General features: G+C 56.1%; 28 protein-coding genes (2 of these 28 cut by a window edge). 12 read left to right on the top strand and 16 right to left on the bottom strand.

The window, feature by feature from the left end:
- Both Poly51_RS21385 and Poly51_RS21390 read left to right on the top strand, forming a co-directional pair.
- Nucleotides 1–690, top strand: the 3' portion of a protein-coding gene (locus tag Poly51_RS21385; protein ID WP_186775708.1) for a hypothetical protein. It extends 129 nt beyond the left edge of the window; only the last 690 of its 819 coding nucleotides appear in the window; its start codon lies beyond the left edge, outside the window; the stop codon is at nt 688–690.
- A complete protein-coding gene (locus Poly51_RS21390; protein ID WP_146459965.1) occupies nt 687–2,537 on the top strand; it encodes a hypothetical protein in 1,851 nt (616 codons plus the stop codon). The genes Poly51_RS21385 and Poly51_RS21390 overlap by 4 nt, the downstream gene beginning before the upstream one ends.
- A 171-nt stretch (nt 2,538–2,708) precedes the next feature.
- Here Poly51_RS21390 and fusA read toward each other — a convergent pair whose 3' ends face one another.
- Nucleotides 2,709–4,796, bottom strand: a complete 2,088-nt coding sequence (gene fusA, locus Poly51_RS21395; protein WP_146459967.1) for an elongation factor G — start codon at nt 4,794–4,796, stop codon at nt 2,709–2,711.
- A 513-nt stretch (nt 4,797–5,309) separates the two neighbouring features.
- On the opposite strand from fusA, the gene rpsR reads away from it, so the two are divergent.
- The 4 genes from rpsR to Poly51_RS21415 all read left to right on the top strand — a co-directional run bounded on the left by rpsR (nt 5,310) and on the right by Poly51_RS21415 (nt 9,851).
- On the top strand, nt 5,310–5,588 hold the full coding sequence (gene rpsR / locus Poly51_RS31390; protein ID WP_246114674.1) for a 30S ribosomal protein S18: 279 nt from the start codon (nt 5,310–5,312) through the stop codon (nt 5,586–5,588).
- 97 nt (nt 5,589–5,685) lie between these two features.
- Entirely contained in the window at nt 5,686–6,096 is a 411-nt protein-coding gene (locus Poly51_RS21405) for an acyl-CoA thioesterase (protein WP_246114675.1), read from the top strand.
- Nucleotides 6,097–6,226: 130 nt separating this feature from the next.
- Complete coding sequence (locus Poly51_RS21410; RefSeq protein ID WP_146459969.1) at nt 6,227–7,960, top strand: ABC transporter permease; 1,734 nt, start codon at nt 6,227–6,229, stop codon at nt 7,958–7,960.
- A 64-nt stretch (nt 7,961–8,024) separates the two neighbouring features.
- The gene (locus Poly51_RS21415) at nt 8,025–9,851 is read left to right on the top strand and encodes an ABC transporter ATP-binding protein (protein WP_246114676.1); all 1,827 of its coding nucleotides are present in this window, start codon (nt 8,025–8,027) and stop codon (nt 9,849–9,851) included.
- 104 nt (nt 9,852–9,955) lie between these two features.
- Here Poly51_RS21415 and Poly51_RS21420 read toward each other — a convergent pair whose 3' ends face one another.
- From Poly51_RS21420 to Poly51_RS31870, 6 genes are all read right to left on the bottom strand, one after another.
- Entirely contained in the window at nt 9,956–11,209 is a 1,254-nt protein-coding gene (locus tag Poly51_RS21420) for an ammonium transporter (protein ID WP_246114717.1), read from the bottom strand.
- A gap of 540 nt (nt 11,210–11,749) precedes the next feature.
- Nucleotides 11,750–14,383, bottom strand: a complete 2,634-nt coding sequence (locus Poly51_RS21425; protein WP_186775709.1) for a tetratricopeptide repeat protein — start codon at nt 14,381–14,383, stop codon at nt 11,750–11,752.
- A 248-nt stretch (nt 14,384–14,631) separates the two neighbouring features.
- Nucleotides 14,632–15,228 (bottom strand): ECF-type sigma factor, encoded by a 597-nt coding sequence (locus Poly51_RS21430; RefSeq protein ID WP_146459974.1) that lies wholly within the window; start codon nt 15,226–15,228, stop codon nt 14,632–14,634.
- A complete protein-coding gene (locus tag Poly51_RS21435; RefSeq protein ID WP_146459976.1) occupies nt 15,225–18,491 on the bottom strand; it encodes a protein kinase domain-containing protein in 3,267 nt (1,088 codons plus the stop codon). Before Poly51_RS21435 ends, Poly51_RS21430 begins: the two co-directional genes overlap by 4 nt.
- Nucleotides 18,492–19,060: 569 nt before the next feature.
- Nucleotides 19,061–19,453 (bottom strand): DUF2513 domain-containing protein, encoded by a 393-nt coding sequence (locus Poly51_RS21440; RefSeq protein WP_146459978.1) that lies wholly within the window; start codon nt 19,451–19,453, stop codon nt 19,061–19,063.
- Nucleotides 19,454–19,908: 455 nt separating this feature from the next.
- Nucleotides 19,909–20,436: a hypothetical protein gene (locus tag Poly51_RS31870; protein ID WP_246114677.1), complete on the bottom strand. Its 528-nt coding sequence runs from the start codon at nt 20,434–20,436 to the stop codon at nt 19,909–19,911.
- Here Poly51_RS31870 and Poly51_RS21450 point away from each other — a divergent pair.
- Nucleotides 20,419–21,288: a hypothetical protein gene (locus tag Poly51_RS21450; protein ID WP_246114678.1), complete on the top strand. Its 870-nt coding sequence runs from the start codon at nt 20,419–20,421 to the stop codon at nt 21,286–21,288. The genes Poly51_RS31870 and Poly51_RS21450 overlap by 18 nt on opposite strands.
- Before the next feature lie 203 nt (nt 21,289–21,491).
- Nucleotides 21,492–24,260, top strand: coding sequence for a response regulator (locus tag Poly51_RS21455; RefSeq protein WP_146459982.1), 2,769 nt, complete (start codon nt 21,492–21,494; stop codon nt 24,258–24,260).
- Between the two features lie 200 nt (nt 24,261–24,460).
- On the opposite strand, the gene Poly51_RS21460 is transcribed toward Poly51_RS21455, so the two are convergent.
- The 3 genes from Poly51_RS21460 to Poly51_RS21470 all read right to left on the bottom strand — a co-directional run bounded on the left by Poly51_RS21460 (nt 24,461) and on the right by Poly51_RS21470 (nt 34,833).
- Nucleotides 24,461–32,467: a DUF7619 domain-containing protein gene (locus Poly51_RS21460; RefSeq protein ID WP_146459984.1), complete on the bottom strand. Its 8,007-nt coding sequence runs from the start codon at nt 32,465–32,467 to the stop codon at nt 24,461–24,463.
- 195 nt (nt 32,468–32,662) lie between these two features.
- On the bottom strand, nt 32,663–33,652 hold the full coding sequence (locus tag Poly51_RS21465; protein ID WP_146459986.1) for a transposase: 990 nt from the start codon (nt 33,650–33,652) through the stop codon (nt 32,663–32,665).
- A 371-nt stretch (nt 33,653–34,023) separates the two neighbouring features.
- The gene (locus tag Poly51_RS21470; RefSeq protein ID WP_146459988.1) at nt 34,024–34,833 is read right to left on the bottom strand and encodes a helix-turn-helix transcriptional regulator; all 810 of its coding nucleotides are present in this window, start codon (nt 34,831–34,833) and stop codon (nt 34,024–34,026) included.
- 494 nt (nt 34,834–35,327) lie between these two features.
- Here Poly51_RS21470 and Poly51_RS21475 point away from each other — a divergent pair, with 494 nt between their 5' ends.
- Nucleotides 35,328–48,620, top strand: a complete 13,293-nt coding sequence (locus Poly51_RS21475; RefSeq protein ID WP_186775710.1) for a CARDB domain-containing protein — start codon at nt 35,328–35,330, stop codon at nt 48,618–48,620.
- Nucleotides 48,621–48,648: 28 nt separating this feature from the next.
- On the top strand, nt 48,649–49,302 hold the full coding sequence (locus tag Poly51_RS21480; protein ID WP_146459992.1) for a hypothetical protein: 654 nt from the start codon (nt 48,649–48,651) through the stop codon (nt 49,300–49,302).
- A gap of 185 nt (nt 49,303–49,487) precedes the next feature.
- On the opposite strand, the gene lepA is transcribed toward Poly51_RS21480, so the two are convergent.
- The gene (lepA, locus tag Poly51_RS21485) at nt 49,488–51,281 is read right to left on the bottom strand and encodes a translation elongation factor 4 (RefSeq protein WP_146459994.1); all 1,794 of its coding nucleotides are present in this window, start codon (nt 51,279–51,281) and stop codon (nt 49,488–49,490) included.
- A 32-nt stretch (nt 51,282–51,313) separates the two neighbouring features.
- Nucleotides 51,314–52,348: an ROK family protein gene (locus Poly51_RS21490; RefSeq protein ID WP_146459996.1), complete on the bottom strand. Its 1,035-nt coding sequence runs from the start codon at nt 52,346–52,348 to the stop codon at nt 51,314–51,316.
- A 184-nt stretch (nt 52,349–52,532) separates the two neighbouring features.
- Between Poly51_RS21490 and Poly51_RS21495 the strand changes: the two genes are divergently transcribed.
- A complete protein-coding gene (locus tag Poly51_RS21495) occupies nt 52,533–53,819 on the top strand; it encodes a glycosyltransferase family 4 protein (RefSeq protein WP_146459998.1) in 1,287 nt (428 codons plus the stop codon).
- 53 nt (nt 53,820–53,872) lie between these two features.
- On the opposite strand, the gene Poly51_RS21500 is transcribed toward Poly51_RS21495, so the two are convergent.
- From Poly51_RS21500 to Poly51_RS21515, 4 genes are all read right to left on the bottom strand, one after another.
- A complete protein-coding gene (locus tag Poly51_RS21500; RefSeq protein WP_146460001.1) occupies nt 53,873–54,949 on the bottom strand; it encodes a M56 family metallopeptidase in 1,077 nt (358 codons plus the stop codon).
- Nucleotides 54,946–55,320 carry a BlaI/MecI/CopY family transcriptional regulator gene (locus Poly51_RS21505; RefSeq protein ID WP_146460003.1) on the bottom strand — a complete coding sequence of 125 codons (375 nt, stop codon included), beginning with the start codon at nt 55,318–55,320 and terminating at the stop codon, nt 54,946–54,948. The genes Poly51_RS21500 and Poly51_RS21505 overlap by 4 nt, the downstream gene beginning before the upstream one ends.
- Nucleotides 55,321–55,376: 56 nt before the next feature.
- The gene (locus Poly51_RS21510) at nt 55,377–56,324 is read right to left on the bottom strand and encodes a DUF1559 domain-containing protein (protein WP_146460005.1); all 948 of its coding nucleotides are present in this window, start codon (nt 56,322–56,324) and stop codon (nt 55,377–55,379) included.
- 117 nt (nt 56,325–56,441) lie between these two features.
- The gene (locus Poly51_RS21515) at nt 56,442–57,164 is read right to left on the bottom strand and encodes a DUF4974 domain-containing protein (protein WP_146460007.1); all 723 of its coding nucleotides are present in this window, start codon (nt 57,162–57,164) and stop codon (nt 56,442–56,444) included.
- 230 nt (nt 57,165–57,394) lie between these two features.
- Between Poly51_RS21515 and Poly51_RS21520 the strand changes: the two genes are divergently transcribed.
- Nucleotides 57,395–57,671 carry the 5' portion of a sulfatase family protein gene (locus Poly51_RS21520; protein ID WP_146460010.1) on the top strand. It continues 1,181 nt past the right edge of the window, so only the first 277 of its 1,458 coding nucleotides appear in the window; it begins with the start codon at nt 57,395–57,397; the stop codon falls past the right edge of the window.

Genomic DNA, 57,671 nt, shown 5'->3' on the forward strand with positions numbered 1-57,671 from the left:
AAATGGATCGCCAGAATCTGGTTGCTGTACCTGATGTGTGCATTTTTGAGCGTGACGGTTCGCGAAAAGTCCTGGATCCAAATGTTCGGTTTGGTGATCGGCAGCGGAATGCTGACCTTGCTCAGCTACGCGGCGTACGTTTCCTCGCAAAATCAGCTACCCATGTTCATCGAACATGGTGGGCAGATGTTGATTCCCATCCTGCTTGTCATGGCACTCGCCTTTGGTGCAAGCCACAAAGCCACGGTGATCACTGCCATGATTGCGTTGGTCATGACGTTCGCCGGACATGGTTGTTATGCGACAGGGCTTTGGCCGACGCCTGGAAAATTTTATGCCATGACGACATTGATCCTCGGAGTTGAATACCCAACGGCTCAAGCCTTGCTACGAACAGCTGGCATTCTTGATTTTTGGGTTTGCATCGGAATCTGTATCCCGTTTCTGCGCCGAAGCTGTGCTTTTTACGCTACTGTCTGGGGGTGCTTAACCGCCATCGCTCGCCCGGTCGCTGGGATGTCTTGGGGGCTCAACTACTGGGGAGCCGACCAATACATGCACGAAGCAGTTCTCCGATCGCCACACTTTCTGATTCCTCTGTATTTGTTCTTGAATTGGCGGCAACCGCGATCGGCAGTCAATACAGATAAACTAGCGACGACTCACCCCGAACGAATGGTAGATCGATGAATTTTCAACAATGCAAACGTTTCTCACTTTGTTGCTTCGCTTTGCTACTTGCCGGTGCTCCGGTTTTGGCACAACAGAGTGGAAGGAGGCGACCCGGTCGTGCAGATCTAACGATCCCCGAAGTCAAGCGCAGCGACGTCATCTGCTTTGCGCTCTACACCGTTCACGACGATACGCTGAAGTTGACTGCTCAACTTTATCCGCTTGAATCGAGCGACCCCAAGAACGCTCGCTTGGAAATCGAAAAGCACGGACAGTGGGTTGAAGTCGCCAAAACGACCGTGATCGAAGCGGGCTGGACGGCACCGTTTCGAGTCGAAAACTGGGACGACACTCAAGCGTACAAGTATCGCGTTTTGCATGGAGCGGAAGCCAAGTACGAAGGCACCATTCGCAAGAACCCCGTGGATAAGGACGAGATCGTGGTCGCTGGATTCACCGGTAACTCGATTCAACCGGCCCACGGTGGCGATATCTCGCGACAGGACTTGATCGACAATGTTGAAAAGATCGATGCGGACGTGTTGTTCTTCTCGGGCGATCAAGTTTACGACCACAACAAACACTACGCCGCTTGGTTGAAATTCGGACGCGATTTTGGTGACATCATCAAAGACCGCCCGACGATTTGTCTGCCCGATGACCATGACGTGGGTCAGCCCAATCTGTGGGGCGAAAACGGGAAAATTTCGACGCTCAGTGGTGCTGCTGACGGTGGCTACTCACAGCCTGGAATCTATGTCCAAGAAGTCGAACGTGCCCAGACCAGCCATCTTCCTGATCCGGTGGACCCGCGAAAAGTTGGTCAAGGCATCGGTGTCTATTTCACGAATTTGAATTGGGGCAACATCGATTTTGCCATTCTAGAGGATCGCAAGTTTAAGACCGGTCCAGCGGGCCGAGTACCGAAGCAAGGGCCGCGCCCCGACCACATTCGCAACCCGGATTACGATCCTGCCAGCGTCGATGTTGATGGTGCCATTCTGCTCGGCGAGCGGCAACTGAATTTCCTGGATGCTTGGGCGATGGATTGGCGCGATGCAAAAATGAAAGTCGCCCTTTCGCAAACAATTTTCTGCGGTGGCGCACATATCCACGGCGCGGCGAACGGTCGATTGCATGCGGATATGGATTCTAACGGTTGGCCACAAACGGGACGCAACCTCGCGCTCCAATCGCTTCGCAAAGCGTTCGCTTTTCATTTCGCCGGCGATCAACACTTGGCCACGATCTTTCATCATGGCGTTGACGAACATCGTGACGCGATCTGGTCGTTTTGTGTTCCCTCGATCGCCAATCTGTATCTTCGTTGGTGGCAACCGCTTGAGCCTGGCAAGAACCGTGAACCTGGCAGTCCTGAATACACCGGTGATCTGCTGGACGGATTCGACAACAAAGTCACCAACTACGCGGCAGCCAACCCGGAAAAGAGTCCCGCCGGCAATTTGCTAAACACCCGCGCCGCTGGGTTCGGCATCGTGCGTTTGAACACCAAATCCCGGCAGATCAAAATGGAATGTTGGCCACGTAATGTCGACGTGACCGATCCCAGTGCAAAGCAGTACCCCGGTTGGCCTCGCACCATCTCGCAGTTCGACAATTACAATCCGACATCCTGGGGAAAGCTGGGAGAGTTAACGTTTGATGTCGATTCCCCAGTCGTCCAGCTTGTCGATTCCGAAAACGGCGAGACCCTGTACACCGTCCGGGTCAACGGAAAGACGTTTGCTCCCGGAGCACCGCAGGGAAAGACCTTCACCATCAAAGCTGGCAAAGATGCGCCCGAGACAATCGTCGTCAAAGACGCTCAGGTGGGCAGCGCTGCCCAAGCCGTTCGTTTGGATTAGAGCATTTCATCGTTGGTCTAGCGACCGTCGCCACGGTGTCTGCCGCGTACGATGCCTCACGAACCGAAATCGAAGTTGCGTCAGATTTTAGAGTTTATCGAGGCGCATAAAAAAACGGCGATGTGTCAAGCACATCGCCGTTTCTATTTTAAGGACGTAGCGTTGCCGAGGTTACTTCGATGCAACCAGGTCGGCTTTGCGTTTCGCTTCGATGATGTCGTCTTGAATGTTCGACGGGACTTGGTTGTAGGTCGCCAATTCCATGGTGAACGTTCCTTGGCCTTGCGTCATGCTGCGAAGGTCGGTCGCGTAGCCGAATGTTTCGGCCAGGGGCACTTCGGCCTTGATGATGCAGTTGGCATCGACGACGTCGGTGCTGGTCATCAATCCACGACGCTTGATCACGTCACCGACCACGGGGCCCTGGAACGTTTCGGGGCACTCGATTTCGATGTTCATGATTGGCTCGAGCAACTTCGGTGCGGCTTGCTTGAAGTACTCGCGGAAGCAACCTTGGGCGGCCGTATAAAACGCCTTTTCCGACGAGTCAACGTCGTGGTAGCTACCGTCTTCCAGGTCGATCCGAGTTCCCACGACGGGATAACCGGCGACGGGGCCTTTGGATAAGCTGTCGCGGAAACCTTTTTCGACCGGTGCAATGTATTGCTTCGGAATACGACCGCCGGTGACGTGATCTTCGAATTCGAAGCTGTCTTCGCTGTCCGATGCGATCGGGCTGAGTTTGCCCTTGATGTGTGCGAACTGACCCGAACCACCCGACTGTTTCTTGTGCTTGTAATCGAATGAAATCTCTTTGGTCGGGCTTTCGCGGTAGCTGACCTTCGGCGCACCGACTTCGATATCAACGCCGTATTCGCGACGAATTCGTTCGACGTAGACGTCCAGGTGGAGTTCGCCCATGCCGCTGATCAAAATTTCTTTGGTTTCATCGTCAGTGAAGACGCGGAACGTTGGGTCTTCCTTGCGGAACCGCAGCAACGCTTTGCTCATCTTGTCTGCATCGCCGCGATTTTTGGGCGAAACCGAAACCTTGATCACCGCATCGGGGATGAACATTGATTCGAGGGTACAGAAGTCGCGTTCCGCGGCATACGTGTCACCGCTGGCCGAATCGATACCCAGGACGGCGACAATGTCACCGGCCGATGCGGAATCAATTTCCTCTCGCTTCTCGCTGTGCATCCGGACGATACGGCTGAACCGTTCGCTCTTGCCGGTACGTTGGTTGACGTAGGTATCGCCCTTCTTGATCGTGCCTTGGTAAACACGCATGAAAGTCAATTGGCCGAACGGATCTTCGACAATCTTGAACGCCATTCCGACGAACGGACGCGACGCATCGGGTAGCAATTCGATGCGACGCTCTTCGTCCTGCGGATCTCGACCCTTGATTTCACGGTCCAGCGGACTGGGCAAGTAGCGGTTGACGGCGTCCAGCAGAGGTTGAACACCTTTATTCTTGAAAGCACTGCCCAAGTATACCGGGGTGGCTCCGCCCAGGACGGCGGCGCGAGTGGTTGTGTAGATCATCTCTTTCGAGATGTCTTCTTCACTGAGCAACTTTTCCATCATTTCGTCGCTGTACATCGACAGTGCTTCGAGCATCTCGCCGCGTTTCGCTTCGGCTTCGTCCATCAAGTCTGCAGGGATCGGCGCGGTGATGACTTTCTCGCCTTCATCGCCTTCGTGAAGGTAGGCGACCATTTCGATCAGGTCGACGACGCCCTTAAAGTTTTCTTCGGCGCCGATCGGGATCTGCATCAAGAACGCTTCGGCGCCCAATTTATCGCGAAGCATTTGCACAACGCGGTACGGGTTCGCACCGGTGCGGTCCATCTTGTTGATGAACGCTAAGCGGGGAATGCCGTAACGTTTCATTTGGCGGTCAACCGTGATCGATTGGCTTTGAACGCCACCGACACTGCACAGAACCAACACGGCTGCGTCAAGAACGCGAAGCGAACGTTCGACTTCGACCGTGAAGTCCACGTGACCGGGCGTATCAATCAGGTTGATCTTGTGGCCCTTCCATTCGACCGACGTCGCGGCACTGGTGATTGTGATGCCACGCTCTTTTTCCAGTTCCATGTGGTCCATCGTCGCGCCGTCACCGCCACCTTTGACCTCTTCGATCTTGTGGATGCGTCCGGTGTAAAAGAGGACGCGCTCGCTGAGGGTCGTTTTACCCGAGTCAATGTGAGCGCTGATTCCGATGTTTCTTGTTTTCGCCAGACTCATATCTTTTGTTACCTAAACGTGCGTGCGATGTGCCGAATCTCTTGGGGATACGGGCAACATTCCCGTATACAGGTTTTAGGATGCCCAAGAAATTGGTCGTCGCACGCTCAGTCTTCTTATTGAACGCTTGCCCGGTAAAATTCTAGATCGCAATCGATCGATCAAAAACCGGGCACGCTGGTGGGACGGCCGCGTGGTTTCGTTCAGACACCCAAAGGGCCGTTGGCGTCCAGATGAACACCGGTCGGGGATCAAATTCTTGGGTGGCGCAGTGGGAACCGCGGACTGGAATTTCAAGCCCTATCAAAACGATTGGGAAATATGGCAAAGCTTTAGCAAAAGCGGAAGGGCAAATCTTGGTCCAAATCCCCTTGCGACAAACTTTCTGGCTCGACATACTCTTGGACCCGCAAAAAACTGTTGCGGGCCCAGGCGAGCCGACGGCACTGTTTCGCACAGGATGCCCGCCGGCCGATTAGTCCGTTCGCCCTCTAGAATCTAGAAAAGTACCTGATGGCTCCACGCCCGATGAGCACGCGCAGCCGTGCCCGCAAACGCAGTCGCGTTCGTTCGCGAACCAAGAAGAAAGATCCGATTTTCGTCGATGGCCACCGCCCGCGTCCGATGTATGTCGATTACAAGGACGTCGAATTGCTGAAGAAGATGATCAATCGTCAGGGTCGAATCGTCGGTCGCCGCAAGAGCGGTTGTACCGCAGCCAGCCAGCACGCGGTCAGCGCAGCTGTCAAGCGAGCCCGTTTCATGGCTCTTCTTCCCTTCGTCGGCGAGTAGAGTGGGTCACAGGGAACGGGTCACAGGCGTCAGGATTTTGAGTGATCGGTTGTCCTGATAGTCTGAAAACCTGTTACCCGAAACCTGTTGCCGAATTGTGTTCACTGTTCATCGCCGCGTCGAGTTTCGAGACACCGACGCGGCTGGGATTGTGCATTTTTCGGCCTTTTTCCCGATGATGGAATCGGCCGAGCATGAAATGTTGCGGTCGCTCGGGATATCCGTGCTGCCCAAATCGGTGGACGGCGAAGATCCCATCAGCTGGCCTCGCGTTGCTGCAAACTGCGACTATCAAGCGGCGGCACATTTCGAGGACCTGCTCCAGATCGACGTTAGCGTCAGCAAGATCGGCACCAGCAGCGTTTCGTACCTCTTCCAATTCTCTCGCGACGGTTCCCATGTCGCCAAGGGAACGTTGACCGCTGTTTGCTGCCGTTTGGCCGACTCGGGGCTCCTGAAAACGGCGATCCCGGACGACGTGCGTAAGTTGTTCGAAAAGCATCTTTGATGGCAAACCCTTTGGGCATGGGCTGCGTAACAGGCACATCGAGCTTTCGGCCAGGGGTTTCTGGTTGATCGTTTGGTCACTTCTGGTTACGAAATCCCCCTTTCCTGTGTGCCAAAGAACGGTTTCCACGATGCACCTCGCCCCCTCAATGATTTTGGCCCAGGGTATCAACTGGGTGCCCGCGTGGTTGACGCCTCTCTATGTGATCGCAATCGCACTGGTCATCGGGGCGGCTATTGCAGCGGTCTACTACGGGGTTCTGGCAGTTCTGTCGTACATTCCCGGGCTTGGGAATCTGGCTGACTCATCCAAGGTCGGCGTCACGGCGTCGGTTGTGGTCGGCGGCCTGATCGGTGCGGTGCTTTGTTTTCTCTATCTGCCTACCTCCGGCGGTGGCGATTTCGCCTACGCATTGATTCTTCCCCTGCTGACGATCGGGTTGATCCTCGGTTTCGGTTTGATTTACGGGATGTGGCACCGTACGCGGTCCGAATGGTTCGAGATTTTGGGTGAAGGTGTCGTCCCCTACTTGCTGGGCGTGGCAGCACTTTTCGTTGTCGTGGGACTAGCCTCGGCACCGTTGGTGACCGAACCACTGGACTTTTTCAAAGCGATTCCGGCGGTCAATTTTGTTGGTGACGGTGTGACGGAGTTGACGGTCGTTGTGCCGGGCGTGGGCGACAGCGATCCCGACGAATCGGCGTTCCATCCTGCGATGATCAATTACAACCTACGCAATCTGTCCGAACTTCGGATTCGCAGCGACAAGACGATTCTGTTGGCGGACTCGGCGGACACCGCGGCGTTCTCGCGGGTGCCCTACCGAATCAATGCTGACGAAGAGCAAATCTTTCGATCGGCCGAGCGTGAATCGCCACCGATCCCTGGCGATGCGTCACGACTGCACATCCAGAACCGTGAAATCAATCCGGCGACCGTCGTGTTTTCGTTGACAAGCACTCCGCCGATTCCGGAAGCCAAGTCGATCGTGGTCATTGCGTTTTCGTTCTTCCTGGCCATCACCAGCATCATGGCGTTCCGCCAAGCGGCGCCGCGAGTTTGGGCATTGGCTCTTTCGACGGCCAAGAACGAAATGGCCCAACCGCTCTATCTGTTGTTGATGGCACTGGGGATCTTCGGTGTCGTATTCTTTGGATTCTATCCGTTCAACACCCTTGGCGACGACATCCGATTGCTCAAGGACAGCGGCGTCACCTTGATCATGGTGTTGGGCATGTTGCAGGCCGTTTGGAGTGCGGGAACGACGGTCAGCGACGAAATCGAAGGACGTACGGCGTTGACCGTGCTTAGCAAGCCCGTCAGCCGGCGCTCGTTCATTTTGGGCAAGTACGCCGGCATCATGTTGTCGGTGTTGGTCTTATTCGCCATCATCGGTGCGGTTTTGTTGATCGTGATCAGCTACAAGCCGATCTACGATGCTCGCGAGACATCCCGAGCGGCGACGGTTTGGCAAAATGGTTTCGAAGAGATCATCACAACGATTCCTATCCTGGGTTTGTACTTCATGGAAACCATGGCGATCGGCGCGATCGCGGTGGCCTTGGCGACTCGATTGCCGCTGTTGGCGAACTTCATCACCTGTTTCGTGGTGTACGTGATCGGCAACCTGACGTCGCCGCTGGTTGCATCGACGGAGGGGAATAACGAATTGGTCGGGTTTGTGGGCAAGCTGATTGCCGTTGTCGTGCCCAACCTGAATGTTTTTAACGTCCAATCCGCTGTTGACGCCGGAAATCCGATCCCGATTATCTACTTGGCCGGTGCTTTCAACTATCTTGTATGCTTCGCGATCGCCATCTGGATGCTCGCGATGTTGTTGTTCGAGGACCGTGACTTGGCTTGACGGATGGTCGGAATGATCTGACCTGGAGCCTCGTACTCCTTTTTCCCTGTCCCAGTTACGGGAGATGACGAGGTTGAGCCGTTTTAGCACGCTATCGCAGCCGCGAAGTGAACCCCAAGCTGGCGGTGCCCTGCTGTCCTATCTGTGGGCTGCACTGGCGGGACTGCTTATCCCCGTGCTTGTCGTGATGCTGGGTGCTATCGCGATGTTGCTCGACGCGGACGGGCTGAGCGGATCCGAAGTCCGATTGGGGACGCATCTGCGAGTTCCGATCAGTCATGCATTCGTCGAGCAAGCGGCGCTAATTCAGTTGACAGAGTTGGTCGGATTGACGTTCCTTGTTGCGGCGTTGTTTTCGGTTTCGGTGTGGCTTCATCGGCGCTCAGCAGACTCACGAGCTTCGCGGGTCGTCAAATCGTTGCACCAAAGCGTGCTGAAGCAAAGTCTTCGCCGCGCCGAGCTCGAAGGCGCTGCGGCCCAGCATGTTCGCGCCGAGCAATTGATCGGCCAGCAGTTGCCGCTCGTCCAGAAAGGTCTATCGCTTTGGTATCGCGCCGTTCCACGCAGCGTGTTGATGTTGATCGGATGTGTGGTCGTTGCACTTTTGGTGAATGTCTGGTTGGCGCTGCTGGCGGTCGTCAGCGGGGTTTTGCTTTGGCAATTGGCCAGGCGGCTGCGGCGAAACGATCAAGCCGAACTTAACCACTGGGAAGTTCCACGCACACGTCGGCGGATGGCCGAATTGGTCGGGCAAGCGCCGTTGCTGGCGCGGCTTCATTCACAGGGTTTAGCCGATCATGCGTTTCAAGCGGAGTTGGAAACGCTTTATCGTCGCCTCGCCGATGAAGACGCAAGGCTAGGGCGGATTTGGCCGCTGTTGTTCTTCGCCATTTCGGCTGCGGTGGCGGTGTTGGTGCTTGGCTTGGGCGTGAATCTGTTTGGCGTTGACAGTGGTTTGAGTCTGCCAGCTGCGTTGGTAATCGGTTTGTCGCTTGCCGGTGCGATCGCTGCGGCGGGTCGATTGATCAGCCTGGCAGCTCAATTGAGTGAGTTCGGGCATGCCAGCGATGCGGTTTATCATTACTTAAAACGCAGTAGCGAAGTATCGCCGAGCGAGCAGCGCGTCGGTTTGGCGGGGCTGCGCGATGGAGTCGAAATTCATGATGTGACCATCGGTGATTCAAGCGGCAATCCGATCCTCAGTCACCTCAGCCTACGGCTTGTGCCCGGCACGTTCGTTGCCTTGCTCGGCACCGAATCCGTATCGACGAGAGCTCTGACAGAGCTTCTGATGGGCTTTGGAATGCCCAGCGAAGGTCGCGTCGCCATCGACGGTGTCCAATTGCGAGACGTGCACCCGCAAGCACTAGCCCGCAATGTGATGTGGATCGAACCGGAAGGCCCCGTTTGGGAAGGAACGATTAGCGAGAATCTTCGCGGCGATGACGAGTCGATCAACAACCGGGATGTGGTCGATGCGCTCGAGCAAGTGGACGTATACGAGCGTCTGCAGCGTTTGCCCGACGCACTGGGAACGATCATCACGCCCGGCGATTCGATGCTCGGATCCGAGACGACCTATGCGATCGGTGTGGCACGAGCGCTGTTGCACAATCCGCCAATCGTATTGGCAAGCGAGCCACCACCGCCGGCCGAGCACTTGGCCAACGACCCCTGCTTAGCCGCCCTTCGCATGCTTAGCGAAAAGGGATCCTTAGTCGTGATTCTGCCGAAGCGTTTGCAAACGTTGCGGTCCGCCGATCGAGTGGTGCTGCTAAATGGTCCTCGCTTGGTGGGCGAAGGAAAGCATGCCGAACTGCTAGCCGACAGTGATCTTTATCGTCACTTGAATTATCTGTTGTTCAATCCCTATCGTCATCACAAGGCCTAGCAACCTGTTTCAACAGGCTGAAAGGGCACCCAAGCGATCGTGCGTCAGCCTCGATGGGCTGACGCACGTTGCCATGTTCACAGTTTGCAGCTCGTCATGGGCGACTAGCTGAACATGTAGCCTTCTTCGCCGTGGTCCGTGACGTCCAGGCCGCGTTGTTCGCTTTCGGCAGGTACTCGCAATCCGATGACCATGTCGATCACTTTCAGCAGCACCAGACTTCCAAGGCCCGCGAACAAGAACGTCACTGCGACGGCAACGATCTGGCCGATCAACAGCGCCGGGTTGCCGCCCGATTCGATCAGCCCGATTGGGGTTCCTTCACTCACGTCCCAGCAAGCTCGCGAAGCGAATACGCCGGTAAGCACCGCACCCAAGGTTCCGCCAACGCCGTGAACGCCAAACGCATCCAGCGCGTCGTCGTACTTCAGCATGAACTTCAATTTCGAGCACGCCCAATAGCAGACGATCCCGGCGGCAACGCCCATCATGATCGCCGGCATCGGTTGAACGAATCCGGCGGCGGGCGTGATGCAGACCAAGCCAGCGACCGCACCCGAGCTGGCGCCAAGTACCGTCGGCTTGCCCAGGACGACCCACTCGGTCATCGCCCAGGCCACCGCACCTGCGGCAGCAGAAAAGTGAGTGACGGCGAATGCGCTGCTGGTCAGACCGTCCGATAACAGTTCGCTGCCGGCGTTGAATCCGAACCATCCCACCCACAACATCGCCGCGCCCAAAGCCGTGTACGTCAAGTTGTGCGGCTGGATGGGTTCCTTCAAAAACCCCATTCGCGGTCCGATCAGGATGGCGGCCACCAGTGCCGAGACGCCGCTGCTAATGTGAACAACCGTACCGCCGGCAAAATCAAGTGCTCCGCCGGCAATGCTGGTATCCGAATACGAAAGGGGCCCGCCGTCCCAAACCCAGTGGCAAAGAGGGCAGTAAATCAGCGATCCCCAAACGATCGAATAAACAACCATTGCGCTGAACTTCATCCGTTCGGCAAACGCACCGCAGATCAGAGCCGGCGTGATGATGAAGAACATCCCTTGGAACAGCATGTGGGTCAACCGAGTCATATCGCCTTCCATCGGCGTGACCGGTTCGCCCAGCGTTTCGCTGTAAACGCGTTGAACGCCGTTCATGAACAAATAGTCGGTATTGCCGATCCATCCGCCGCTGCCGCCGAACGCTAACGAATATCCGTAAATCGCCCAAATGACGGTCATCAATCCCATCAAGAAAATGCACTGCATCATGACGCTGAGGACGTTCTTGCGACGGACCAAACCGCCGTAGAACATCGCCAATCCGGGGGCTGTCATGAACAAGACCAATGCACAACAAACCAGCATCCACGCGTTGTGTGCCGCCGCGGGACCGTTTGCGATTTCGTCATCGGTCAAAGCCCCCTCAGGGACATCCGAAAAAGTGGCTGCGCCAACCTCGCCTCCCACCGTCGAGGCGGTTTCGGAAGCGTCCTGTGCAGGCAAAGAAGTCGCAAAAAGGGCCAGAAATAGGAATAACCCAGCCATTGGCAACCGTCGTTCGGTATCAAACACCATGCTCACCTTAATATTGTGGAGGATCGCCTTCACGAACGCATTGCTCCGCAAAGGGAGCCTCCGCGAGTACGATTCGCGTTTGACATTCGTGCGCAATTGGCCGCCTCTCGCATTGAATTGAAAATTCAAGCGATTTGCCCAATCAAGGGCACCAATCGAACTCAAAGAAAGCTTTTGAAAATACGCGTCGCCGATCGTCGGCGACATTGGGGAAAAGATAAGTCTTTGCCGTTCTTATCGCAACGCGTCGGCACCGGTCGCGCACCGTTCTGGCGACAGAAACCGGCCGTGTGCCCTCTTGCTCAAAGGCCGGGCCGGAACCGCCGGTACTTACCGATCCAAGGAATCCGCCGGCTCGAACGCGTCGATCGGACTATCGCTTGCCAACGCTTCAAAAAAGGCCCGATCGCAAGAAACAAATGTCTGGTTGTCGCTGTGGATCGCGACCGTCGCGAATTCACCGACCAACACTTCGGCGTACTTGGCCAGCCGCTGCGATGCTTCGCAAGGGATTGACACCGTATCGGCTTGTTCGGTGTCCTGGGGCCATTGGAAGATGTCGATGGCAAGCCAAGCCGAATGATCGCCGATCCGTTGCGAAATCTCGCCTTCGGTTCCCGACTCTTCCGCCAGCAGTTTCGCGTCGAAAAGGTATGGTTTGCTGCCCCAATGAATGAAGTACTTGCAGTTCTGAGTCGCAGCGATGACGGCGTGTGCGTTGCATTGAAAGACGTAATCGTCCTCATCCGGCGTCATCTGATTTCGCTCGATTTGAAAAACCGCTTCGCCAATCGACCGTGACGCCTTGCTGACGATGCTGGCATCGAACGGGCGAGGTTCCTTCAACAAGAACACGACGCGCCGGACTTCGTTCCACGGCGAAAACTCACTCGCAACTTCGTCCGCCGCCGGCACTGGCGGATCGGTAAGCCACTCCTTGGGGACTTCGTCCGCGTTGACGAAGTCGTCGTGTGCGTACGTTGCAGATCGGGTCAAGCACCTTTGGTAAGCCGAGTCGAAATTGTACCGGTCGCCCTTTGCCGCATAGACCAGCGCTCGCAGAAAATCGCTGGAGCCTTCAAACGCCCGACGGGCCGATAGGATTGCGTCGTCGTAACGCTTCAGCCCAATCAGGAAGCGTGTCCGATAAGCATCGATCACGTCTTCCTGCCAACGGTTCTCGTCTGTCGGAACAAACTTCTCGTACGCCACAGCCAATCGATCGAGCCCCGATTGATAATGGCCATTCCTCAGCAGCATCGGTAAATCGGCCAACAGAAATCGAAACAGATCGGGTTGGTCCGCTCGCAACATGGCTCGTACGGTTTCTAGGTCCGGACCTTCGGGTAACTCGTTTTCCAGCGCATCGACCACTAGGTCTTTGGGTTCCAGTTCGGTGTACGAATCCACCGCACGATCCAATCGGGCATAGCAGTGAACGCAACGGCTGATCGCCAGATAGCGATCGTCGTCGTCGTTGGCCAGGTTGATCGCCTTGGCAAAATACTCGCGAGCCACTTCGTATTCTTCGCCCTCGGCATGCCAATTGCCGACAAGATAAGTCGCTTCAAAACTGTTCTCTTGGTCTTGCAAGTACTTCGCAAGCAAGCTTTTGACATCGTCAATCGTCGGCTGGGTTTCGGTGCCGTCGATCGATTGTTCGACGAACTTTTCTGGCAGAACCGCTAACTCGTTGATGGCTTGCGTTTTGTCGTCACAGATCGCGTACGCTTGATGGATCCGGCCGCACGAAACAGCCGACTCGCACAACGCTGGTTCGTACCATTCCCGGGCATCGTCATCGCTGTCGGTTTTGGCAATCAAGTCCGCCAAAATATCAAAGCTGGCAACATGATCGCCGCGCATTCTTCGAAGGTTCGCACGATAGTAAGCCAAGTGCCGTGTTTCGGGATCCCGCTCGATGGTGACTTGGTTCAGTGTTTCTAAGGCCGCGTCGTCGTCTTCGACGATGAACGTGTCGCCGAGCTCTTCAAACGACTCGGCGAAGTTCGGCAAGGCTTGAAAGTAGCTCGCGAACTCAGACTTGCGATCGTCGGGCAACGCCAATGCCAACGCACCGACGTTGATGACCGATTCGGGCGTATCCGCCAACGCCGACTTGTAAGCCTGGATCGCTTCGTCGGTGCGGTCAAGCTGTTCCAAAACGTGGCCGATCGAGTAATACGCATCGGCATCATGACCAAAACGGTTGAGGTAACCTTGGAAGTATTCCAGCGCGACGTCGTATCGCCCCAAGTCCGTATAGGCTTGGCCCAGCAAATAATCTTCCAGCGGAGCCGACGCCCCAAAGGCATCCGCCTTGTCGACCGATTCGATCACCACGTGCGAATCGATCAACTCATGTACCGCGGCCGACAATTGCCATCGCAGCCCTTGGATCGTTTCAGCGACGGGGTGGCCCATGATCGCATCGATGTGTTCGGCGGCAAGGTAGACGTCACCCTGGGAACACGCCACCGCACATTGCATGACCTGCTTTGAGCCGAAAACCAGTTCCGCTGTTACGCTGCTCTTGACCGATTCACGCAGGCCCATGGCTGCCATGGCAACCGTCGATATTCCGAACGACAGATCGGAGAAATCGGTGATGAACCAATCGTCACCCAATTTTTTAACGGTGTACCGTTCGCGCGCCGTCCCCGCTTCGTCGGACCAACTTCGCACATAGACATCGGCGACCGAATCGTTTTCGAAAAAATCAATCTGCATGATGCGATGCCGCGTCCAAACGACCTCCAGCAACTCGATCTGTTGCGCGAACGCCACGTTCAAGGCGGCGACCAATTGCTGTTGTTGGCCGTTGGGTAACGTGACACCGGATTCCGCGACGACGTCGTTGGCCATTTCCGTCAGGTCATAGCAAGCATTGAGGTCGTCGGCGGATTCGGAGGCCGTTGCTGCCTGATACCGATCAAAGAACTGATGGATCTCTTTTTCGGCCACTGACCGAGAACGATCGGAGTCATCGTTGTTCGGGGCGTCCTGCGCGAATAAGGAACTGACAGCGAAAAAAACACCGATAAAAAGAAACCGGATCATCACGATAAACCTGAAAGCAGACCAAAGGAACGAGAACGAGATGTTCGCGAAACACGCAAATAATAGCGGAATTTGCGGCTGCCGATGTGATCACGGCCAGCATTGTGCGGTTACCTTTAGCGTGGTTGACGATTTTCAATCGACCCGCAGTGCTAGGCAACGTTTGACCAACGGCGCCGGATCATGCCCAGCTTACGCTCGATGGTTCGGATGGTGACTTCGTAACGCGTGGCGAGTTCTTCGTTGCTGTAGCCCTCCATTTTTGCAACCGCGATTTCGCTCAGCATCGGGTCGCCAAGTTTCATCAGCATCCTTTGCAGTTGTTCGTCCATCTCGGCCAACGTTTGCGGCGAGGGTGAAATATCGGCGATTAAATCGAAGCCTGCGTCGCTGGAACCATCGAATACGGAATCGCCTCGGACCTTGCCGCCACCACGTTTTGCTCGGGCGTCGTTGCGGCCTTGGTCGATGCAATCGTTCTTCGTCCACGACATCAACATTCGCCACAAGTCATCGCGACTGTCGATGCTGGGCAGAGCTCCACGATCGGCTGCATTGCAGAGCGTCGTCAACACGCCCGCGGCAATGTCCTCCTCGTCACTGACGCGCCGGTTGGACAATTGTGAGCGAGCGACTTCGGCGAGGCGTTGAAACAGGCGATCCCACAGCTTTGCGGCCGCCGCGGGATCACCTTGGCGGAGTTGATCGAACCATACCGTGATCGAATCGTGGTTTTTCGAAAGGGTCATTCTGTTTCCCAAATCTCGATCGGGAACTCGTTGTCGTCCATAGCACCAATCCAGAATCCCCAATCGCGAGCTGCTTGGCTGATCTTAAGCAACATTCTATGTGATCCGGCTATCAGATCGACATCGAATGTTTTGCGGTTCGCACTTAAGTGTCGGTTTGACGCGTTTTCGAGGACCAATTTACTGTCAATCCAAACCTTTGCACCATCATCACTCGCCATTGTGAAGCGAATTTTCTGGGCCGTTTCTAAGTGGATCGTGGTGGCGGCATAGGCGATTTGGTTTTCGGACTCGCTGAGTCTTTCTTTGAAGTCGATATAACGTCCCGCCAAATCGTTCGACGAAAGATCGGGCTCGGGAAACGCTTCCAAACTTGGGTCGAGCAATGCTTTCTCGATTTCGGTCGACATATCCAGTTGCTCTCGAACGGACATCTCCGGCGACGTTGCGATGGGGCCGTAGATCAAGAACGATTGTGTCTCGATGACCCCGTTCACATAGGTTTGTTTTTGAGCATCTGTCCAACCGTCGACGCTGTCCGCGTACTTCTGGGCTGCTTGGCTCAGCCAATCGGTTTGATTGTTTTCTACTTCGAGTCGGCCTCGGTTGGCGTAGCGAAGGAAGAACTGGATTTTGTTTCGGGTCTCTCTGTCTCCCGGTCTATCTTCGTCCAAATGGAAACGATGGGCGAAGGCGATCAGTTGGTCCACTCGATCGGCTTGCCCGAGCAGTTTGATGTAGCCATTGCGAATTTTTAGATCGTTTTCGAAGTCCTCAACGAGCCACGTCCGAGTCATTTCGTTCATCGCATCGACTGAAACGTCGTATCGCGCAGAACGATTCCCGAGATTCACCAAGGTTTCCAACAGTTGATTTTTGATTTCTGCGATGCCCTTATCTGGCACGATGGTGTACTCGTCCGCCGAATGAGTGCCCGCCTCTTCAATGGCCGTCGCGGCAAGTTTCAGGTGTTCAACGCCAGCATCGAAATCACCGATTTGGCCGAGGATGGAACCGTAGGTTGCATGAGCGCGGGTGAGTAGGATCCAGTCGTCTCGCAGGTTTTCGCTTTTCGCGATTCGAGACTTCGCTTTTTTGATTGCCGCGATTCGTCCCGCGATCACTGGCGGAGGAATCTTCATCCACGTCGTGGACATGAACCCACCAAACAGCCCGATTGCAACGATCGTTGAAAGGCCTTGGATGAACAAAGGTGACTTTCGATGCACGGCCATCAGCGCCACTGCCGACGCAGCGAGAAAAAACGCAGGGATGAGCCAATGAATGATGTAGCCCGAACCGATCGAAATCCAAGTCGCAAAGTTTGATCCTAGCAGAAACAAAACGCAAACGAGAACGATCGTGAAGCACATGTAGCTGATCCGACTGCGCCACGGCGTTTCGTTTCGTATCAAGCGGCCGGCCACCCAAGTCTGTGTTACTCCCAAAATCGTGAAGATGATCAGGCTGACACAGGTTCCCAGGACGGTGCCCGTCATGATCGCGGCTTCGGTGTCTCCGTCGGCTTTCATGTACAGCAACGTCGGCAACTCCGACGTCGGAACACCACGTAGCGTGGGATACTTTTCTTGAAGGAACTGGCGGACCTTGCGTTCGGTGTTGCCTTCGGGAACGGCAAGCCCCGTGATCACGCCAAAGTCTTCGCGAGGTCCGGCCGTCATGCCTCGTACAAATGCGGGACCAAAGCCAGAGACAAACGCCAACAAGCCTGCCAACAACCCGACGCCCAACCCGGCACTGACGTCCGCAAGGCGGTTCTTCGTTTTTACCAAACGTGCGGTCGCCCAGCCAATCGTTGTTGTCAGCAACAACATCAGCGGAATCGAAATGGGACGCAGAAACGAATAGTCCTTGGCAAGCCATGGGCGGTCGCCCGGCGCGAACTTGTCGTACGTGTCTAGTCTCGACGCATAATCACTGCCGATGGTTCCCGCCCAGATCAGGCCGCCGAACAACACGCCGACTACGGTTGCGATCACCGGGATCCAAATCACGTTGCCAAAATTCTTACTCAGCCAAGATCGCATCATTTCAATCACCGACGGTGGCCGAACCATCAGTGGTTGACCGGCCTCGAAGGCTCTCAAGTCGGTCGCTAAATCGGCCGCGTTCTCGTATCGATGCCTGGGATCTTTCGCAAGACAGTGCAAGCAAATCAGTTCAAGATCGGCGTGAACGTCGGCATTGAAGCCTCGCGGGGGTGGTGGCGTTTCGTCCACAACGCTGCGAAGTGTTTCAAGCACAGAGTCTTTCTGATGCGGCGGTCGACCGCACAGCAATTGATACAGAATCGCACCAAGCGAATAGACATCTGTCGCCGTGGTGACGCCGCCACCGGTGGCTTGTTCGGGTGACATGAACCCTGGTGTGCCCATCACCGCGCCGGTTTGTGTGATGCCGTGATCGTGTTCGGTGCTGCGCGCGAGTCCGAAATCGGTCACTACCGGATCACCGTCCGCATCAATCAGAACGTTAGCCGGCTTGAGGTCACGATGCAGAATGCCTCGTTGGTGAGCGTGATGGACGGCCGATGCGGTCTTGGCGACCACGTCGACGATGCGCGTCAGATCTTGGCCGATCTTAGCACCGACTTCACTGAGCGACTCACCTTCGATCAACTTCATCGAGAAATAGTGCTGGCCATCGAAGTTACCGATGTCGTAAATGGGCACGATGCCCGGGTGGTCTAAGCCCGCGGCCGATTCCGCTTCGATTTGGAAGCGACGAATTTGATCCTCGCCCGCGATGTTCCCGCTTAGAATCATCTTCAGCGCGATCTCACGGTTGAGGCTGATTTGACGCGCCCGGTAGACAACCCCCATGCCGCCGCGAGCGATCTCGCTGATGATTTCGTAGTCGCCGAAGTAGCGAATTCGTTCTCCTTGCTTGGGCATTGAACGGTTCGCATCAGGGTGCGCCGAATCAAGCGTCGCCATCTCAGCCTGCGTGGCCTGCGGTTCGTTCGGATCCAGATCGAGCGGTTGCAGTTGACGGCCGTAGTCATCTTCATCGAGTTCGCAGTGGTGTGTTCGGCGATAGTCGCGATCGATTTGAATCAGTTCTCGGGCAAGCCCTGCCCGCTGCGTTTCGCTAACCATTCCAACAAAATCGGCAAGACTTGGCGGTTGGCTAGGCGATTGTTTCCAGGCCTGCTCGAACCGGTCACATAGGCGGTCCAATGCCAATTCGCCGTCCCATTCCTGGTCAGTTTCCTTGTCCCATGAGGTGTCGTCGTGATTCATCAGGCAAATCTTCGCAGTAACCGTGAGTCGGAAAAAAGAAGCAGGCAACTCTTTTAGAAGCGATAAATGCTGCGGATGCCCGACATCGAACTCTGAAGAACGCAACGGTTCAAGAGTAGTCGCAGTGCATTGCGTCCACACCCTTTCCGTGCCTTTGGCTGTCCGGTACGAAATCGCGGGAATTGTGATGCGAGAATCGGAGCACCGAGGGATCACTGCCGACGCCGCGACCGAAACGCCAGCGAACCGGGCCCAAGAATACAAGCGACGCCGGGCTTATCGGCGTCGCTCCAAATAGAGTGACTTGCCCCTTTGGTTTCTCCAAGAGCCACAGGGTAACCCCAAGCTGATGACGGTTCCCCGCAATCCAGACCGAAACTGTTACGCGACATCAGCTTCCGATTATGCCCGCAGCATTCGGAATTCGCCCATTCGATTCGTCCTCGCGGAAATCGAGTCTTTCGGACTCGAAACTACCCCGTCCGCTTTGGTCGCGTCCCATTTGGTCGATCCGTCCGCTCTGGTCGCTCGTCGAATCCGCACAGCGGCAGTTGTTTGGTGGGGTGGAATCAAGGCTCCATTGCTGGCGATGCGGCGGTACTGCAAAGCTTGGTGAGTCTGGCGATGATGACTTGTGACCAAATTTCGAAAGATGCTGATTGCAGACCTGCATCCTCGAGTGTTTTTTTCGCACTCGCCCAGACGTCATCACTGAGTAGGTTGTCGGCTAACTCTTGTCCGGACCAGGACAGGGCCAAGCTTGAAATGCCGTAGCGATCTTTTCGCGTCCCTGTCTCAACGCCCGTCACCATCGCACTCTGCGTCAACAGCACGATGTGATAGGCGAACACCTCGTTCTCGTTGTAGCTAATCAGCGTTTGCACTTCGCTGGCCGATGGTTTCGCCTCATGCTCGCGAATCGCCAGCACGATGGCGCGGATCAGATCCATGTTGCGTATCATTTTCGTTGCTCGCTCAATTGTGTCTTTTGGGCTTCACTGAGTTTTGTCAGACCTTAACACGAGCTACCGTTGATGTAGACCTGTTTCACGTTCAGCGTTTTGCTATGCAGCACGATATCGGACAAAACAAAAGGCTCAGGCCTCTCTGTTGGTTCATCAAAATCATCCCGTTTCTGAAGCAACAGCGATGATGTCCGAATCAGCGACCCGCGAATCGTGGTCAAATCAAAGGTGTCAGGTCAAAACAGAGGTGTCAAGACTCTTTGATTTCAGAGCTGTCGTCTAACGGCTTCTTTCTTGGGCGTCCTCCTGGCCAGTGAGTTGATTCAAGGTCTAGCAGCGTGTTGATTTTCGCAGGGATCGCGCCACCTTGATTGTTCCACTTTGTGAAGGATAGCTATGGCACTCGGGACCTATGGCACTTCGGACCTATGGCACTCGGGAAACGACGGCGGTCACATCAGGACACGTTCTGGGTGACCGCTGACAAGCTGGTCAATGGACCGAGGAACGCCTTTTACGATCGACTCAATCAATTGCTTGCCGAGATCGATTTCGACAGCAAGCTTGAGAAGGTCGCCGAACCGTTCTATCAAAAGAACGGATGCAAGGGCCTCGCAAAAAGGCACGCAAAAAGGGACAGGTAACGCGCAAAAAGGAAACGCAAAAAGGGACAGGCATAAACTAGCCTTGTTCTCATCGCGGTTTGCCGCTAGGTTTCGCCTGTTCAGTACAGTCGCACTCTTGCGGAAGGTCGTTTTATGCCCAGGCTTGCTCGTGGCGAGGTTCTTGATCCTGCCGAGATTCAAATCGTTCACTGCGTCCAACGCTGTGTCCGGCGGGCTTTCCTGTGCGGAGATGATCCGGTCTCTGGGCAATCCTTTGAGCATCGACGTCAGTGGATTAGGCAACGACTGGAGTTCTTGGCCAGCGTTTTTGCCGTTGACTGCCTGACCTACACCGTGATGCACAACCACATTCATTTAGTCTTGAGGAGTCGGCCGGATGTGCTGGCGACGTGGAGCGATGAAGATGTGGCCCGGCGCTGGTTGCGGTTGTTTCCCCATCGACGAAACAAAGACGGATCTCCCGCCGAACCGACGCAACCGGAGGTCAACATGATCGTCAACGATCCCGATCGACTCGCCGAGCGGCGGGCCAGATTGAGTGATCTGAGTTGGTGGATGCGCTGCACGGCGGAGAATATTGCTCGCCGCAGCAACGCTGAGGACCGGGTAACGGGTCACTTCTGGGAAGGCCGATACAAGGCGGTCGTGCTATTGGATGAAGCCTCGCTGCTGGCTTGTTCGGCTTATGTTGACTTGAATCCGATCCGCGCGGCGATCGCCGAGACTCCCGAAGCAAGCAGCTACACCGGCGCGAAGGACCGCATCGATGACTTGACCCACCGTGAAGACCGCACGCGGATGAGCACTCACGACTGGGAACGCAGTCGGCGGCGTCAGAAGAGTGGCTGGATGAGTCCGATTGAGATCAGTGAACGCGAGGATGCGATCGGTGCAGACGTCGATGGCAGCGGACGCCGGGCGAGCAAGAAGGGATTTCTTTCGATTTCGATGCTGAGATATCTGGAGCTGCTGGACTGGACCGGTCGCAAACTTCAACAAGACAAAGCAGGTTCGATCCCTTCGCATCTGGCGCCGATTTTGGCACGCTTGGGCTTGGACTCAGACGGCTGGTGCGACTTGGTGAAGAAATTCGGTCGGACGTTCAAACGGGCGGCGGGCACGGTGGAGAGCCTGGCCAATGAAGCGACCCGCCGCAACCGGCAGTGGCTATGCAGTCCGGGCAATCCGCTCCAGTCGGCCCGTTAAATCTTAGCCAACGCCTACTGCGTTGTCGATCAAACAAGCGATCAGGCTTCACGCTGCGCCCATCGAAGGTTCGGGCCTGATTCTCGGCTATCTCGCTGCGCTCTCGTCGCTCGCCGCTTCAGACGGAGCCAATTCCATCACCAGAGTTGGCAAACCTCGCCTCCAGCTTTTGCCTGTCCCTTTTTGGTCTTTTTGGTCTTGCGATGAATCCGGGCGGAACCGCCATCGGATTCCTGCTGTGCGGCGTTTCGCTTTGGTTGTCGCTACCGCCCCGCCGCAGACCCGTCACGGCGACACCGGCAAAGCTCTATCCGCACAATCGAATCGCCGCATTGGTGATGGCGATCTTGGTCGTGCTGATGGCCGTGATTCGGATCCTTGGATACCGGTGGGACTCGGAAGTCGTGATCGACCGCTGGTTGTTCACCGAAAAACTCGAGGCTTATGACGTCCCCAATCGAATGGCGCCGAACACGGCGCTGACGTTTTTGTTTTGCGGACTGGCGCTCGTCCTTCTCGACTTCAAGAGTCGCTGGCGAGTTCGTCCGAGCGAAGTCTTTGCGATTGCCGGCGCATTGATTTCGTTATTGGCGATCATTGGATACGCCTACAGTGCGGTCAACCTGATCGGGATCGATGCCTTCATTCCGATGGCTTTCAATACGGCGGCGGCCTTCTTGGTGGTTAGCGTCGGAATCCTCTGCGCGCGACCGACGCTCGGCGTGATGTCCGTCGTCAGCGATAGCGGAGCCGGCGGGTCGATGACACGGCGACTGTTGCCCGCCGCCGTGCTGATTCCCACGTTGCTCGGTTGGATGCGTTGGTGGGGCCAACAAATGGGTTGGTTTGATCAAGTGATGGGTCTGTCACTTTTCGTGCTGTCGAACATCGTCGTCTTCAGTTGCTTGATTTGGTGGATCGGATCGTCGCTCAATCGCAAAGGTGCCGAGTTGCAACGGGCACAACTCGATGCCGATGCCGCCAATCGTGCCAAAAGCGAATTCCTCGCCAACATGAGTCACGAAATTCGTACGCCCATGAACGGCATCGTGGGGATGGCGGATTTGTTGAGCGATACCGATCTGTCGGATGAACAACGCGAGTTCCTGAAGATGGTTCAACAGTCAGCGGATTCATTGTTGCGATTGCTCAACGACATTCTGGATTTCTCGAAGATCGAAGCCGGGCGTCTGGAACTCGAGCTCATCGAATTCGATGTGCGAGACTGCGTCGGTAAAGCCATCAAATTGTTCACCATCAAGGCCGCGGAAAAGGAACTGGAACTGGCAGCCCGCATCGATCCCGCGGTCCCGCTTCGTTTGATCGGCGATCCGGGTCGGCTGCGCCAGATCATCGTCAACTTTGTCGGCAATGCGATCAAATTCACCGAACAGGGCGAGGTTGTCGTGGATGTCAATCCGGTCCACATCAGCCACGATTCCGCCGAATTGCATGTTTCCGTGCGTGACACCGGCATCGGCATCCCGATCGAAAAGCAAGACAAGGTGTTTGAGGCGTTCACGCAAGTGGATACTTCGACGACACGGCGATTCGGCGGCACCGGACTGGGACTAACGATTTCGACTCGGCTGGTTGAAATGATGGGCGGACGGGTTTGGCTGGAGAGCGAACCGGGCGTCGGAACAACCTTTCACTTCGTCGTGAATTTACGTGTCGCCGCAGACCAGTCTCCTCGCCGACGCGCCGAAATTTCTCAACTGCGGGGAACTCGGGTGTTGGTTGTCGACGATAATCCGACCAACCGGCGCATTTTGAAAGAACTGTTGACGAACTGGAACCTGCGGGTCGATTTGGCGATCGATGGCGACGAAGCGTTCGAGATTTTATCGGGATTGCAGTCGTCCGATGATCCCGTCCAACTGATCCTCTTGGACTACCACATGCCGAAGTTGGACGGGTTGCAATTCGCGAAACGGCTGAGCTCTCAATCGCCCGCATCGCCGTGCAAAGTTGTCATGCTTTCGTCGTCGTTCGGTGGGCCGGGTCCGGTCGAGCTACGGGAACTCGGCATCGATCGCTTCATGACCAAGCCCGTGATCGGTTCCGATTTGCTCGATACGATCCTGGATGTGATGGGCATCACCGACTCGGATCATGCGAGCGATCAAGCGGGCTCAGGAGATCGGGAGATGCGCGCGAGAAAGATCTTGCTTGCCGAGGACGGCGTCGTCAACCAGCGCGTCGCACTCGGCTTTCTCGAGAAATGGGGGCATCGCGTCGTCTTGGCGGTTGATGGACTCGAAGCGGTGGCGGCGGTCGAGCGAGAGCCGTTCGATTTGATCCTGATGGACATTCAAATGCCGAACATGAACGGCGTCGAAGCTACCAAAGCAATCCGTGATGGTGAATCGAGAACGGACCAGCATCGAATGATTGTGGCGATGACCGCCAATGCGATGAAGGGCGACCGCGAGCGTCTACTCGGCGAAGGCATGGACGACTATATCTCCAAGCCATTCGACCCCAACGATCTTCGGCGAGTCATCGAAAAGTCACCGGTGGGCGCGTTGACGCCACGCGCCGCCGTATCCGAAACCGTAGCAGCCGCACCGAAACGTGCCGACGTTTCGAAGCCCCGGAGTGGTAGCCCATCGGTTGCCGAAACGACGACGTCTCAACTCGACTGGGCGAGACTCGTTCAACGAACGGCCGGCAAAGAATCGCTGGCGCGTGAGTTGGCGGGCGTGTATCTGGAAGAGTCTCAAACGTTGATCGAACAAATGCGGACCGCGATCGAATCCGGCGATACCAAACTGCTCTCACGTGCCGCGCATACGCTCAAGGGAGCATCGAGCTACTTCGGTGTCCCCGACATCATCGCGGCATCACAGAAACTGGAACTCCAGGCCCGTGAAGGTGACCTCCAAGACGCAGCCAAACTCGTGGAACCATTGATCGCCGATGTGGAGAGTCTCACCAAAGAGATCCGACGCAAGATGACGCCTACTTGATGCCCCTCGCCGTCCGCGCCCGACCGTGTTGATGCAGCATCCGACTCTTTGCCGGACCTTCTGCGTCCGGCTTGAACTCGAGTGTCGCGTCCACATGCTTTGGTGCAATCTCGTCAAACGTTAAAACGTGTTGATCAAGTGAGCCGTGACGCGTGAGCGGCCGGGCAACGCACACTGCCCGGTGCAATAAGGCCCCCGTCTCACAAGAAATCTTGCCCAAAACCCGAACCTCTCTCATCGAACGACGAACGGATGTCGTTCCACTGTTGCCGAACGTCACCGGCAATTTCGTCAACGGTCACTTCGATCTCGGCGACGGATGTGGTGACCTTCGTTGCCGACAAACCGTCGCCGATGGACACGACGCGAGGGCAGTCCGGCATTTGATCGATGAAGGCTTGCGTGACCTCCTCTCGATTCAGTGCATCGGTTCGCGTGGGCGGATTGGCCATTGCGAGCGAACGGGGCTGGAAGGTGAATTCGCTCTCGAACAACCCTTCACCACTTTCCAGATTGGCTCGGATCCGACCGAGTTGATTGATGACGCGCAGGGCGTCGAGTGCCGTCACGCTGCCGTCGACGTTGACATCGTAATAGGGCGGTGCGAATCCGTCGGGCGGGAGAGCGACCAGTACGCCCCGGGCGTCGCTGACTCGGCGGCGTCCGAGTTCGTTGATGATGACCAGCGCGTCGACGGCCGTGACACCATTGAGGTCATCGACGTCGTAGATATCACGAGGGTTCGTCCATGGCCCAAGCGTCACCAGCGTCGTTGCGGGCGTGGCTTGCGGCTGAGCCTGTCGGTTGCCGACTTGGTCGACCGCAAAACTCTGGAATGCATACGTCGATCCGACCTGCCCGACGAACGCGCGTGATCCGGCCGCTGCTGCCGTATGCCAAAGTTCAAAATCGCCGTCATTGGTCGAAACAGAAATCTCAAACGATGCGATCCCCGAACCGCCGGCGTCATCGCCCGACCAGGTGACGTCAAACACGGCCAGCGACGTCGCCGGCAAATCGGCAACGAGACTGGTCGGCGGGGTGATGTCGATCGTGTTGAGAGTCGAGTTGGTGATGAGCGGTTCGTTGACATCGAACACGATCTCGGCGGCGCCGCTGATCTGAGTGCCGGACGCGAGGCCGCTCTTGGCCGAAACGGTGTAGCTGACGTTGCCTTCGCCACGGCCGGTATCATCGTTGGGTGGTAAGAAGCCGGCATCAAAGAGTTCGGTTAATACACCGGTATTCGGATCAAGCGACGTGAACGTCCACGTGACGGTGCGGGTGACGAAATCAAGCTCTGCGTCAATCTGCAAATCGAGTTCGATTTCGCCCACGGTGATTCGTTCTGTCGTCGACCAAGCCGAACGTCTTTCGGGGACGTCAATGAATCGACCGCCGACGATGATGTCACCCAGTTCAAATGTTGTCAGGTCAAGATCATCGTCGAGGACTTCGGTAATAAAAACTTCTTGTGCGGGCAGCGTCGCCTGTTCGGGATCGTTCTCAAAGTAGATTGTGAATGGCATGGGCACGCCTTCACGGATGAATCCAGCAGCACCGAATCCCAGTGGCCCAACTTTCTCGTTGGGGTCAAACGAACGACCACGTTCGCCCCGGAGCCTAGTATCCGGCGAGATGTTTAACGTCTGTTCCTCCTCGACCTGTTCGATCGTACCGCCTTGAGACGTTTTGGCATCCGGATTGGTGATCTTGAGTTCTCCGCCGCGCGCATCTAATTCGGGAAGCGACGCGGAACCTAAACCTTTTCCGAAACTTGCATCTCTAGCCGCTTCAATTTTCTCGAACTTCGCAAATTCAATTAGTTCCTCAGGCGTCAATAACTGTGGCGTGGTAGCCAGGTTCTGAAATCTCGGATTGGGCAACTCGATCGCGTTCGTTTCCTTGTTGACAACACGTCTGAAGTCCATTCCATTGACCGCACCACTTTGGTCGTAGTCCGGTATTTTGGTGTCGAATTCACCATCAAAATCTGTATCGAACAGTATAAAGTCGTTCTTTCCGTCGCCGTCAGCATCGAGTTTCATTTCCGCCAAAACGAGCCCTGCGAAATAGTCTTTGTATTTGTTGATTAACGCTTGTGGTTCCAAAGTTCTTTTAACCGTCCCAGATCGAACTGCCAGAAGTGCATTATTTACATTTTCTTGAGTCCTTGGGTTGGCATTGGAGTTTTTGAATCCCGTTTCGATCAATGTTTTTGCGGCAATTCCGACAGCCGCATGAATGTCTTGCGAAGGATCTTTTAACAACAGAGGAACTAGGTTCTGCGTCAGCGAGTTATCGTTTAGAATCGAGAAATTCGCATCGGCAGCGGCAATCGAAGTTACGTTGAGAGCTTTGATCTCGGACGTAATTGCACCGGCATGACATGAGTCAATCACGACCACGGTTCGCGTCGAACCGGCTACAGCCGCTTGCAATTCGCTGCCCGTCAATTCACGGTCTTTAAAGGCTAGGTTTCCACCAACCACCGCTCCTTCGTCATTCGTCCGACAAAACCCGTGCCCTGCGTAAGTGACAAATATCAAGTCATCCTCGTCGGCACGTGACCTGACCGAATTTATATTGCCGAGATAGTCGTCGGCATTCGCCGAGCCATCCGTATCGACAATAATTGGGCTTGGAGCACCCTCCTCCGATCCGATATTGAGGGTTTTCGTAAAGAAGTTCGCCCAGGTGTTGCCGTCGACATCCGCTCCCCCAGTGAGTGTTCCGTCTGGATTACCAACAACGACCGCATAAATATCTTGACGTCCGTCCGCAGCCCTCGTGGTCGTTTCTCCTTCCGGACTTCTGGACATTAATGTCGAATCGGAAACGACAGCCAAAGGTGCGAATTCATCGGACGAAATGCCACGCGAGACAGACGGCCCGGGCGGAATCGTTGGAAGATCGAAGAACCACTGGCCGTTCACGAATACGAGGTTGCGAAAGCCATCGCGGCTGAGTTCTTCGACTTGATCGGCTAGGAACTCGTACAGTTCCGCGAACGTTTCACCGTAGCGAGCGCGTTGTACGTCGATGTATTCATTCCACGATGTTTCGTCCGATCCGGCTGGTCGCAAATTCGCCGAAATCAAATCCCAGTCAAACGTCGTTGCGCCGAAGTCCGGTTCGTCCACTGTATTGCCCCACGCGCTCACGGAAAAATCGCCTTCGTCCAGTGGCGCGTCGTAGTAGACCTGAACCGTCCCCGATGCACCTGGCGGAATGACGGAGGAACCCTTGGCAACCGGTGGCGGGAATAGAAACAATTCGTCGCTGCGGATCGTACTGTCGTATCTCGCCCGAAGCGTTCCGCCGCCTTCGACGTTGACCGTGATGAATGGCAACTTCATGTCAACGTTCGACGGATTGCTATAGCGGATCGTGTACGTGATTGTGCGACCGGATCGAACGCGTGTGCTGCCCGTCAAGTCGATTTGAATTTCGGCTTGGCGAGTTTCTTCAACGCGAATTCCCGCCGTCAGCGTCGATACATCACCCATGCCATCACTCGCGACGACGTCATAATCGCCGATCGCAAGACCATCGAGATCGAACTTGGCTACGACTCGCGTGTCATCGATTCGCTCGACGGTGATGGCTGGTCGATTCACACCACCGGCGCCAACGATCCGGTATTGCAGGTCCGCGTCCAACCGAGCGCCAGCGATGGTGAGGGTTGCCTGACCGGTGTTGCCGATACGCCCGGGTGACACGCTTTCGATCGACGGCGGAAGCACCACAGCGGAAATGTTGAACGACGCATTCGCCGAGTCAAACGAAGCCGGAAACGCGGTGATGTACCAAGTGGAATCCGTCGCCAAACCGTTAATGATCGTAGTGACATTGGCTTGTCCGGCCTTCGTTTGTCGGCCATCGAAGTTGACTCGCGTGGGAATGTAGTTGCGGGCAACGTAGAGTTCGTTGATCGAGTTTCCACTTCCGAGCATTTGCAGATCGACACCAACGACCTCGCCAGCCGGAACCGTCACCTTGTACCACTGCGGTTGACGCTGGTCCAAGAACTGACCCACCAAAACGGTGCCGTCATTGGGGAGTTCCCGAAAATCGACATCCACCGTCTCGAACGCTTCCGAATCGTTGTTTTGACGACCTTCCGCTTCGAGCACATTGCCGCGGCGGTTCGTTTCGACGACCCAGCGATAGACGCCCGGGAGCGCAGCAACGACAAGGATCTCCATCGAAAATGTTTTGGATTCAAATGGCGCGAGCGTCATACCGGCATTCACGTTGAAACCGCCGACCACGATATCGTTGGCGAATGTGATTGGATCTCCTGCGGCGTCAGTCTCGACTGGCGGCCGAAGTCGAATCTCGTCGTACCAGGGGCCGACGGCTTCGTTTTCGCCGAGGTTCGTCACCGTCCACTCAATCGTGACTCGGTCGCCGACCAGCGCGGTTGCCGGACCAGACACTTCACTGACAACCAAATCGATCGACGGTGCCCGATCGGCGAACGCGAAGACCGCATTGTCTTCGACGATCGTTTCAAATCCACCGGCGAAGACTTGATCGAAAGTACCAGTTCGCGAGTTGAAGCCAATCATTTGATAGGCATCCATGCTTTGCGAATCGAATCGCTTGGTCGTCACGATGTCCAGCGTTCCGCCCAACGTGGCCGCTCCGGTCGCCGTGATATTGCTGAAGTCGCCGGTGACGGGTCGACCGCCAACCGAAAGAGTTAGATAGCCGGTGGACGCGAAATCACCGTCGACAATCAAGTCGACGTCGGACGCCAGTTTAAGGTGGCCAAACGTCCCCGATGCGACCGGGCTGAAACGGAACAGATTGCCGACTTCGGTGCTGACCCAGGTTTCGCCGGTGGTGTCGTTGTAGGAAACGTCGGATAGCGAAAACGGGTCCGCGCCGGTGTAACGAAGATCGATGTCCGATACGAAGCTGCCGGTTGCCGTCAGCACGCGAACACGGCTGTCGGTTCCGACGACCAACAGCTGACCCGTTGCGCCGACCACATCGATACCGCCCTGATTGAACGGTATGGCGCTGACGCCAGCGGGATTCGCTGAAAACATTCGCAGCACCGCGCCGGTCGCCGGATTGATCTCGTGAATCATCGCGTCGAGACCGAGCAGGTAAACGGTACCGCGCGTCGGATGCTCGGCCACACCGGCTCGATCGATGCCGACACCTTCGACGGTGACGGTCGCCAACACTTCACCGCTGTCGGGATTGATCGCGTACAGGGTTGCCGGCGTCGCATTGGCGTGAACGAACAGCATCGATCCGGCCGGGACCGTCGTTCCGCCGACGTTCATCGGACCAGAGAGGATGTCGATGCCCGACACGTTCACCGAGCCACCTGGCTGGACGATCGGATCGGAGGTCTCCAAAAAGTTCGCGCCGAATCGTCGGAATACGGGTTCACCGCCGATGCGTTCGTTTCGCGAGTGGGTCACCACATCGCCCGACACGGGATCGACCGCGATCCCGACGGTGCGAATCGTATGGGTGTAGCCAATTTGCTCGAGCCGAACCGAACTTCGGGTGACTCCGTTGGTGAAGTTCCCGACCGTCGAAAACGCTTGGCCGTTGTCAAGCAAAAGTTGTCCACCATTGACCGCAAGACTTGCCAGCGATGGGAACGCGGCTCCCGCACCCACGAGTCGCACGGCGGCGTAGTTGGTTTGAATGGGTTCGTCTTCACCGTCATCATCGAGGAAACGCAGCGTCGAAGCCTCGCCGACTTGCCAACTTCCGCCGTGAAGGGTTTGTGAACTCCGGTCAAACTGCTTCACATCACGAGCGGGCAACGTCAGCGTCCCATCGTCGACTCGCACCAAGCCGGGGTTGCTAAAGAAAGGGGTGACACCGCCACTGATCGTGATCGCGGTAGTGCCGCCACCGGTCTTGACGAACGATCCGAAGTTGTTGAAATCGGCGAACAGTCCATCGAATTGTTGCAGTTCGATGTTCGCATCACCTTGCACGATCCAATCGCCATGATTGATCGTGCTGGATGAGTTTCGTAGCAACACATCCGTGCCGCTGGCTTGGATCAGCGTGCCGTTGTTGATGAATGTCGCGCCCGTGTTGATTGCTTCGTCCGAGTTCCGGAGCGTGATGAAGCCATCGTTCGTGATGAACCCGGTGTGAGAAGACGCACCAGACCCGGTCAGCTCGAAAAAGCCCTCCGGAAAGTCCAACGTAAAATCACGACCGTCACCGTCAAGGCGCGCGCTCAACTTGACGAGGCCGCCGCCGTCGCCGGTGTAACGTCCGGTGGATGTCAGTCGACCGACCATTTCAATCGTCGAGCCGGCCGCGACATCGAAGTGCGCGCCCGTCGCAACGAAGTTGCTGGAGTGATTTGCGACTAAGTCACCACCGACAACTTCGACGATTCCGCCGAGATGGACCAATGCCACGTTCACGTCGACGATCCTCGCGGTGCCCGCGCCCGTCTTGCGGACAGTCCCCGAATTTCGCAGTGTCGCCGTGCTCAGATTCACGCCCGCGATGTTGGCATCGCCTTGCAACTCATAGGCCGCGCCCGCGGCGTTGATAAAGCCGGCGGAACTGGACGTCACCGTGGTGCCAGCCGTTTGGATGATGGTTCCGGTGTTGGTGAACGCGTTGAGAAGTTGCTTCGCGCCGGTTCCCTCGATCGTCACTTGACCGGTGCTGGTAATGTCACGAAAGAACGTTCCGCCGATCCATCGAAACAGACCATCGGCAAAGTCGATGACTGCATCCGAGCCCACCGATTCGATGCGGCCACCGGTAAACTCGATCCGTCCATCGCCTGTTCCCGTCAATGTCGTGCCGGCGAGCAGATCAATTTCCGAGTTACCGGCGGTGCCATTGAATTCGACAACACCGCCCGCATCCACATCGATCGTGCTGGACGCGAATTGGCCGCCACGTTCGAGCAAGAATCGTCCACCGCTCGCCGCCAGTGTGCTGCCTTCACCGGCGACCAGCAGCGAATCCCAAACGATATTGCCCGAACGGTTTTTGATGATCGAGTTGTTGAAAGTACGCCCACCGATGATCGCGCTGGTGCCGACGTTTTCGATGATGCCACCGGCATCGTTGTGCAGCCACGTTCCCTGACCGGTGGAGCTGAATAGACTGTTGCCGCTGGCCGTGATCAGGATCTCGCCTTCGTTGTGGAACTCCTGCCCCCAAAGCGTTCGTTCGCCAGAGCCGGACCATGACATGTGTCCGGCATTGACCAGCGTGTCGCCGCCATCGTTGTCGGTGAAAATGGTACCGCCGGTCCAGTGAAACAAACCGTCGGCGAAGTCGAACACGGTTCCACTCGTTCCGGTCGCGCCACGCGTGTCGATACGACCTTGCGAGTGTTCGATGCGCCCGGCGCCAGTACCCGTGTAGGTGCCGACGTAGTACGACGTGCCCGAAGTGATATCCAAGCTTGCGCCGGCGGCCACGTCGAAATGGGCTCCTGTCGAAGGTTGCGCGCTCGTGCCCGAGATCGGCAGGAACAGGGTGCCACCGAGCACTTCGATACGACTGCCGGTGACGTGGGTCACGCGATCCGAGCTGCCGTAGAACGAAGTGCTTTCGGAACCCGTTTTTCGGAGCGTCCCCTCGTTCGTGAACGTGATGCTGAAACTGCCCGCGAAATTGAAGTCGCGATGCAGACTCCAAACACCTTCGGCTTCGTTCAGGATTGTCGATCCGCTCGATGGCGACGCGAACGGTTGCTGCTGGTCGACGATGCCGGAGTTGGTCCAGTCACCTGAGAAACGTTTGTTGGCTTCGGTTTCGACAATCAGCTTTGCGTCGTCTTCCGTCGTCAGGGTGCCCGTCCGCAGCCAACCGGCCTGCCAACGAAACTCACCGCCAGATAGCACGGCGTCGTCGTTGATTCGGAAATCGGCTTGCATCACGATCGACTCGGTCGACATCAGGGCGTCGATCTGAACAGGCGATGCGATGGTAATGGTCGGGTTCGCAGCGCCACGATCGATCGTCACTGTGTCACCGGTACCTGGAACGCCGACGCCACCCGACCAATTGGCGGGATCGCTCCAGAGTCCGTCGGAATCCGTATTCCAAATGAAGGCGGCGAGCAACTGCCGTTGTTCCAAGGCTTCGATGCCGCGTAGCGATGCACGGGTTCGCCGCGATCGACCGACCCTGTCGCTTTCTAACGGGTTGAACGAGCGATATACGAAGTTCAAGCGTCTTGTCACGGGTCGTATCCGGGCGAGAGCGGGTGAGCGACTGGCCCATTTGGGTCAGTCGAGCACGCCATCTTAGTCTCAGCGGGTGTCGTCTCGCCAGGGCGCGAGTTTACGCGGCCGATTGATGGTTCGTGGTAGCTTTGGGTGCATAAGGTCTTATCGACGCCTCATTAGCCTTCAAGACCGGGGAACGCTTCGCGGGGGTCAGGCTAGGTTTTCGGTTTTCAGCTCTAGATTGTACTCGATTTCTTCGATTGCTTGGAGATAATAGTTCGATTCATCCATTCGCTTTTTGGCGCGTCGAATGAGATTGGAGGAGCTATCGGGGTGCGACAAACCGAACCGCTGGGATATCCGGCTCAGCGGCTCACCGGTCCACCTTCGGCAAAGGTAGGCTGCGATCTCGCGACCGGCCGCTGTACTTCGGAATCCAACATATTCATCTTCCTCGACGTCATAATAGGCTGCCGTTTCCGTCATCACCTCATCCATCGAAATCGCTTTCATCCGTCGCGCCGTTCGGTGTCGCTTCTGGCTTTCTTCGCCACTGGCAAGCACGATCGCTCGCTTCAAGAATGATTCGCTGCCAAGCACCCAGCCTCGAAGGGCGCCCGAAAGCGGGTTCTCATTGACCTCCATCCCAGCTTTGACGTACTGCCGGTAGGCCAAGCCTGGATCCTTTCCGCCATTGGCAGCTTGCCAGTAGTTATGCAGGTCATCGTACGCGATCCAGTCCACGCGACTGGTCTTCCGCGCGTAGCCGGGGTAGCTACTGTGCTTCCATCGATCGGCGGTCGCACAGAGGGGCCGCAGCCCGCTGCACGGGTTCAGATGAATGTACCGGCTGAGCGACCAGAAGTAGCCGGCATCTTCGACCAAGAAGGACTTGTATCGACCTTGAAACAAATGGCCAACGCGCCGATTTCGTTTGGCGTACCAGTTAGCAAAACCTGACAGCCAGTGCTGCATGCCTCTGGCTAAGTTGGGCTCCGGTGTTTGCAGAAGCAAATGGATGTGATTCGGCATCCAGCAATAAGAAAGCACTTTCCAGCCAGACCGAGTAACTTCTTCCTTCAGTCCACGCGTCAGGCGCTCATAGTGGCCATCATCATGAAAAAGCACTCGTCGTCCATCGCCACGGGTGACAATGTGGTAGATCGCATCAGGAAATTGAACACGAGGCTGTCTGGCCACGGCGATTCTCGCGCGATAGGAAGAGCGGACAACACTCTCAAGAGGTTACCACATCGAAAACCGAAAACCAAGCCTGACCCCCGCGAAGCGTTCTGGCTGGATGCCAGCCAGAAATGGGCAGGGAGTTTGGGATAAGCCGGGTTGGAATAGCCATTGAGAGTCGTTTGCGAAGTGCGAAAAGGGTTTCTCGAACGACCTATGTCACCGCCAGTTTTTCGATGAAGGTAACAGCATCGTGCTCAGTCTCCGGTCCAATGGAAACGTACACCGGCGAACGAACTCCCCCGTCGTCATTGGGCCTGTCGATATTGAATTCAGGTGGTGGTTTACCAAGTCCGCCATTCCGTGCGCGTCAGTGAGATCTTCGATCATCAGATTGGTCGGTCCGAACGCTCATCCCGACCGTTCCCAGTTTGAAATTTGCAGACTAGAGCCAGCTGGTCGGTCACGTCAAAGTGACGCAGAATCGCGCGGGTGTGATCTTTCGCGGTAGTTTCCGCAATCCCCAGCATTTGAGCAATTTCCGAGCGTCGTTTTCCATCGAGTAGATGCACCAATACGATGCGTTGGGTCGGCGTCAGCTTGGGTATCGATTGCTGTTCAATGCCTGGTAAACCCGCTGAGTGAATCCATTCGACGTTCGATAGAATGATGTGGGCGAGTCGGCGGTCGCGAGGCGAAAAGCGATCGCGGCCAACGTGGCGGAAAAGTCCAATCGCGCTACAGCTTGTATTGCTGCCGAGCGGATAGAGACTGTAAAGAAAGTCGTCGATTCCGCGTTCGATTCGGTACTTCTGAATCGTTGGGTTGCTGTACCAATCGGCGTCCGAAACGAGTTGGTCTCGAGTCCGTGTGGTGTGTTCCCCCTTGATCAGCTCTTGTGTCAGCGGGGCATCTTCAGGAGGCGGCGGGGAGGCAACTTGGCTCGCTTCGACCCAACCACCGAATTGCTCCTCGGTCAGTCCCTCGTGGATCACGCCGACTGAAATGGGCTGATTCCTGCTATGGTCGGAATAGGTGATCGACCATAACCAGCCATCCGCTCCGGTCAGCTCGCCAAGTCGCCGCATCAGCAAACGCTTGCGACTCGGAGTATCCGCGTCCAATCCAGCGACTTCACCGAGCAGCTTGGCGATCGCGATGGCATCCGTAGTCGGAATCATTTCGGACGATGGGCTCATTGGAACAGGTTCTTCTCAGGCACTCGAGTTGGCGACGCTCGCGGGCTCTCGCATCGGCAGAGGCTAGAACATCCGGGGGGGCAACGCTACGGGTGTCCTGCAACCACCTGGATCCATTGTTTAAGTGCCAGATCCATCGGAAATCCACCCTCCCTAGGGATGATGTCGGACCCGTCTGACGAGGATACAATAATCGGCTTTCGACGCCTCGAAATATCCAAGCGGAGCTGATCGCATCCCCAGGTCGCAAACGTTTCAGTCATCGCAAATCGCTCTGCCAGCACCGGTTTCGCTAGGCATTTGGGTCGATCTACAAGCGACAAATCACCGTGGTTTACATCCTGAAAGTTACAAAAATGTCAGCGTTTGATCGTTTGAAGGCAGTTCTGCGCAAAATTCCCTCGCCAGCTTCCAGCACAAGCCTAACCGTAAGCGGGTCACGTGGAGCTTACCGGACCGCTCGCGGCCAAAGCACGCGGCGACATCGCCCCCAAATGGAGACGCTCGAACGCCGGAATCTATTGGCGGCTGCAATCTGGGATGGCGGAGGTGGTACCGATCTGAAGTGGAGCACTCCGGCCAACTGGGTCGGCGACATCACCCCCGCCACCGGCGACGACGTCACGATCAACGACCCCCGCGATATTGAGGTTCTTTACGACCTGACCGATCCGCTGACGATTACCTCATTGAATGCTAGTGAAAGCCTCAAGCTTACGACGGGCGAACTGACTGTCAGTGGGGCGATGGTGATGGCCCCCAATGCAAGGCTCACTGCCCAAGCAGCAGAGTTCCAGGCAGATGGTGCAACGACGGTTGACAACGCGCATCTCTACGCAATTGCTGGTGGTCAAATTAAGTTGGCCGGTGTGATCAGCTACACCAGTACCACGACCAGCAACTTCGATCGCTACCTACGAGCCGATGGCGTTGGCAGTGTGTTGTCGCTGCCGAACTTGGCTTCGCTGACGGGTGCCCGAAACGGCAATGATGAGGTCCGGGTCAACGCTCTCAATGGCGGCGTTGTCGAACTCGGAACGCAAGTCGATTCAATGGTCGTTCCCAGCGGCGCTGTTCAGTTCCTGGCCGATGGAGGTGAAGACGACCTCGCTAGCCTGATCGACATGCCCAACTTGACCAGCTTTCAAGGGTACTTCGACTACTATTTCGCCACGACAGAATCGGGATTCTTCGCAAAAAATGGGGGAGCGATCCACTCGCCGAAACTGACCTCCATTTCTCATGCCGACATCACGCTCGATGGCAGCGGCACCATGGATACGAGGCAGATCGTTTCATACAACGGCGGCTACTATGGCGACCTGACACTCAGCAATGTTGTTCCTGACTTCAGTAGCATGGAATCGCTCACATGGGCGAACGTCCGGGTCGACGGATTGTCCGTTCCGTTTCCCCTGTTGACCAACATCGACACATCCTCTTGGTACTTGACCAACGCTGCCACCGTGACGCTCGATGGTGTGACCAGCTACACCAACTCAAACACCAACGATGGTGATCGCTACCTACGAGCCGATGGCGTTGGCAGTGTGTTGTCGCTGCCGAACTTGGCTTCGCTGACGGGTGCCCGAAACGGCAATGATGAGGTCCGGGTCAACGCTCTCAATGGCGGCGTTGTCGAACTCGGAACGCAAGTCGATTCAATGGTCGTTCCCAGCGGCGCTGTTCAGTTCCTGGCCGATGGAGGTGAAGACGACCTCGCTAGCCTGATCGACATGCCCAACTTGACCAGCTTTCAAGGGTACTTCGACTACTATTTCGCCACGACAGAATCGGGGTTTTTTGCCAAGAATGTGGGAACACTGAAGGTTGGAAGTGAGGTTTCGCACAGCGCTGTTAAGTCTGCATTTATTGACATAGGATCCAACGGGACCTTGCAGACAACTAGCCTGACCGCGGTATCTGGTGTGTCGTTTCGCGGTGGCGGAGCAATCACTGGTGACTATGAAAATGGCTCACAGATCAGTCCCGGTCCAGGCGATAGTAGTTTGACTTTGCAGGGCAATTTTCGGCAATCAAACTCTGGTCAAACACGGATTGAAATCGGCGGAAACAACGCCGGAATGGATTTTGACCAACTTGCCGTCGGAATCGAAGCGACTCTTGGTGGCACTCTCGAGATCGTTCGGACCAACGGGTTCTTACCAACTCTGCGACAAGAGTTTCATGTGCTTGTTGCAGGAAGTGTCTCCGGGTCGTTTTCCAATGTCGTGGGTGCTGCAATCGGTGATGGCATCAAGCTGCAACCGGAGATCCGTAGTGATGGGGTCTATCTGGTGGCGGTCGCGGACCTGGGGCCGAAGTTGATTGGGACGATTCCGAAAATCGAGACTCGACACTCGCTGAACTTTGTCGATGTGGTGTTTGATGAACCGATCGCAGCGGATTCGATCGATGTCAGCGATATGGTGCTCAGTGGGCCCGGTGGCGTGATCACGATCGATGCGGTTTCGCAACCGACGGCTTCTTCCGTGAGGTTCGAGTTCGCCGATCAAACGGCGCCCGGTACCTACACGTACTCAGTTGGATCGCAGATCACCGATGCGGCTGGAAACTTGATGGATCAGGATGGCAATGGAACCGGTGGCGAAGCGGGTGACGTGTTCACCTCATCCATCGAGTTGGTCGTCCCCAATGAGCCGGTCGTATTCACCCAAACGCCCAGTGGACTGGTCACGACTTCGTCGACCACGATCGACCTGGGATTCTCAGTGCCGCTTGATGTTGCATCGGCGACCGATGCAAATAGCTTCGTGCTGACGCATTTGGGTGCGGACCAGCGTGTTGGCGGCGGGGATGACCAAGCGTTTGCCATAACGCCGACGTACACCGCAGCGAGCCTGGATGTGTCGCTCGCCGCCGATGATTTCGCGACTGGCTTACCCGATGGGCACTATCAACTCCGCGTGCTCTCCGGTGCAACCGGAATTAGAAACGTGGTGGGGGGTCAGCTCGATGGCAACGACGATGGAACGCCCGGCGACGACTACGTGGGACAGTTTCAAGTCAGCACCTCGGCGGCGACCGCCGAGCTCCGTTTGGCGGCTATTAGTGATTCAGGCGTTTCGTCCTCCGACGGCATCACCAACATCGCTGACATAACGTTTGAAGTGACCGTCAATCAAATCGGACGGATCGAATTTGATGCGGACGGCAATGGGGCTGCCAATGAAACGATGTTTGCCAGCCAGCCGGGCACGTATTCCTTCACCACCACGTTCACGCAAGACGGCAACCATCAACCCAAGATCGTTTTTCAACCGGCGTACGGTAGCCGACTGAACCGGTCTGCGTCGGTCACACTCGATCGCACGGCGCCCACGTTTGTTCTAGGCGAGACGACTCAGCAGGCACCGGTGCTTTCACGTGTCGTACAGTTTAGCGAAACCGTCACCAATACCGACGGAAGTGCGGCTGCTGGAACGCTGATGGCAACTCTGACCGGCCCCGCCAACCAGCCGATCAATCTGCGTGGACTCAGCGGTGATACTGACACCTACGTGTTGACGTTTGATCCGCTCTTCGTCCCCGGTGACTACGAACTGGCGGCAACGACTCAAATTTTTGACGTCGCTGGCAACAAAATCGCTGCCGCTCCAGTGGACCCGTTCGTCGTGCTAGCCGATGTGACGAAGCCCTTTGTGACTGAGTTTTCACCTCTCGGAGAAACTAATCAGGACACAGATCGATTCGTTGTCACGTTCAGCGAACCGATGGATGCGGCAACCTTGACACCGTCAGTAATCACCGTGCAGACGCCGGCTGGTATCCCAGCGATCACTGCCGCATCGGTTGCCGCGGTTGCAGGCAGCGATACCCAATACGAGATCACGTTGGCGGCTCCGATCTCAGTGGCGGGCGAGTACTTGATCACGATCGCTGCTTCGGTCGCCGATCTGTCTGGCAATACGCTCGGAACTGCCTATGCGGCAGCGATCACGATTGACAGGACGGGATCACGTATCACAACTGCCACACCCGCAGGTACTTTGAACCGAGTGGTTAGCTTCGTTGATGTCACTTTCGATTCACCCATCCAGTTGGCTTCCTTCCGAAACAATGATGTGACGTTGACGGGACCTGCCGGCGCGGTGTCGATCGGCCAGCCCACGCGATTGTCGGGCAACGCGTATCGAATTCCCTTCACGCCCCAGCGGGCCAATGGCGATTATCAACTGACCGTCGGCCCCAACGTGCTGGACATCGCGGGCAATCCGATGGATCAGGACAGTGACGGGACGACTGGCGAAGCGACCGAAGACGTGTTCACACATGCATTTGCAATCTCGCTCCCCGATTTGAACATTGTCGATTCGGTCGGCCTGACGGATCTTGGTGGCGCGGCGATCACGGAGATGCCGTTTGGAAGCTCTTTGCAAATCGCTTGGACGACGACGAATTCGGGAACCCTTGCTACCATCGGCGCGAATCGTGATCAAGTCTGGTTGTCAAGCGACGCCACCCTGTCCGCAGGCGATGTCCTGCTTGGGGCATTCGAATTATCCGGAGCAAATACACTGGCTACCGGAGCTGAGTACAGCGGACTGCTGTCGACCAGTATTCCGCTGACCAATGGTAGCGTCGCGGGCGACTACTTCATTCTGGTGCAAACCGATTCAACGGGCGGTATCGTTGAAGCGAACGAGCAAAACAATGTCCGTGCTGTTCCGCTGAGCCTGACTTTTCCGCCCCTACCCGATTTAGTCGCCACGGAGATCACGCCGCCATCGGAGATTGTGCCTGGAACGACGACGACACTGGGTTGGCAGATCGACAATATCGGTGATGAAATCGCAGTCGGGCCTTGGATTGAACGCGTTTTCCTGGCCAATGACGCCGGAGGAGACAATCGGCAATTGGTTGCATCCTTCAATCGCGTTGGTAGCTTAACAGCCGCAGACGCTGCACGGATACGCACCGAGCAGATTTCATTGCCCCAGCAGACGCTTAATGGCGATGTCTACTTCCTCATCGAAGTCGACTCGGGCGAGGCGGTCTTTGAATCCGACGAACAAAACCTGTTCGCCAGTGCGACGACCCTGAATATCCCCGCCAGCTTGACGATGGCACTCGGTGGTAACCAGGTGACCGAAGGCGGCAACGGCGTTCGCGCGACGCTGACTCGCAATGGTGACGTTTCGCTGCCGTTGGTGGTTTCCCTGTCAGCCAGCGCTTCCGACCAGTTGTCTCTGCCCGAAACCGTCACCATTCCTGCTGGCCAGTACTCGCGTCGCTTCACGATTTCGGCGATCGACGAAGCGGTTATCGATGACGATGTGACGGTGCTAGTGTCGGCGAACGCCGATGACTATCCGGCTGCCTCGGGGCTGATCACCGTCGTCAATAACGATCAGCCGACATTGACCCTCAGTTTACCAGCGACAGAAATCGTCGAAGGTGGCAGCCTTACCGCGACGATCACTCGAGGGTCGGCCGCGAGCACAGACATTATCATCTCCGTATTAAACGCCGATGCAAGTCAGCTCGACGTTGTTTCAAGCGTAACCCTGCCCGCCGGTCAGACTAGCGTCACGTTCGGCATTACGGCAATTGATGACCTTTTGATCGAACGAGCCACCCAGCACAGTATTGCAGTCTCTGCGGTAGGGCATCTGGCCAGTGCCGGCGACTTGACGATTCTTCAAAGCGACGTCCCGGCCATCACATTGCAGATGCCCCAAACACTTGCGGAAGGTTCCTCGGGCCCGACGCTGCTTGGCCGAGTCACACGGGATGCGGTCAGCAATGTGGCTGTCCAAGTCGAACTGGTTTCCGCTGATCCGACGCAAGTTGTCTTACCGGCGACCGTCACCATTCCCGCCGGTCAAAGCTTTGGACAGTTCCAGTTTCAGATTGGAAATGATGACTTGGTGACCGGCGATCGGTCGGTGGATGTTTCGGCTGGAGTGCTGCCCAGCGATGGTGGCGCTGCGTTTACAGAAAGCCTGACAAACACGTCGGTGCAGATTCTGGAAGACGACGGACAGTCACTCAGCGTTACCTTTGCCAGCGACACAGTCGCCGAAGGCCGTGGCATTCAGGCGACGATCGCACGCAACACCACTGATCTTTCTCAAGCCGTCACGGTCACGTTCACATCGGATGACGTGGGTGAGCTGATCGTACCGACACCGGTGACCATTCCGGCCGGCGAATCGTCTGCTACTGTGACTTTGTCAGGCGTCCGCGATGGCGAAGTTGATGGTGACCAAGTCGTGACGGTCTTGGCAACGGCCGACGGTTTTTTGACGGGAACGGGCACGATTGTGGTCGCCGATAGTACTCTGCCCGATTTGATCGTCACATCATTGCAACCCTCCAGCGTGACGGCCAGCACCGATGCGTCGATCGATGTTTCTTGGACGATCGCCAACGCTGGCTTCGCACCGGCCACGGGCACTTGGACCCAGCGAGTGTTCTTGTCCGACGATGCGGTCATCGGCAACGACGTGTTGGCGGGCCAGTACACGTTCAGCGGACCGTTGGGCAAAGGTCAATCCTATGATCGCACGGCCCCAGTTCGGTTGCCCAGCCAATCGGGTGACTACTGGATTGTTGTCCAAACCGATATCGCCGATGTCGTTGGTGAAGGCTTGGAGACCAACAATGCGACCATCACCGCATCCCCGATCAGCGTCGAAGCCGCCTACACCGCAACGGTATCGACCGATGTCGAGATGGCACCGGCCGATACATCGGTGCTGCTGACCGGCACGGCGACCAACACTGACACCACGCCTGCCGCGTTTAAGCAGGTCAGCGTCCACGTCTCAGTCCGTGGCACCAATCGAATCTTCCCCGCGATCACGGACGCGGCTGGCAATTTCCAACTGACCTTCAACCCACTCCCCGGCGAAGGCGGCAGCTACACCGTCGGTGCAGCACACCCAGGTGAAGCAACGGCCCAAGCACAAGACACGTTCAAGCTAGTCGGCATGCGGGCCGAACCACCGCAAGATTCCCTCCGCATCAAAGAAGGCGATCCGGCCACCAGCGGCTCAATCACCATCCGCAACCTCGCCGATGTTCCGCTGACGGGCTTAGCCGTCGAGATCATCGACGCTGCGAGCAATCTGCAAGTCACCTCCGCAGTTGAAGGCGAAGCCACCACGCTGAACGAGCTTGCGACGCTGGATGTCAACTACAGCGTCGCGGCCCTGGACGCGACGAATCGTGATGCCAGTTTCGCGATCCGCATCACCAGCAACGAAGCACCAGCGATCACCGTCCCGATCGACGTGACGGTCATTCCACTGGTTTCGCAATTGATTGCCAGTACCGAACGACTGGACAAGGGCATGTTGGTTGGCGACCAGACGTCCGTCGAGTTCACGATCACCAACGATGGCGGCAGGGAAACCGGCGAGTTGCAAGTGCTGCTGCCCGGCGGTGCCGATTGGCTAACGTTGGCAACTGACTCGACACTCCCATCGCTCGAACCCGGTGAATCGGCCCCGGTCACGTTGCTGCTGACCCCACCAAGTGATTTACCTTTAACGGCGTACAACGGGAACCTCATCGTTCGAGGCAGCGATTCCGAACTATCGATGCCATTCAGCTTCCGCGCGGTGTCTGAAGCGACCGGCGATCTGCAAGTCACGGTGACGGACGAGTACTTCTACTTCACCGACGAAAAGCCGTTTGTCAAAGACGCGACAGTGCGATTGCTTGACGCAATTACAGGAGAACTGGTCGCCACCAGCGAGGCCGCAGCCGCTCAACCAGCAGCGGGCTTTGCGTCGCTAGCCGAAGGCGAAGCCACGGTCACGGTCGACAGCGAAGGTCGCGTCACATTCCTAGGTGTTCCAGAAGGTCCTTACACGCTCGAAGTTCGCTCAGAAGACCACGAGTCCTACCGCAACAACCTGCGAGTCGAATCAGGCAATCTCAACGAGCGACAAGTCTTCGTCTCGCGTAACCTCGTCGAGTACACCTGGACCGTGGAAGAAATCGAGATCGAGGATCGGACGCGAATCACGATCGACGCCGAATTTGAAACCAATGTTCCCGCACCCGTGGTCACAATCGATGGCCATATCGACCTTGCAGACCTAGTCGTAGTCGGCCAGACGCAGCAATTCGATTTCAAGATCACGAATCATGGATTCATTGCGGCGGAAAACGTAGCACTCGAATTCGGCGAGCACCCGTACTACGAAATCGTCCCACTAATCGATGTCATCGGTATCTTACCCGCAAAGAGTGAGATAACGGTTCCAGTCATTGTCAGAAGAATCGGTCCTGCAGCGATCGCATCTAACGAGCTGCTCATGAGAAATGCCCTCAGGCCAGAGGGTGAATCCGTGGACGTCCCGTGTGTCATTGCTGCAGTGCTTGTGTGGACTTACGAATGTGAGGGTACAGTCGCAAAAGCTACCCCTATCGTGATCATTAACGTCAGTGGAACTTGTAGTGGAGCTGGGGGGGGTGGAGTGTACAGGCCTAGCGGCGTCGGTATCGGCGGGCCGGGATCCGTCACTCCGATCTCGATACAAAGCGAGCCAGATTGCGCCGATTGCGTAGAGGATTCATGGAAACTGACATTAAAGGAGAACGGATTCGTCAATCAAATCGTGCAGGCAGCAGCCGACTTAATAACAAAAGCACCAGTTGTCGACGAGATAAACTTTGGTCTTGAGGGAGAGGCGTCCTGGACCACATGCTGCGAAGACAATGTGGAGGTCGGGTCGAAATTAGTGGCAGAGGGAAGTGGTGGTGGCGACCTTGGTTTTAGCGTCCCAATCGTGGGAGGCGAATTAGACCTTGGCGAGAATGTCAGCTTGCCGTTTCCGTTGCCTGGAGATGCGGTCCTAGATTTCGAGCTTAAAGCGGGCCTGTTTTTCGAAGGACTCGTTGGCCTTCGGGCGTTCGGTAAAATTGAAACTGATTGCGAAGACTGGACAGACTTCACGGGTGCTGCCGGGGTGAAAGGACAGGGACAGATTGAGTTAAAGGTTGCCGCAGGACTTGAAATCGACATCGAATTGCCAAGCGACGACGATTTCCTTCAAATCGAAGCAGTCGTCGAAGGCGGGATACGGGGTTCTGCCAGCGGTGAAGCAAGCTTCGACACCAATGGAGATTTTAATTGGGAGGTCACTGTCGGAAAGGTTGAACTTTATGGTTTAGCAAGGTTCACCGTTGGACAGGAAGCGGCAGAACTATTTGGAATCGAGAAGGGTATTGAGCTCAGTTTTGAAATCAGTACCCCAATCTATGAGGGCTGCACTTGGAGCAAGAGTAATCCAGAACCAGTATGTGGAAGTCCGGGTACCGAGACCCAACGGACAGCGACCCAACGAGCAGCGAGTAGCCTCGAGAGTGCTGACTCGATGGATGACGGAATTCTGCGTAACCCAGTCACGGGCCAAGCTATTGAAAGAACGATCGGGAACTTAATCGACTTAGATGCATTCGCCGGTGATATCGACTACGCAAACGAGTCAGAGTTGGCGAATGCATTGGGCGAGTCCTCCATCGACTTAGCAACGATTGAGCAAAGCGAGTGGACTCAACTTTCACGAGACATCTTAAAGACAATCGAACCACAGGAATCGATCGGTGGCACCTGTGCAACGGTCCGTATGCAAATCACGCAAGATGCTGTTCAGGAACGTCAGGCATTTGAGGCTGGATTAGTGATTGATAACGGACAGAGCGACTCACTGACCGGCATCGAATTCAATATCACCATTACAAACGCAGCCGGAGAAGATCAAACAGATCTATTCTTGGTTTCCACCCCAACTCTGACATCAATCGATGACATTGACGGCTTCGGTGTGATCCTAGGGAATGAGAGCGGATCCGCAGTTTGGCAAATCGTTCCCAGTGCTGAAGCCGCGATAGGCACCCAAGAGTACTTTGTAGGTGGTGAATTTTCCTACCTTGATGGAGTCACTAAAGTCTCAACTCGGCTGGCACCAACATCCATTCTCGTGCTTCCGCAAGCCGAACTCACCTTAGACTACTTCCTCCAGCGTGACGTGCTCAGCGATGATCCTCACACTGCCGACGTCGAGCCAGCACAGCCGTTCACACTTGCTGTTCAGGTTCGTAACGATGGAGCGGGCGCGGCTCAAAATCTGCGGATTGAATCCGCTCAGCCAAAGATTATTGAGAACGAGAAGGGGCTGTTGATCGACTTTGAGATCACCGGGACTCGGGTCAATGGAGAAGAGAAGAACCGTTCGTTAACAGCCCAGTTTGGGGATGTTGGCCCGGGTGAGCTGGCGATTGCTGAGTGGGAAATGGAGTCGACGTTGCAAGGATTGTTCGTCGAGTACAACGCGACCTTTGAACATATCTCGGGACTGGGTGATGAACGGTTCAGTCTGATCAAGGATGTTCAAATTCATGAATTAATTCACGTCGCCAATGCTTCGCAGGTCGATGGGGATGATGGGCTTCCCGATTTCTTGGTCAATGATCTGCCCGATCCGCAAGACTTGCCTGACACGCTTTACTTGTCCGACGGCAGCGTCGTGGAAGTTGGTTTGGGTTCAGGAGCGACGATCGATACGGCTCCGGTGATCAGTGATTTGCGAATCGACGTGACGGCAACGATGGAGGAGGGTTGGTCATACTTGACGATGGATGATCCGAGTCTGGGTGACTTTGTTTTGTTGACGGTCGAGCGTAGTGACGGCACGACGCTGCCGCCCGAAAACTTCTGGCAAACCGATCGCACGTTTGTCGGTGGCGGGCTGCGGCCAGTCCTGGAAGACAAGATTCATCTGCTCGACTTCAACAGCACCGGCAGCTACACGTTTGTATTCTCTAACGGCGATTTGGTCGGTCCCGAAGTGGTTTCGTTCGCGGGTGTGACTCCTAACCCGACGACCGAGACGATTGACGTGGTCGATGTGACCTTTGATGAATTGCTCAACAACAGCACGTTTGACGCCGCCGACATCTCGCTAACCAAGAATAGTGTCCCTGTTAGCACCAGCGGGTTGTCAGCTGCCGCCGCCGGTGGCACGACCTACCGAATCAGCGGCTTGGCGGCGTTCACGTCCGATGATGCGGTTTACGAAGTGACGATCGATGCCTCGCAGTTGACCGACCAAGTCGGCAACCCCGGCGTAGGGCTCGCGTCTTATCGCTGGGTCAAGGGCGAGGCTGCTCCGGCGATCCTGGATCTACTCGGTGCCCCGTCGCACCTGACGACAACCTCCACCAACTCGATCAATGTTGTGTTCTCCAAGCCGATCGTGCCCGGCAGCTTCGGACTCGATGATGTTTCACTGACACGCGATGGAATCGAAGTGATCGACGCGGAAGTCACCATCGCCCAAGTCGCACCGACGACTTATCGCGTCGGGAATCTCAGCCGGTTGATCAGTAGCGATGCCGACTATCGGCTCGTTGTCGATGCCACCGGCGTCCAAGACGATGCTGATTTGGCTGGTGTCGGTGACGCGACCGCAACGTGGACGCTTGATTCCACCGCACCGGTCGTCGTCGATGTGGTCGATCCGCCCACCAATCCGCGTAACATCGTGGTCCAGCGAATCGACATCGACTTTAGCGAGCCGATCGACCTGACCACGCTGGACGTCGGCGACCTGACGCTGACTCGCGACGGCGGCACAGAGAACCTGTTGGCTGGCGACGCTCGCGTAACGTTCGAGGATCGTGGCGACAACCGCTATCGCATCGGCGGGATCAATTGGGTGCAAGCCTTCCTTGCTGATCCGCAAATCGCCAGCTTCACGTTGACCATCGACGGGGCCGGTATCACGGACCTAGCCGGCAATCCGTCATCGGGACTGTCGTCGACGACTTGGACGATCGATCTGGATAACCCCGTCGCTCCCGCCGACTTGACCCTTTCAACGTTCACCGGCGAAGTCACGGACGCTCAGGTCAATTCCCGTTTCGCCAGCGTCGCGGGAACACTGGCCGAAACGGGACTGACGGTTTCTGTTCGAGACATGACCACCAACACGGAATTGATACGAGAAACGATTGCTGGAACATCATTCGATTTACCGATTGAGTTTCCTTCGGCCGGCCAGCATCGCTTGCGAGTTCGAGTAGTTGACCCGGCGGGCAACGTAACGGACGCCTTCATCGAAGACCTGTTCGTCAACGAAACCGCTCCGTTGGTCGAGTCGGTCGCCGGAATCCCATCGGGTTTCACCAATCAACCACTTGGTGATGTCACGCTGCTGTTTGTGGAGCCCATCAACCCGGCCACGTTGACTGCGTCAGCGATGACCTTGACGCGTGATGGGGGTGTGAACCTGATTGATGCCGGTGTGACAATCACAGCCGAAGCGGGCGGCCGCAGTTTTGTCATTGGCGGGCTAGCCAGCGTAACGGCCGGCGAAGGCATGTACGATCTTTCAATTGAACTATCCAGCGTGACCAGCCAGTCCGGGCAACCGGCAACGGGGCAACTGCAGTTCACCTGGACGACTGATACGGGTGCGCCGACCAGCCAAGTCAGTTCGTTGCCTACCAGCCAGGATCTGCCCAACTTCGTGATCGGCATCTCCGGCAGTGACCCCGCGATCACTTCGTCGATCGATGGTTCAGCGATCGTGGCCTATGACTTATTCGTGTCCGAAAACGATGGTGACTACACGCTGCACGAAAGCTTGCCGGCAGACGCCGCCTCAACCACTTTTATCGGGCAAGAGAATTCTTCATACCAGTTTTACAGCGTTGCTCGGGATGCGGCCGGAAACGCTGAGGCGGCACCTGAGATCGCGGATGCGGAAACAACCGTGGCCCGACTTGGTCCCGGAGTCGATGCGACGGGAATCCAGGGCGTGATCACGTCACGGTCTTACGTCGACCGAATTGAGATCGAATTTGCCGGGCGCACCAACCTAGACGATTTGATTGCTGATTCGTTGATCACAGGCGCCTTCAAACTGACTCATTTGGGGGTCAACGCGAACACCGATACGCCGGCTGAGATCGCGACCAGCACTGATCAGTTCCAATACAGCTTCGATCCAGACTCCAATACAGGATTGCTGACTTGGTCGTTGGACAGTTTTGCCGATACCCGGGCCTCGCTCGCCGACGGTATTTACGTAGTCGAACTGGACTCGTCGCTGGTAACGGATGTTGCCGGATTCGCGCTGGACGGCGATGGAGATGGCTTTGGCGGTGGGACTTATCGTTTCGAGTTTCACCGTCTCGCCGGTGACGCTGACGGTAATGGCGCGGTCGGGCCGACTGACATGGGAATCGTGCTGGATTCAATCGGTGCGACGCCTGGTTCGGACCGTTGGAATGAGAATATTGATTTGGATCGCGATGGCCGAATCACGGTTCGGGATCGAGTGCTGATCGCGAGAGCACTGAATAACAAAATCGTTCCAGCGACGCCCGGCGTCGCACCCGTGGACACACTGGCCAGATTTGACACCAGCATTGATGGTGAAGTCACGGCACTTGACGCATTGTTGGTTATTAACCGAATCGCAGTAAACAACTCGTCCGCAATGGGGGAGGCTGCCGGGCAAGCTGATTCAGAACCCCACCGTCATCTGGATGTCAGTGGCGACGGACTCGTCAGTGCGCTCGATGCGTTACAGATCATCAATCAACTGAGTCGGTCGCTGTCGACAGTGTCGGTGGCAGAAGCAGGCAGAAATCTGGCGGGAAGCTTAGCGGACAGCGCCATGGCCGAGACGATTGATTACGCTAGCGTAATTCAGTGGATGGGTGAAGAAGACGATGATAAGCAGCACTCGGACACACTGGATGTCCTTGCCTATGACTTAGCTACACGTTCACTTAGTTAGAGAAACCTACAACCAGAGACAAATAGAAATGAAATGTTTTATAGCAACTGTGTTCACGCTATTTGTGAGTTTGTCGCTACCCGCAAGCAGTTTGGCGGCAGGCGTTCGAATCATTGACGCCCCTGCGACTTATCAGCCTGGGCAGTCATTCACTTTTGATGTGATCGTTCCTTCGATGACCAGTTTGTCTTCCTACAACATCGACGTCTTGATCACGGGCAGCACTGGCGTGGTGCTCAGTGACTTCCAGGTCGAATCGGTAGTCCCTGCAGTTCCGGCCTCCGGATACGTTTTTTCGTCGAACAATGACTTCTTTGCAGCGACGTTCCAAACTTCCGCTGCTACCCAAACAGTTAACCTGAGCGACTTCGACTTGACGGGGGTTAATACCGTCATTGGCGTGAATGACCGTATTGCGACAGTTAGCGTCTCGACGTTGGCGAGCTTTCAGGGTGACTTGCAGCTTTCCATCGATCTAAACGCACTTATTTTGGACGGCCCAGAAAGCTCCCCCACTCCGGTTCCTGAATTTGCAACGATTCTAAGCGACACAACGAATCAACCACTCGCAATCGTGTCCGCGGCGGCAGTTCCAGAGCCTGGAACTTGCCTGCTGTTAGCGACATCGTCGCTTTTGTTGTTTATCCACCGACGACGGATGGTTCGCAATAAAGGCCAGTGACCCAAACCGAATATCATTTAGGTTGTGTGCGTTCAATTCCGGTGACCCCCATCAAGAGTGTATCGCCGAACCATCAGTTTACTTTGTCAGTCATTTGAATCAAAGTCGGCGATATCCGAATCGACGAGCCACGAGCGGCTAGGTGCGAGACTCACGTAGGTTGCATGACACCGATTTGAAGATTGCTATTCGCCGTCGCTCAGTACGGCCATGAAGGCCTTTTGACTGATTTCGACGTTGCCGACGGCTTTCATTCGCTTCTTGCCTTCTTTTTGCTTTTGCAAGAGTTTGCGTTTTCGGCTGATGTCACCGCCGTAACATTTGGCGGTCACGTTCTTCCGCATCGCCGATACGGTTTCGCGAGCTATGACGCGGCTGCCGATGGCGGCTTGGACGGCGACTTCGAACATGTGACGTTCGATTTCGGCTTTCAGTTTTTTCACCACTGCCCTGCCCCGTCGATCGGCGTCGGCTTTGTTGCACACGATGCTGAGCGCATCGACGCGGACGCCGTTGACCATGATGTCCATCCGGCAAAGGTCGGCGGCTTCATAGCCGACCATTTCGTAGTCCAGTGTTCCGTAGCCGCGGGTACAGCTTTTGATCTTGTCGTGAAGATCGTAGACGACTTCTGCCAGCGGGATGTCGTAAGTCAACATCGCACGATTGGCGCCGAGGTATTCTTGGTTTTTTTGAATGCCGCGACGTTCCTGGCACAACTTCATCACCGCGCCGATGAATTCGCCGGGAATGATCACGTTGCAACGCACGATCGGTTGACGGAATTCGTCGATGTCGCCCGGATCGGGTACGTCTTGTGGCTTGTGAATGATGATCGTTTCGCCGCGTTTGTTCACGACTTCGTAAGTCACGTTGGGCGCGGTTTGCACCAGGTCGATATTCGATTCGCTCTCCAACCGCTGCTGGATGATTTCCATGTGCAGCAGACCGAGGAACCCGCAACGAAAACCGAATCCCAGCGCGTCGCTGGTTTCCGGTTCGAATTCGAAACTCGGGTCATTGACCGCCAAACGCTCGAGCGCATCTCGTAGGTCCGAAAACTCTTGTCCGTCGCTGGGGAACAAGCCGCAGTAAACCATCCGCTTGGGTCGTGCGTATCCGGGCAGCGCCGGTGCGCCTTTATCGCCCACGATCGTTACGGTGTCACCGATGTGAACGTCGCCGAGGCTCTTGATGTTGCAAATCAAGTAGCCGACTTGGCCGGCGGACAACGTATCGCAGGGATGACGTTGAGGCACGAATTGGCCAATCTCGACAACTTCGTGAACGCTGCCGGCGCGGACGAACTGGATCTTTTGTCCCTTTTTGACGGTGCCTTCCATGACACGAACGTAGGTGATCGCGCCACGGTAATCATCGTAGTTGGAATCGAACACCATCGCCTGGAGTGTTGCGTTGGGATTGCCCGTCGGTGGTGGAACTTTTGCGATGATGGTGTCAATCAATGCGTCGACACCAATGCCGGTTTTGGCGCTGACGCGGATGCAGTCCTCGGGGTCGGTGCCGAGTGAGTTCATCATCTCTTCGGCAACTTCTTCTGGCCTTGCCATCGCCAGGTCAATTTTGTTGATGACCGGCACGATGAACAGGTTGTGCTCCATCGCCGCGAAAGCGTTGGCGACGGTTTGAGCTTCGACGCCTTGGAACGCGTCGACCAGCAACAGTGCGCCTTCGCAACACGCCAGCGAACGCGAAACTTCGTATTGGAAATCGACGTGGCCGGGCGTGTCGATCAGATTCAGTTCGTACTCGACACCGCCTCGCTTGAGACGCATTTTCACGGCCCGCGCTTTGATCGTGATTCCGCGTTGGCGTTCCAGATCAAGGTCGTCCAGCATCTGCTCTTTCTTGTCCCGGTTCATCACCGTGCCAGTATGCTCGAGCAAGCGGTCCGCCAGCGTGCTCTTGCCGTGGTCGATGTGGGCGATGATGCAGAAGTTGCGAATGTGGGTTGTCATAGTGTTTGTGCGAGGAGAACTTTCGTTGACTCTTACTTGCTTTGGCTTTCTTTACGGGCGTATCCGGCGACACCAAGGTAGCCCGCATCGGCGCCCAGTGACGCGAAATGGATCGTGGTTCCGGCAAAGACATTCTCAAAGGTCCGACGTTGGAACTCGTCCGAAATGCCTTTTAAGAATCGTTGTCCGATCGGCGAGTCCTTGCCGCCGAAGTTCATCGCGCCGCCAAGAACGACCGATCCAGGATCGATCGTGTGGACGATCGACGTGATACCGATTCCAAGCCATCGTGCAGTTTCATGAATGATTTCGAGTGCAAGTTCGTCGCCTTCAACGGCGGCTTCGTAAACTCGCTTCGCCGTCAGTTCGCTGTCGTGACCGTGAAGGTGGCCACTAAGGAGGCTCTGTCGACCTTCGGTCAACTTTGCGCGGGTGCGATGTACGACGGCGCTGGCCGAAGCGTAGGCTTCCAATTGTCCTCGGCCGCCGCCCCAAACACAAAGCTGTGCGGTTGGCGATGGGTCGACCAAGATGTGTCCGCACTCACTGCCGAAACTGTTGACGCCATTGACCAGCTCGTCTTCCAGAATGATGCCGCCGCCGACGCCGGTTCCCAGGGTCAGTAGCAGCATCGAACGGTCGGTTTTGCCGGTGCCGAGCCAAAACTCGCCATACGCCGCAGCGTTCGCATCGTTTAGGAACGTGACTGGGCGACCAAGTAGTTTTGAAACGGTGTCGCGAATCGGAAAATCCCACCAAGACGGCAATTGGGGTGGAGCAACCAGATAACCGCGTTTCAAATCCATCGGCCCGGGGGATCCCAAGCCGATTCGACGGACTTGGCCGGACACGCCCAGTTGTTCCTCGACATCCTTAACGACTGCTGCGACTCGCTGCATCGCGGCGGTTGCGCCCTCGCTTTCGCGAGTTGGTAGAGTCTCGAAAGACAGCGTTTGGCCGATATCGTCGACTAAACCGATCTTGATGCCGGTGCCGCCGATGTCGATTCCCCAAAAATAGGGTGGCTTCGATTCGGAAACGCTCGTGATGGTAGGATTTTGGGCCATGGGCCGGTTTACGGTGCAGCTAGAGTAGAATCGCGAGCGAGAAAATCAACGCGGAGTATAGGAACGGTCCCGAATTGTCACAACGAGCATTCTTTTACTGGTTGCCAAGTGTCCGCAATCTGCGACGAAGGGGCGAGGGGGTGGCTTGCCACCTTGATGTCCGTCGGGTGATCGGGGGCTGTCGATGAAAGCGGTGTTTTTGACGGCCGGAGCCGCCGGAATGTACTGTGGCAGCTGCATGCACGACAACGCGATGGCGCGAGCGATGATCGCCAACGGCGTTGATTGCTTGCTACAACCGGTCTACACGCCGATTCGCACCGACGAGGAAAGTGTAGCGTCGAAGCGGGTTTTCTTTGGTGGGATCCACATCTACCTGATGCAGCAGTTTCCATGGCTGCGATGGGTTCCCGATCCGATCCGTCGAACACTGGATTGGACGCCGCTATTGAATCTGGCGACGCGAAAGACACACACCACGGACGCAGCCATGTTGGGTCGGCTGACGATTTCGATGTTAAAGGGGCGCGATGGTCAACAAGCGGGCGAGGTTCGGCGGCTGACACGGTGGCTGTCCGACGAGATTCGCCCGGATGCGGTGCTGTTGAGCAATTTGTTGATCGGCGGTTCGCTGCCAGCGATTCGCGAGTCGATGCCCGACACACGGTTAGCCGTATTGTTGCAAGGCGATGACATCTTCTTCGACTATCTGCCTTCGAAATACCGTGAAGAAGTGATCAAGTTGTGCCGTCATCTGGTCAAGTCGGTCGATCGCTTCATCGTCCACAGCCGATTCTATGGCGACAAAATGGGTGCGTTGTTGCAGATTCCCGACGAAAAGATTTTTGTCACCCCGCTGTCGATCGACGTGGGCCCTTTCAAGTCGGCGGCGAAGCCGATCCGAACGGATCGTCAATTTCGGCTTGGCTACATGGCGCGGATCGCGCCAGAGAAAGGGCTGCATCACCTTGTCAACGCGTTTATCGAACTCGCGAAACACCCATCCCACGACGACCTGTGCTTGGAAGTTGCGGGGTGGTTGGGCGACAACAACCAGCGATACTTCGACGACCTTGGGTCACGGATCGGCGAAGCCGGGCTGACGGAGCGTTTCATCTATCACGGCAGTCCTTCGCTGACCGAAAAGGTTGCATTTCTGCAATCGCTCGATCTGTTGTGCGTGCCGACGGAATACGAAGACCCCAAGGGGCTGTTCGTATTGGAGGCCTTGGCCGCGGGTGTCCCCGTGCTTCAGCCCGACCACGGCGCGTTCGGAGAACTGATCGCTGCGACGGGCGGCGGCCAAACGTTTCGGCCCAGAGATGCCGACGACTTGATTCGCTTAGTCGAGCAGATCAAACACGACCCAGAAGGTCGGCGACGTTTTTCCGAAGTCGGATCAGCGGCAGTTCACGCGAACCACTCGACCGAGCACGCTGCAAAGCGACTATCGGAAATCTTGTTCCAATGATGCGTGCCGATTCGAGTTCGATTTGACGGGGCCTGACAAACGCCGAACTTGTTTCAGTCATCTTGAAAGAGATGATGAAATCCGTGGTCATCGTCAAACTTTTCAAAATCACGAACTGGGTAACCGAAGTCGTGCAGCGTTTCGGCTGACCACGTCGGCCACGGCGACCATTTGCTTCGCGATGACGCCAACGCGTTGACCGGCAGCCAAACCTGGCTGATGCCGATGGTTCCCGTGATCAAGATCAACATCGCAAATTTGGGACGATGTCCGGGACTTCGTTGCATGTGTGCCGCCACCGTCACCAGTTGTTCGCTCCGCCGAACGAGCGCACTTTTCGATCGGCCGAACGACAGCACACAAGTCGGCGATCCGTTGCCCCGTTCGGCAATTTTGGCCAACGTTCGCAAGTACGATGAAACCTTGCCACCCGCAACGGCGGCGTACTCATCGCACAAAAATTCGCGAACCAACTCTGCCCGCCGACTGGCCATCCAAATCAACGGGTGAAACCAAAAGAGCGAACCGCAGATGCCTTGCAGAAAGTGTTGCAGCGGATGATTGGTTTGCAAATGCTCTCGCTCATGCAGCAAGATGTGGCGTTGTTCCGCCGCGGTATCTGAAAGCATCGAATGCGGGATCACGATCGTTGGATGATGGAACTGCCAACAAAACGGACTGTTCGTCGATTCGCAAATCAGCAACCGAACGGAATCGTCGAACTCCCCCGGTTCGATCGGCAGCGCGGCACGTTCCGTTTCGGTAATGGGCCGGCAATCTCGATTCAAAAATCGATTCAAACGCAGAAACGCGATTCCACGCCGCAAGATCATCCATGCAAAGCCCGTCATCCAGATCGTGCAAAGCACGCGAACGATCGTTGGTTGGCGAAGCACAATGTCTGCTAAAAATGAGTCTCGTCCAATTTCGGGCATGCCGAAAAAGCGAAAGTGGGGCAGCGTCAACCCGACGATTGTCAGCATCAAAACGCTGACAAAGCACGCAGTCCACAAGCGACATGTCGCGCGAGAATCGGCCATCCATCGATCGAGACCGAACGTGATCGCGATGATCGTCGACGTTTGAAAAATCAAACCAGTGGCGACTTCGCTCAACAGCATCTCATTCATTCGGATGATTCCAGTTTCTTTGCCGCCTCGCGGAGTGCTTCGATATCGTCCTTGGAAACATGGTCGGACTGCATCAGACTTAGTACCAGTGATCGGACGGATCCGCCGAACAACAGGTCCGTCAATTCGGCCAGCATGCCGACTTGAACTTGCTCGCGCGTCACCGATGGCAGGTACGTGTACGCGCGGCCGATCTTTTCGCCACGATGAACGATGCCTTTTTCTTCCAGAATTTTCATCGTCGTCATGACCGTCGTGTAGGCCAGATCGCGATCGATGGCTTCGACGACGTCGCCCACCGTCACTCGTCCTTGCGTCCAAACGGCATCCATAACTTCGGCTTCGCACTTCGTGATTTGAATTCGATTCATTGGAGCGTTTCTTAAAGTTCAGTCGTTGAATTTGTTGCGTAACAATCGATGCCAGGCTATTGCATTCTCAAACGTGCCAATTGGTGGTACTCGTGTAGGTCAATGTTCTCGGTAATGAAGCTGACGTGGCCGTCGGCCCAAAGGAAGTTTGCGCCGCCGGGATGGCGACTAGAAAATTCGCACTCGTCCGCCACGGGGCTGTTGATGCCTTCCAGTGTCGATCCGACCAACCGCGCGGCTGCGTCCTCGCCATTCAGGTCCACACCCAACCAAGTCGAAGGAACGAACGCCATCGTTCGCTCGCCGACCGCAAGCGTCTCGCTCAGTCCTCGTTCGAAGTCCCGAAACCGAACGCGGCGGTTTTCTAAGAAGGCCCCGTCACCGATCGGTGCCGGAATCCCATCGTCGGGTTCGATCGTGCCGAATACGCCGACGTAGTTCGCAGTCGGCAGTTGGATCAACGGCATCGCAGTAAACGGCAAAATGGTCCGGTAGCCGGACAGGTCGTTTTCATCTTCATCATCGTCGTCTTCGTCCTCGCTAAAAAGCGTGAAGACAGGTTCGGTCAAATCAGATGGGCAAAGCAGCGTGGCGATCGGCGTGCGTCTGGCTGTTTCGTGGCGCGGATGATGGATGGAGAGGGTTACATCGATCGTTTCCATCAACGCCGGTTCGCCCAAATACGGCAGCGTCGGCACGACCCATCCGTAGGCCGACTGTTGCGATTGATCGAACTGCCAACCGACGGGGAGGCTGCCGAGAGTTTGATGGTGGTTGTGCAGCGCGATTCCGATTTCTCGCATGTGATCGACGCAAACGACTCGCCGGGCTGCCTCGCGAGCCGAACCGATCGCAGGCAAGACGATCGCGACCAGGATGCCAATGATGGCAATCGTGACCAACAGCTCCAGGACGGTTAATCCTGTTCGTTTCTGTGATCGCGGGGTCTCAGCAACCGCCGATTCGATCGAATTGGCCGATCGCCAACCGCTGTGGCCATCCATTCGTGAAGCTCCGTAGTCCGTGCGAGTATTTGTCGATACTATTAACCTTTTCGTTTTTAAGCAACGGCATCATCGAATGCCGTTTTCGGTTGGGTGCAGGCACGCCCCGTACGGCATTCATTCGAGATTGGGATGATTCGGATTCTGTGCGATGGTTACCGCGTCGATTTGTTGGATCAGATCCACGACCTGCTCGTGAACGGCTTCGATGGACGATACGACCAGGACCTGTCCGACCACGGTGATCGTGCTGGGGCCGCCAAGAAGATCCCAAGTGTCCGGAACAACGGCGCCATGAATCGCTTCGACCAGTTGTTCGGCGTTGCCGATGATCGAGTCGGGAATGGGGTACACCCGAGCGATCAAGTCCATCTCGGCCGCCTCGATGGTCGTCACGATCAGAATTTCGTTTTTGATCATGTAGGTCAGTTCAAGGTCGCGCAACATCAGCGTCAAGAAACTCCGTAGCGAAACCCCCGTCAGGCTCAGGTTGACCGGTTCAGTTGCGGAAAGCCCAATCTCCTCGAGTGATCGGACGTCAACCAAAATGGGGACGTCGTAGGCTTGGGAAAGTTCGGCGACCGCTTCTCGAAGCGGTTTGTCGACGAACGCTCCCTCGCCAACCAAGGACAGTTTCTTTCGGATGGATTGTTCGGCTGTTAGACCTTCGGTCGTCTTGCCGGTGACCTTCGTCGTTCGGACAGTTGGTTTTGCTGCCTCCGCACCGCCGCCAAACGGATCCGAGCCCGGAGCACCACCAAACGGATCTGAGACCTGAGCCAATAGGGTTCCGCAGAAGAACAACGAGCCCACCAAGCTTGTAACCAGTCGAATTGCCATGTTCATCGCCGTCGAAAAGAGGTTGAGAAGAGAGTTCAGTCGTGAGCTTCGAGCGATGGGTTGCGTTCAACCGTCGCCGAAACGGACGCTTTGCTAACATCCCATTGTCGCGGATCCTCATGCGCGGTGCAATCGAATCTGTGCCGCTTAAACGGATCCATCACCTGACGCCGACTTCGTTCATCCGGTAATTTGGGCGATGAATGTTTTTCCGTTACCGCGAGCCGGTCATGTTTGTCCAAAAGCCAGTTTCCAGCGACGACGATCGACCCAATATCGTCTTCATCATCACCGACCAGCAGCGCTACGACACGATTGCCGCATTGGGTTTTCCGCACGTCGAAACGCCGAATCTGGATCGGCTGGTTCGCGAGGGTGTTTCGTTCGACCAGTGTCACGTGACCGCCGCCAGTTGTGCAGCCGCACGCGCCAGTTTGTTCAAAGGCTACTACCCGCATACGACGGGGATCTTGAAGAACGCCGATGCATGGCGACGTAGCTGGGTCG

The sequence above is a fragment of the Rubripirellula tenax genome (assembly GCF_007860125.1).
Lineage (GTDB): Bacteria > Planctomycetota > Planctomycetia > Pirellulales > Pirellulaceae > Rubripirellula > Rubripirellula tenax.

Bases quoted from the DNA above. Each gene is read 5' to 3' on its own strand.
- Poly51_RS21390 (WP_146459965.1), top strand. From the start codon at position 687: ATGAATTTTCAACAATGCAAACGTTTCTCACTTTGTTGCTTCGCTTTG.
- fusA (WP_146459967.1), bottom strand. From the start codon at position 4,796: ATGAGTCTGGCGAAAACAAGAAACATCGGAATCAGCGCTCACATTGAC.
- rpsR (WP_246114674.1), top strand. From the start codon at position 5,310: ATGGCTCCACGCCCGATGAGCACGCGCAGCCGTGCCCGCAAACGCAGT.
- Poly51_RS21410 (WP_146459969.1), top strand. From the start codon at position 6,227: ATGCACCTCGCCCCCTCAATGATTTTGGCCCAGGGTATCAACTGGGTG.
- Poly51_RS21415 (WP_246114676.1), top strand. From the start codon at position 8,025: ATGACGAGGTTGAGCCGTTTTAGCACGCTATCGCAGCCGCGAAGTGAA.
- Poly51_RS21420 (WP_246114717.1), bottom strand. From the start codon at position 11,209: ATGCTGGTTTGTTGTGCATTGGTCTTGTTCATGACAGCCCCCGGATTG.
- Poly51_RS21430 (WP_146459974.1), bottom strand. From the start codon at position 15,228: ATGACCCTTTCGAAAAACCACGATTCGATCACGGTATGGTTCGATCAA.
- Poly51_RS21435 (WP_146459976.1), bottom strand. From the start codon at position 18,491: ATGAATCACGACGACACCTCATGGGACAAGGAAACTGACCAGGAATGG.
- Poly51_RS21440 (WP_146459978.1), bottom strand. From the start codon at position 19,453: ATGATACGCAACATGGATCTGATCCGCGCCATCGTGCTGGCGATTCGC.
- Poly51_RS21450 (WP_246114678.1), top strand. From the start codon at position 20,419: ATGCACAACCACATTCATTTAGTCTTGAGGAGTCGGCCGGATGTGCTG.
- Poly51_RS31870 (WP_246114677.1), bottom strand. From the start codon at position 20,436: ATGAATGTGGTTGTGCATCACGGTGTAGGTCAGGCAGTCAACGGCAAA.
- Poly51_RS21455 (WP_146459982.1), top strand. From the start codon at position 21,492: ATGAATCCGGGCGGAACCGCCATCGGATTCCTGCTGTGCGGCGTTTCG.
- Poly51_RS21470 (WP_146459988.1), bottom strand. From the start codon at position 34,833: ATGAGCCCATCGTCCGAAATGATTCCGACTACGGATGCCATCGCGATC.
- Poly51_RS21475 (WP_186775710.1), top strand. From the start codon at position 35,328: ATGGAGACGCTCGAACGCCGGAATCTATTGGCGGCTGCAATCTGGGAT.
- Poly51_RS21480 (WP_146459992.1), top strand. From the start codon at position 48,649: ATGAAATGTTTTATAGCAACTGTGTTCACGCTATTTGTGAGTTTGTCG.
- lepA (WP_146459994.1), bottom strand. From the start codon at position 51,281: ATGACAACCCACATTCGCAACTTCTGCATCATCGCCCACATCGACCAC.
- Poly51_RS21490 (WP_146459996.1), bottom strand. From the start codon at position 52,348: ATGGCCCAAAATCCTACCATCACGAGCGTTTCCGAATCGAAGCCACCC.
- Poly51_RS21495 (WP_146459998.1), top strand. From the start codon at position 52,533: ATGAAAGCGGTGTTTTTGACGGCCGGAGCCGCCGGAATGTACTGTGGC.
- Poly51_RS21500 (WP_146460001.1), bottom strand. From the start codon at position 54,949: ATGAATGAGATGCTGTTGAGCGAAGTCGCCACTGGTTTGATTTTTCAA.
- Poly51_RS21505 (WP_146460003.1), bottom strand. From the start codon at position 55,320: ATGAATCGAATTCAAATCACGAAGTGCGAAGCCGAAGTTATGGATGCC.
- Poly51_RS21510 (WP_146460005.1), bottom strand. From the start codon at position 56,324: ATGGATGGCCACAGCGGTTGGCGATCGGCCAATTCGATCGAATCGGCG.
- Poly51_RS21515 (WP_146460007.1), bottom strand. From the start codon at position 57,164: ATGGCAATTCGACTGGTTACAAGCTTGGTGGGCTCGTTGTTCTTCTGC.